Source organism: Paraburkholderia tropica (assembly GCF_900109265.1).
In the GTDB taxonomy this organism is placed as follows: Bacteria; Pseudomonadota; Gammaproteobacteria; order Burkholderiales; family Burkholderiaceae; genus Paraburkholderia; species Paraburkholderia tropica.
On the sequence record NZ_FNZM01000019.1, the window covers coordinates 115343 to 171539 of the forward strand.

The 56197-nt window shown below is 67.6% G+C and carries 54 protein-coding genes; 39 read left to right on the plus strand and 15 right to left on the minus strand.

Annotated elements, in window-relative coordinates; genetic code table 11:
* The first annotated feature begins 73 nt into the window (after positions 1-73).
* Entirely contained in the window at positions 74-1030 is a 957-nt protein-coding gene (locus BMY06_RS28795) for a LysR family transcriptional regulator (RefSeq protein ID WP_080180686.1), read from the plus strand.
* Positions 1031-1114: 84 nt separating this feature from the next.
* Here the strand turns inward: BMY06_RS28795 and BMY06_RS28800 are convergent, their stop codons facing one another.
* Positions 1115-1729 (minus strand): C39 family peptidase, encoded by a 615-nt coding sequence (locus BMY06_RS28800; protein ID WP_074986722.1) that lies wholly within the window; start codon positions 1727-1729, stop codon positions 1115-1117.
* A gap of 478 nt (positions 1730-2207) precedes the next feature.
* Here BMY06_RS28800 and BMY06_RS28805 point away from each other — a divergent pair, with 478 nt between their 5' ends.
* A complete protein-coding gene (locus tag BMY06_RS28805; RefSeq protein WP_065059462.1) occupies positions 2208-3062 on the plus strand; it encodes a helix-turn-helix domain-containing protein in 855 nt (284 codons plus the stop codon).
* Here BMY06_RS28805 and BMY06_RS28810 read toward each other — a convergent pair.
* Entirely contained in the window at positions 3059-4927 is a 1869-nt protein-coding gene (locus tag BMY06_RS28810) for an ATP-binding response regulator (RefSeq protein WP_074986682.1), read from the minus strand. The genes BMY06_RS28805 and BMY06_RS28810 overlap by 4 nt on opposite strands.
* Before the next feature lie 7 nt (positions 4928-4934).
* Positions 4935-5504 carry a putative pterin-binding protein gene (locus BMY06_RS28815; RefSeq protein WP_080180696.1) on the minus strand — a complete coding sequence of 190 codons (570 nt, stop codon included), beginning with the start codon at positions 5502-5504 and terminating at the stop codon, positions 4935-4937.
* A gap of 378 nt (positions 5505-5882) precedes the next feature.
* Here BMY06_RS28815 and BMY06_RS28820 point away from each other — a divergent pair, with 378 nt between their 5' ends.
* Positions 5883-6830, plus strand: coding sequence for a phosphoribosyltransferase (locus BMY06_RS28820; protein WP_074986683.1), 948 nt, complete (start codon positions 5883-5885; stop codon positions 6828-6830).
* Positions 6831-6839: 9 nt separating this feature from the next.
* On the opposite strand, the gene BMY06_RS28825 is transcribed toward BMY06_RS28820, so the two are convergent.
* Entirely contained in the window at positions 6840-8555 is a 1716-nt protein-coding gene (locus BMY06_RS28825) for an ATP-binding domain-containing protein (RefSeq protein WP_074986684.1), read from the minus strand.
* A gap of 187 nt (positions 8556-8742) precedes the next feature.
* Here BMY06_RS28825 and BMY06_RS28830 point away from each other — a divergent pair, with 187 nt between their 5' ends.
* Complete coding sequence (locus tag BMY06_RS28830; RefSeq protein ID WP_074986685.1) at positions 8743-9369, plus strand: glutathione S-transferase family protein; 627 nt, start codon at positions 8743-8745, stop codon at positions 9367-9369.
* 67 nt (positions 9370-9436) lie between these two features.
* Entirely contained in the window at positions 9437-10069 is a 633-nt protein-coding gene (locus BMY06_RS28835; RefSeq protein WP_074986686.1) for a Fur family transcriptional regulator, read from the plus strand.
* A gap of 169 nt (positions 10070-10238) precedes the next feature.
* Here BMY06_RS28835 and BMY06_RS28840 read toward each other — a convergent pair whose 3' ends face one another.
* The 3 genes from BMY06_RS28840 to BMY06_RS28850 form a co-directional block, all read right to left on the minus strand.
* On the minus strand, positions 10239-10652 hold the full coding sequence (locus BMY06_RS28840; protein ID WP_074986687.1) for a response regulator: 414 nt from the start codon (positions 10650-10652) through the stop codon (positions 10239-10241).
* Between the two features lie 286 nt (positions 10653-10938).
* Positions 10939-12489 (minus strand): cryptochrome/photolyase family protein, encoded by a 1551-nt coding sequence (locus BMY06_RS28845; RefSeq protein WP_074986688.1) that lies wholly within the window; start codon positions 12487-12489, stop codon positions 10939-10941.
* A 223-nt stretch (positions 12490-12712) separates the two neighbouring features.
* Positions 12713-13423: a TetR/AcrR family transcriptional regulator gene (locus BMY06_RS28850; RefSeq protein ID WP_065059454.1), complete on the minus strand. Its 711-nt coding sequence runs from the start codon at positions 13421-13423 to the stop codon at positions 12713-12715.
* A gap of 219 nt (positions 13424-13642) precedes the next feature.
* On the opposite strand from BMY06_RS28850, the gene BMY06_RS28855 reads away from it, so the two are divergent.
* Both BMY06_RS28855 and BMY06_RS28860 read left to right on the plus strand, forming a co-directional pair.
* Entirely contained in the window at positions 13643-15169 is a 1527-nt protein-coding gene (locus tag BMY06_RS28855) for an MDR family MFS transporter (RefSeq protein ID WP_065059607.1), read from the plus strand.
* 299 nt (positions 15170-15468) lie between these two features.
* Complete coding sequence (locus tag BMY06_RS28860) at positions 15469-16773, plus strand: MFS family transporter (protein WP_065059453.1); 1305 nt, start codon at positions 15469-15471, stop codon at positions 16771-16773.
* An 89-nt stretch (positions 16774-16862) separates the two neighbouring features.
* Here BMY06_RS28860 and BMY06_RS28865 read toward each other — a convergent pair whose 3' ends face one another.
* On the minus strand, positions 16863-18317 hold the full coding sequence (locus BMY06_RS28865) for an aminotransferase-like domain-containing protein (protein WP_074986689.1): 1455 nt from the start codon (positions 18315-18317) through the stop codon (positions 16863-16865).
* A gap of 172 nt (positions 18318-18489) precedes the next feature.
* Between BMY06_RS28865 and BMY06_RS28870 the strand changes: the two genes are divergently transcribed.
* The 4 genes from BMY06_RS28870 (at position 18490) to BMY06_RS28885 (ending at position 22148) form a co-directional block, all read left to right on the plus strand.
* Positions 18490-19404 (plus strand): DMT family transporter, encoded by a 915-nt coding sequence (locus BMY06_RS28870; RefSeq protein WP_074986690.1) that lies wholly within the window; start codon positions 18490-18492, stop codon positions 19402-19404.
* A gap of 151 nt (positions 19405-19555) precedes the next feature.
* Positions 19556-20098: a GNAT family N-acetyltransferase gene (locus tag BMY06_RS28875; protein WP_065059450.1), complete on the plus strand. Its 543-nt coding sequence runs from the start codon at positions 19556-19558 to the stop codon at positions 20096-20098.
* Between the two features lie 147 nt (positions 20099-20245).
* Positions 20246-21070: a trans-aconitate 2-methyltransferase gene (tam, locus tag BMY06_RS28880; protein WP_065059449.1), complete on the plus strand. Its 825-nt coding sequence runs from the start codon at positions 20246-20248 to the stop codon at positions 21068-21070.
* Between the two features lie 181 nt (positions 21071-21251).
* Entirely contained in the window at positions 21252-22148 is an 897-nt protein-coding gene (locus BMY06_RS28885) for a mechanosensitive ion channel family protein (RefSeq protein ID WP_065059448.1), read from the plus strand.
* 36 nt (positions 22149-22184) lie between these two features.
* Here the strand turns inward: BMY06_RS28885 and BMY06_RS28890 are convergent, their stop codons facing one another.
* Complete coding sequence (locus tag BMY06_RS28890; protein WP_065059447.1) at positions 22185-22736, minus strand: putative glycolipid-binding domain-containing protein; 552 nt, start codon at positions 22734-22736, stop codon at positions 22185-22187.
* Between the two features lie 249 nt (positions 22737-22985).
* Between BMY06_RS28890 and BMY06_RS28895 the strand changes: the two genes are divergently transcribed.
* The 11 genes from BMY06_RS28895 (at position 22986) to arsH (ending at position 31601) form a co-directional block, all read left to right on the plus strand.
* Positions 22986-23972 (plus strand): urea transporter, encoded by a 987-nt coding sequence (locus BMY06_RS28895; protein WP_080180697.1) that lies wholly within the window; start codon positions 22986-22988, stop codon positions 23970-23972.
* 10 nt (positions 23973-23982) lie between these two features.
* A complete protein-coding gene (locus BMY06_RS28900) occupies positions 23983-24759 on the plus strand; it encodes a class II aldolase/adducin family protein (protein WP_074986692.1) in 777 nt (258 codons plus the stop codon).
* A 55-nt stretch (positions 24760-24814) separates the two neighbouring features.
* Positions 24815-25006 (plus strand): 4-oxalocrotonate tautomerase, encoded by a 192-nt coding sequence (locus BMY06_RS28905; protein ID WP_258365518.1) that lies wholly within the window; start codon positions 24815-24817, stop codon positions 25004-25006.
* A gap of 303 nt (positions 25007-25309) precedes the next feature.
* Complete coding sequence (locus tag BMY06_RS28910) at positions 25310-26770, plus strand: cytochrome ubiquinol oxidase subunit I (RefSeq protein WP_065059443.1); 1461 nt, start codon at positions 25310-25312, stop codon at positions 26768-26770.
* A 78-nt stretch (positions 26771-26848) separates the two neighbouring features.
* Positions 26849-27853 carry a cytochrome d ubiquinol oxidase subunit II gene (cydB, locus tag BMY06_RS28915; protein WP_065059442.1) on the plus strand — a complete coding sequence of 335 codons (1005 nt, stop codon included), beginning with the start codon at positions 26849-26851 and terminating at the stop codon, positions 27851-27853.
* Positions 27828-28019, plus strand: coding sequence for a hypothetical protein (locus tag BMY06_RS28920; RefSeq protein ID WP_074986693.1), 192 nt, complete (start codon positions 27828-27830; stop codon positions 28017-28019). The genes cydB and BMY06_RS28920 overlap by 26 nt, the downstream gene beginning before the upstream one ends.
* A gap of 69 nt (positions 28020-28088) precedes the next feature.
* Positions 28089-28877 carry a hypothetical protein gene (locus tag BMY06_RS28925; RefSeq protein ID WP_074986694.1) on the plus strand — a complete coding sequence of 263 codons (789 nt, stop codon included), beginning with the start codon at positions 28089-28091 and terminating at the stop codon, positions 28875-28877.
* 107 nt (positions 28878-28984) lie between these two features.
* Positions 28985-29308 (plus strand): ArsR/SmtB family transcription factor, encoded by a 324-nt coding sequence (locus tag BMY06_RS28930; RefSeq protein ID WP_065059439.1) that lies wholly within the window; start codon positions 28985-28987, stop codon positions 29306-29308.
* 52 nt (positions 29309-29360) lie between these two features.
* A complete protein-coding gene (gene arsB, locus BMY06_RS28935; RefSeq protein WP_065059438.1) occupies positions 29361-30431 on the plus strand; it encodes an ACR3 family arsenite efflux transporter in 1071 nt (356 codons plus the stop codon).
* A gap of 20 nt (positions 30432-30451) precedes the next feature.
* Positions 30452-30886: an arsenate reductase (glutaredoxin) gene (gene arsC, locus BMY06_RS28940; RefSeq protein WP_074986724.1), complete on the plus strand. Its 435-nt coding sequence runs from the start codon at positions 30452-30454 to the stop codon at positions 30884-30886.
* Positions 30852-31601, plus strand: a complete 750-nt coding sequence (gene arsH / locus BMY06_RS28945; protein WP_065059437.1) for an arsenical resistance protein ArsH — start codon at positions 30852-30854, stop codon at positions 31599-31601. Before arsC ends, arsH begins: the two co-directional genes overlap by 35 nt.
* A 51-nt stretch (positions 31602-31652) precedes the next feature.
* On the opposite strand, the gene BMY06_RS28950 is transcribed toward arsH, so the two are convergent.
* Positions 31653-32330, minus strand: coding sequence for a methyltransferase family protein (locus tag BMY06_RS28950; protein WP_065059605.1), 678 nt, complete (start codon positions 32328-32330; stop codon positions 31653-31655).
* Between the two features lie 42 nt (positions 32331-32372).
* Positions 32373-33248 carry an arylamine N-acetyltransferase family protein gene (locus BMY06_RS28955; RefSeq protein ID WP_074986695.1) on the minus strand — a complete coding sequence of 292 codons (876 nt, stop codon included), beginning with the start codon at positions 33246-33248 and terminating at the stop codon, positions 32373-32375.
* Between the two features lie 399 nt (positions 33249-33647).
* Here BMY06_RS28955 and BMY06_RS28960 point away from each other — a divergent pair, with 399 nt between their 5' ends.
* The 6 genes from BMY06_RS28960 (at position 33648) to BMY06_RS28985 (ending at position 41587) form a co-directional block, all read left to right on the plus strand.
* The gene (locus tag BMY06_RS28960) at positions 33648-35120 is read left to right on the plus strand and encodes a carbohydrate porin (RefSeq protein WP_074986696.1); all 1473 of its coding nucleotides are present in this window, start codon (positions 33648-33650) and stop codon (positions 35118-35120) included.
* A gap of 100 nt (positions 35121-35220) precedes the next feature.
* On the plus strand, positions 35221-36387 hold the full coding sequence (locus tag BMY06_RS28965; protein ID WP_065059434.1) for an NHL repeat-containing protein: 1167 nt from the start codon (positions 35221-35223) through the stop codon (positions 36385-36387).
* A 2-nt stretch (positions 36388-36389) separates the two neighbouring features.
* Positions 36390-37697 carry an iron uptake transporter deferrochelatase/peroxidase subunit gene (gene efeB, locus BMY06_RS28970; RefSeq protein WP_065059433.1) on the plus strand — a complete coding sequence of 436 codons (1308 nt, stop codon included), beginning with the start codon at positions 36390-36392 and terminating at the stop codon, positions 37695-37697.
* A 115-nt stretch (positions 37698-37812) separates the two neighbouring features.
* A complete protein-coding gene (locus BMY06_RS28975; RefSeq protein WP_065059432.1) occupies positions 37813-38832 on the plus strand; it encodes an iron ABC transporter substrate-binding protein in 1020 nt (339 codons plus the stop codon).
* Between the two features lie 53 nt (positions 38833-38885).
* The gene (locus BMY06_RS28980; RefSeq protein WP_074986697.1) at positions 38886-40523 is read left to right on the plus strand and encodes an ABC transporter permease; all 1638 of its coding nucleotides are present in this window, start codon (positions 38886-38888) and stop codon (positions 40521-40523) included.
* Positions 40520-41587, plus strand: a complete 1068-nt coding sequence (locus tag BMY06_RS28985) for an ABC transporter ATP-binding protein (protein ID WP_074986698.1) — start codon at positions 40520-40522, stop codon at positions 41585-41587. Before BMY06_RS28980 ends, BMY06_RS28985 begins: the two co-directional genes overlap by 4 nt.
* On the opposite strand, the gene BMY06_RS28990 is transcribed toward BMY06_RS28985, so the two are convergent.
* Positions 41575-42444: a LysR substrate-binding domain-containing protein gene (locus BMY06_RS28990; RefSeq protein ID WP_065059429.1), complete on the minus strand. Its 870-nt coding sequence runs from the start codon at positions 42442-42444 to the stop codon at positions 41575-41577. The two genes, BMY06_RS28985 and BMY06_RS28990, sit on opposite strands and share 13 nt — an antisense overlap.
* A gap of 115 nt (positions 42445-42559) precedes the next feature.
* On the opposite strand from BMY06_RS28990, the gene BMY06_RS28995 reads away from it, so the two are divergent.
* Positions 42560-43504 (plus strand): DMT family transporter, encoded by a 945-nt coding sequence (locus BMY06_RS28995; RefSeq protein ID WP_065059428.1) that lies wholly within the window; start codon positions 42560-42562, stop codon positions 43502-43504.
* A gap of 18 nt (positions 43505-43522) precedes the next feature.
* Here the strand turns inward: BMY06_RS28995 and BMY06_RS29000 are convergent, their stop codons facing one another.
* The gene (locus BMY06_RS29000) at positions 43523-44821 is read right to left on the minus strand and encodes an MFS transporter (RefSeq protein WP_074986699.1); all 1299 of its coding nucleotides are present in this window, start codon (positions 44819-44821) and stop codon (positions 43523-43525) included.
* A 202-nt stretch (positions 44822-45023) separates the two neighbouring features.
* On the opposite strand from BMY06_RS29000, the gene BMY06_RS29005 reads away from it, so the two are divergent.
* From BMY06_RS29005 to mdcH, 8 genes are read left to right on the plus strand one after another with little or no spacing between them, the layout of a single operon-like run.
* Positions 45024-45848 (plus strand): GntR family transcriptional regulator, encoded by an 825-nt coding sequence (locus BMY06_RS29005; protein ID WP_074986700.1) that lies wholly within the window; start codon positions 45024-45026, stop codon positions 45846-45848.
* Positions 45832-47514 carry a malonate decarboxylase subunit alpha gene (gene mdcA / locus BMY06_RS29010; protein ID WP_074986701.1) on the plus strand — a complete coding sequence of 561 codons (1683 nt, stop codon included), beginning with the start codon at positions 45832-45834 and terminating at the stop codon, positions 47512-47514. The genes BMY06_RS29005 and mdcA overlap by 17 nt, the downstream gene beginning before the upstream one ends.
* 5 nt (positions 47515-47519) lie before the next feature.
* A complete protein-coding gene (locus BMY06_RS29015) occupies positions 47520-48497 on the plus strand; it encodes a triphosphoribosyl-dephospho-CoA synthase (protein ID WP_074986726.1) in 978 nt (325 codons plus the stop codon).
* Positions 48485-48811: a malonate decarboxylase subunit delta gene (locus BMY06_RS29020; protein ID WP_074986702.1), complete on the plus strand. Its 327-nt coding sequence runs from the start codon at positions 48485-48487 to the stop codon at positions 48809-48811. The genes BMY06_RS29015 and BMY06_RS29020 overlap by 13 nt, the downstream gene beginning before the upstream one ends.
* 2 nt (positions 48812-48813) lie before the next feature.
* The gene (locus BMY06_RS29025; protein ID WP_074986703.1) at positions 48814-49689 is read left to right on the plus strand and encodes a biotin-independent malonate decarboxylase subunit beta; all 876 of its coding nucleotides are present in this window, start codon (positions 48814-48816) and stop codon (positions 49687-49689) included.
* On the plus strand, positions 49686-50510 hold the full coding sequence (mdcE, locus tag BMY06_RS29030; protein ID WP_074986704.1) for a biotin-independent malonate decarboxylase subunit gamma: 825 nt from the start codon (positions 49686-49688) through the stop codon (positions 50508-50510). The genes BMY06_RS29025 and mdcE overlap by 4 nt, the downstream gene beginning before the upstream one ends.
* Positions 50510-51214 carry a malonate decarboxylase holo-ACP synthase gene (locus tag BMY06_RS29035; RefSeq protein ID WP_074986725.1) on the plus strand — a complete coding sequence of 235 codons (705 nt, stop codon included), beginning with the start codon at positions 50510-50512 and terminating at the stop codon, positions 51212-51214. Before mdcE ends, BMY06_RS29035 begins: the two co-directional genes overlap by 1 nt.
* A complete protein-coding gene (gene mdcH / locus BMY06_RS29040; protein WP_065059602.1) occupies positions 51211-52146 on the plus strand; it encodes a malonate decarboxylase subunit epsilon in 936 nt (311 codons plus the stop codon). Before BMY06_RS29035 ends, mdcH begins: the two co-directional genes overlap by 4 nt.
* Positions 52147-52306: 160 nt before the next feature.
* Here mdcH and BMY06_RS29045 read toward each other — a convergent pair whose 3' ends face one another.
* Both BMY06_RS29045 and BMY06_RS29050 read right to left on the minus strand, forming a co-directional pair.
* Positions 52307-52921 (minus strand): alpha-ketoglutarate-dependent dioxygenase AlkB family protein, encoded by a 615-nt coding sequence (locus BMY06_RS29045; RefSeq protein WP_074986705.1) that lies wholly within the window; start codon positions 52919-52921, stop codon positions 52307-52309.
* 95 nt (positions 52922-53016) lie between these two features.
* Positions 53017-53340, minus strand: coding sequence for a hypothetical protein (locus BMY06_RS29050; RefSeq protein ID WP_065059420.1), 324 nt, complete (start codon positions 53338-53340; stop codon positions 53017-53019).
* Between the two features lie 420 nt (positions 53341-53760).
* On the opposite strand from BMY06_RS29050, the gene BMY06_RS29055 reads away from it, so the two are divergent.
* The gene (locus BMY06_RS29055) at positions 53761-54924 is read left to right on the plus strand and encodes a metallophosphoesterase (protein WP_074986706.1); all 1164 of its coding nucleotides are present in this window, start codon (positions 53761-53763) and stop codon (positions 54922-54924) included.
* A 138-nt stretch (positions 54925-55062) separates the two neighbouring features.
* Positions 55063-56154 carry an AI-2E family transporter gene (locus BMY06_RS29060; protein WP_074986707.1) on the plus strand — a complete coding sequence of 364 codons (1092 nt, stop codon included), beginning with the start codon at positions 55063-55065 and terminating at the stop codon, positions 56152-56154.
* Positions 56155-56197 lie beyond the last annotated feature (43 nt).

Genomic DNA, 56197 nt, shown 5'->3' on the forward strand with positions numbered 1-56197 from the left:
CGCGCCGCTCACCTATTTGCAGCAGCCCCGCGGAATTCGCTCAAGCCGTACCCGACCCATCAGGAGCTCGCCCGTGATCGACCGCATCCAGGCGATGCGCACGTTCGTCCGCATCGTCGATACCAACAGCTTCACCAAAGCCGCGCAATCGCTCGATATGCCGCGCGCCAGCGCCACCACGCTGATGCAGAGCCTCGAAGCGCTGCTCGGCACGCAACTGCTCGTCCGCACCACGCGCCGCCTTTCGCTGACGCCCGAAGGCGCGGCCTACTACGAACGCGCCTCGCAGATTCTCGCCGACATCGACGAGGCCGAAGCGAGCGTGCGCCAGACGCCCGGCGCCATCGGCGGACGCCTGCGCGTGGAAATGCCGGGGCTGATCGCCAACGCGATCGTGCTGCCCGCGCTCAATGAATTCCACGCGCGCTATCCGCAGATCGACCTCGTGATCGGCGTGAGTCTGCGCAACGTGGACCTCGTCGGCGAAGGCGTGGATTGCAGTATCCAGCTCGGCGAAATGCCCGATTCGGGTCTCGCCGCGCGCCGTCTCGGCCTGCTGGAACACGTCACCTGCGCGAGTCCCGCGTATCTCGAACGGCGCGGCGCGCCCGCCACGCTCGACGATCTCGCGCAGCATCCCGTCGTGAATTTTCTGTCGCCGCTGACGGGGCGTCCGTACGAGTTCGACTTCGAGGTCGACGGCAGCCCGACCAAGGTGAAGGTGGACGGCTTCGTGCATGTTTCCGACGAATTCGCCTACCTGACCTGCGGGTTGCAGGGCTATGGGCTGATCCAGCCGCCGCTGCTCGCGGCCCAGCCGTATCTCGACAACGGCACGCTCGTGGAGGTGCTGCCGCAGTGGAAGCCGCTGCCTACGCCGGTGTCGGTGGCGTTCGTGAAGTCGCGTCAGCTTTCGTCGCGCGTGCGCGTGTTCGTCGACTGGCTCGCCGAGCTGTTCGAGGACGCGGGCGCGCTCAATCGCGATCTGTCGCGCGTGCGTCAATTGCTGGAGGGATTGCAGCCGGCTTGATGCGCCGGTTCGATGGGTTCGCCCGCGCGCGCGGCGCGATGTGCCGCCGCGTGCGTTTGGGTGTCAGTGCTGCACGCGGCGCGCTCACGCCGCGCGCGTGAGCGCCATGCCGCGCCGCGCGTGAAAGCGCGTGACGGTCGAGTACGGCAGCCAGGCGTCGGCCTGATACGGCGCGACGCCCGAGGGATTGTGGAACCAGACGCCGTCGTCGTCGCGGCCGTGCACGAGAATCAGATGGCCGCCCTGCTGGGCGTTGTCGCGCTCGGGATAGCGGATCTCGGGGCTCACGGAGACGATCGCGAGCGTGTCCGGTCCGAGCCGCGCGGCGCTCGCCTCGATGCCTTCGTCAGTCATAACCTCGACGCGCACGCCGTAGGCCGACTCGGCCCACTCGGCGAACGGACGGTAGATCAGGCCGTCCACGCCGCCGTCTTCGCGCAGGCGATAACAGCCGTGGCGCAGCGCCTCGTCGAGCATCGCCGCGCGTGGCGCGTGGGCGATGCCCCAGTAATCCAGCGCCGATTCGAAACAGGTCAGGCCGCACAGGCGCTTCGCCCAGAAGCGGTAGTCGCCCGGCTGCGCGAAACCGCTCGCGCGCCATGCCGGATCGTCGCAGGGATCGGCGTCGTCCTCGACGATGCGCGCCACCCACTCCGGACTGCCCCACTGGCTGTAATACGGCACACCATGATGGCGCAGCACGGCGCCGCGTGCGGCTTCGCGCCGCGCTTCTTTCGTCTGGTCTTTCGTCTGGTCTTTCGTCTGGTCTTTCGTCTGGTCTTTCGCCTGGTGCTTTGAATCGGCCCGCGCATCGGGCTGCCCGTCGCGCGTCACGACTTCGTTCGCTGCGCCGGTCACGCCGGCGTTCACACGTCTTTCGTCCATACAGGCTCGCTCCGGCTCGTTGATCGAGGCAGGCGGCCACGCAAGCGGCCCGGCCTGCCGATTTCGCGTAAAACACCCATTGTCGCAGAGGCGCCCGCGTCGGCGCATGACCCCGGGCTTACGTCATCCCTGCGATGGCCAACATTTGTATACAAAAACGATGAGCCATTTGTTAAATGATGCGTTTAGAATATTGTGCGCCCGCCTGACGGCCCGTCGATGTTCTGGCCGTCATGCCCCTGGCACACGATAACAAACCACCTCCTTCGATCACCCCCTTTTTTATCGCCGTATGTCGAACGTTGCACACTCAACCGATTCGGCCACGGTCGCTGAGCGCGTACGCGAGCTGATGAGCCGTCACGGCATTGGTAAACGTCAGCAAACGACCGAGCTATGCCGGATTCTCGATCTGAGCTTTTCCCAGGGGCACCGCAAGCTGCGCGGCAACAGTCCGTGGACGCTCGCGCAAATCAAGAAGGTGGCTGAAGCATTCGGCGAACCGGCGGGCCAGTTGTTCGGCGGCCAGTTGCTCGATCCGGGCATGGTCGGCGCGAGCGCCCAGGAAGCGCTGCTGTGCGTGAGCGCGGCGGAACTGCCATGCACGGCGTGGATCGGCGCGCCCGTGGAGCCGGGCAGCCGCCCGGACTTCGTCGCCTATGAAAAGCAGGGCCAATGGCGCGTGGTGCGCCCCGACGGCGCGCTCTACCAGAACGCGCGCGACGTGCACAAGATCGAGATTTATCCGCGCCGCGCCGAAGCGGACAAGCCGCTGATCGCCGTCGTCGACGACGATCAGGCTTCCGCCGACAACCTGCGCGACTATCTGGAGCACAGCGGCTACACGGCCCACGCGCTCTACGGCCTCGCGGCGTTCGGCGAGGCGCTGGAGCAGCACGTGTTCGACGGCGTGGTGATCGACTGGCTGTTCGGCAATCAGACCGCCGCCGACGCGATCCGCCAGGTGCGCGCCTCCGAAAACCCAGAAGCGCCCATTTTCGTGCTCACCGGCGAACTGCTGACGGGCAAGGCGAGCGAATCGGAAATCAGCCAGGTGGTGCGCCACTACAACGTGGCCTGCTACGAAAAACCGGCGCGCATGGCGATCCTCGTCGCCGATCTCGGCAAGCGTCTGAACCGCGCCTAGCCCGGCATGCGCGCCTCGCGCGGCGCGCTGAGCGCCCGCTGCAGCGCCGCGCGCAGCACTTCGTAATGCAAGGGCTTGGCGAGCGCCGCGAAAAAGCGGTTCTCGCCTTCGACAGCCATGCTCGCCAGCGCGGCGACGTCGGCGCTCACGGCGATCACGCGCGGCGACACCGCCCGCCGCCCGCCCTTGCGCGCCTCCAGGCCGGCGAGAAATGCGTAACCGTCGCGGCCCGGCATGTGCAGATCGAGCAGCACCACGTCGCAGGGCGACTCGGCGAGCAGCGCCAGCGCGCTGTCGGTATCGCCCGCCGCGCGCGTCGCGTAGCCCATGTGCGTCACCATTTCGCAGAGCGACTCGCGCACCAGCGGGTTGTCGTCCACCACCATCACCTGTGGCGGCGCCCACAGCGCCTGGATCGGCGTCGCCTCGGGACCGGCCTCGGGCGCTTCGATGGCGGCGACCGGAATCGTCACCGTGAAGGTCGTGCCCTCGCCCACGCGGCTATCGGTGTCGATATGCCCGCCGAACAGCTCCACCAGCCCGCGCACGATCGCGAGCCCCATGCCCGCGCCCTCGTAGCGCCGCGAGCGCGACGTGTCGAGCTGCGTGAACTCCTTGAAGATCAGCGGAATCTGCGCCGCCGCCACGCCCGGCCCGGTGTCGCTGACCTTGATCGCGAGCGTCTGCGCGGGCGCGGTCGAGGCGCGCGGCAGCACGCCCGGCGCCGGACCGCTGAGCGCGAATTCGATGCTCACCGAGCCGCGCTCGGTATAGCGGATCGCGTTGGTCACGAGGTTGTTGGCGATCTGGCGGATGCGGTGCGGATCGGCCAGCACGCAGCGGTGCGCGCCGTGCCACGCGTGCGCTAACGCCAGCCCGCGGGCGCGCGCGGCCTGCTCGTTTTCGTCGACGATCGATTGCAGCAGTTCGCGCGGATCGAACTCCTCCGGACGCAGTTCGAGCTTGCCCGCGCCGAGCCGCGCGTAGTCGGTGAGGTCCTTCATCTGCGCTTCGAGCTGGCGCGCGGCGGTTTCGAGCCGCCCGATCACCTTGCGGTCCGATTCCGAATGCGAGTGGAAGCCGAGCAGTTCGATCGACGAGACGATCGCATGCAGCGGCGTGCGCAACTCGTGGCTGATCATGCCGAGGAACGCGTCCTTGGCCATGCTCGCCTCGCGCGCGGCGCGGGTCGCCTGGTGCTCGGCTTCGAGCGCGGCGTGCTGCTGCCGGATCAGGCGCGTGCGCCGGTAGCCGTTCATGACGAGCAGCGCGGCGGCGGCGGCCGACAGCACCAGCAGCACGAGGCCCGCCGCGAACAGTTCGCGGCGCTTGGCGATGAAGTCGCGGCGGATCGCCTCGCGTTCGGTCACGTCGGCGAAGCGGCGGTTCAGCGCGAGATCGGTCACGGCGCTCCAGCGCGCGTCGAGCGCTTCGAGCATCGGCACCGCGCGCTCGGGACGCTCGGACAGCATGGCGATTTCGGCGTCGAACGGCGCAATGGTCGCATCGATCGCGTCGAGGTCCTCTGCCTGGCGCTTCATCAGCGAAGGCGTGGCGACGAGCGAGCGCGTCGAGCCCTTCATCACGTTGAGCTTCGATTGCAGGACTTCGTAGCGCAGCCGCACCTTGTCGATGTCGCGGTCGATGCCGTCGGCGTAGATCAGCAACTGGCTCTCGAAACGCGAATAGGCGAGCTGCATCTGCGCGGCGTCCCAGTACAGGCCGTCGTAGTTGCCGGTGAGGCGCTGCACCACCTGCGGATTGAGCAGGTTCGCGTAGAGCAGATAGCCGACCGCGGCGAGCGGCGGCGCGAGCGCGACGACCCAGATCAGTACGTGCAGGAAGCGGCGCAGCGGGCGTTGCATGGCGGTGTCAAGGCTTGATGGTCATCGACACGATCTGCCAGGCGAACTTGGCGTCGCCGGCCGCGCCGTCGAGTTCGAGCGGAAACTGGTCGCGCGGATAGATCAGGAACAGCGGGCCGAAGTCGCTCACCTTCAGGCGCTTGCCGTTCATCGCATAGGCCAGCACCACGCCGTAACGGCGCGCGTCGGCGACCGGCACGACGCAGGTGTAGTCGTCGATCGTGTGGATCTCGATCTGGCTGCCGTAAGCGCCGACGGTTTTCAGCACGTCGGCGAGCAGCGGGCCGGTGAAGGTCGAACGCGGCGTCCAGGTCGTCGACGTGGAGATCGCGTGCGTGGGCAGCGCGAGCAACTGCTGCTCGCTGAAATGATAGGTGTCGTGCGTGGCGTTGTTGGTGACGCGCACCTGGCCGTTCACGTCGAGCTTCAGCCCGCCGCCGGTCGCAGTGGACGCAGCGGACGCCGCGAACGCGGTTCGCGCCGGCAGCGCGGCGGCGGCCAGCGCAGCCGTGAAGGCCGAGGCGAGCGCGCCGGTGAAACGCCGGCGCGCGGGACTGGCGGGCTGCGCGGGGTGCATGAACCGCGTGGACGGCACAGCGTGCGGCGTGCCCTGGAACTCGCCGTGCGGCGCGTCTTGCGCCGCATCGTGCCGGACAGCCGGCCGGTCATCGGGATACTGCATCTGCTCGGGCCCCCTGGCGCATCGAATCGTCATCTGGTCGTGTGGTGCGCTGGCGCGCGCCGCCGGTCTGCATAGGCCGGCAAGCATAGGCATAATATCGTCAAACATTGACCCGACAATAGACGGCGCGTTCGGACGGCTTGCACGCTTTTGCGCCTATGTGCGCGCGAGCTTCCCCGCAACGGAGCGCTACGGACCGCAACAAGCCGCAGCGGTCCGCAACGGTCTGCAACGCGCCGTCTCACCTGCCGCTTCAAGCGCCGCTTTGCCCAAATGAACAAACCCGTCGTTCCGCTCACCTACGAACAGCTCGACCAGTGGGTCGAATCGCTGCAGCCGCTTCTCGTCGAGGAAAATTTCGCCTGTGTCGTGGGCATCCTGCGCGGCGGCGCGCCGCTCGCGCTGATGGTTTCGCATGCAACCGGCGCGGGCGTCGCGTTCCTGCGCTACACGCGCGAAACGCGCGAGGTGCGCTGGGATTCCACGCTGCCGATGCCCGAGCCGGGCGCGAAAGTGCTGGTCTGCGAGGACATCGCCGGACGCGGCCATACGCTCGTCGACTGCATCGCGTTCCTGCGCGAGCACGGCCTGCAGGTGCGCACGCTCACCGGCGCGTACGACGACCTCTCGCGCCTGCGCCCCGACTATTCGATCGACGCAAGCGGCTATTTCGCGCTGTTCCCGTGGGAGCGCCAGGCCTACACCGACCGCTATCGCGCCGACTGGGTGCGCGAGGGCGCAAGCGAAGGCTCGCGCATGGCCGACGACCACGAATACGCGGTCTACGCGATCGACCTCGACGGCATCCTGCTGCCCGACATACCACTCGCGCGCTACGACGAAGACCTCGACGGCGCGCTCGCCGAACGCGACGCGCTGGTGCCGTTCGAGCGCATTCCCGACATCGACCTCAAGCACGCGCGCGCGATCATCACGGGGCGCCCCGAACTCGACCGCGAGCGCACTCAGGCGTGGCTCGATCGCCACGGCTTCGGCCATCTGGAACTGGTGATGCGCGCGCCCGGCGAGCACGACGAGTCGGTGCAAGGCGCGGCCACGCACAAGGCCGCGGCCGCCGTGCGCTGCGGCGTCACGCATTTCATCGAGAGCGATCCGGTGCAGGCGATCTTCATCGCCCAGCGCGCGCCGCTGCTGCGCGTGATCTGGTGGAACGCCCAGGCGCGCAGCGGCACGCTGATCGGCGCCTCGGCCTGGGGTTGAGCGCGCCGCCTAGCCTTCCTTGCCGCCCGTTCTGAGCGCGGGCGCAAGCGGCTCGTGACCGAGCAGGCGCGCCGCGCGCGGCGACGCCACCACGATCAGCTTCATGGTCGCGCGCGTCGCGCCCACGAACAGTTTGCGCACCGCGCGTTCGTCGAGCGTGTCGAAATCGACGTCGGTGAGAATCACGCACGGCGCCGACTGCCCCTTGAAGCGATAGATCGAATCGAGCAGCAGGTCGCCGTCGCGATACTGCGGCACGCCGAACAGGTCGTACTCGCCCGTGAAGCTGCGCAGCCGATGCGGCCCCAGATGATCGAGCGCCGTGAAATGCGAGTGCTCGCGGCCGCGAAACGACAGCACCACGATGTCCTGCTTGCGAAAGCCGAGCGCCAGCGCCTGCGTGACCGCGCGGCGCGTCGCGGCGACCACGGTGGATTCGCCCTCGCCTTCGTCCGTCGCTTTGTCCGTCGCTTCGTCCCACGCGAACACCGTCACCTCCGAGCCGCCAAACGGACTGGCCGCCGACAACCCGGCCAGCGCGGGCACCGTCGCGCCCGCCACGTCGCGCAAGAACGCGAGGATGTCGCGCGGACTGCGATAGTTCGTGGTCTCGCGCAGCACGGTCCAGCCCGGCAGCGCAACCGGCTCGCGCACGTAGAGATTCTGCAGCGGATCTTCGAGCCACCACCAAGCCGCGCCCGGCCGCAACAGCCGCGCGAGCGCCTCGACCCACGCCTGCTGAAAATCCTGCCCCTCGTCGACGATCACGACGTCGAACTGCCAGCGCGCGTCGATCGGCGTCTGCGCGAAGCGCTGCTCCAGCGTCTCGAACACGTTCGCGCCCTCGAAATCGGGCACGTGGCCGCCGTCGCGCGCGACCCAGTCGCAGAGCTGGTGATAGTTCGCCACCTTCACCTCGGGCGGCGCGACTTTCGCGATGTGATCCGCGAGCGGCCGGTTGAAGCAGACGTAGAGCGTGCGCTGACCGCGCGCGAGCGCGTCCTGCATCACCTGCAACGCGAGCTGCGTCTTGCCCGAGCCCGCCGTGCCGATCACGCGCAGCCGGAACGGCGCGAACTCCAGCCGCCGCGCCCAGGTGGCGAGCCCGCCCGCAAGCCGCGTGACGAGCGTGCCCGCCGCGCCCACGAGCGCGCTGGCGTCGGGCGTGAGCGCGAGTTCATCGGCGAGAAAATGGTGGACCTTGGCGGCGCTCGGCAGACGCGCTTCGTCGGCGGGCAGCGCCTCGCGGATGATCGCCGCGAGCTGCCCCTTGCGCGTGGCGTCGACGATGCGGGCCGGATTCACGCCCGCGATCGCCGGATCGCGCACCACGTGATCGGGACAATAAAAGAGTTCTTCGAGGTGATAGGTGCCCGCGCCGAACGCCGCCGTGAAACGCCGGTGCAGCCCTTCCATGGTGCGCGCGAGCGCCACCGCGACGTTGCGCTCGGTCTGCATGTACGCCTTCACGAGACCGTCTTTCGTTTCGCGCAGAAAGCCGGTTTTCTGCTCGACGATCATCACGCGCCCCGACGGACTGACGATCGCGAAATCGGCTTCGCCGAACACCGAAAACCCTTCGGCGAGGCGCGTCCAGTGCACGCCGTGATAGACGGTGTAGCCCGCCGGCAAGCCGCGTTCGAGCAGCGCGAGCGTCTCGCGTTCGCGCGCGGCGGCGCCGGTGGCTTCGAGATGCTGCCAGTCGTCGGGGACAATCCGGGCCATATGCGTTTCTCGTCACGTTGTGCAGCGGCTATTCTACGTAATGCGGCCCGTGCGGCGCGCGCGCGAAAATCGCGCGCCCGATCGTGTATCGTGGCGAACCCGGCCGACGCGCGCCCTGCGCGCCGCGCGCATTTTTTTCACGCTGCAATTCACGCAGCGATTCACGCTGTCAAGGAGAGTGGTCCAGATGATCAAAATCTGGGGACGCGCCAATTCGGTGAACGTCCAGAAAGTCCTGTGGTGCTGCGACGAACTCGTGCTGCCGTTCGAGCGCATCGACGCGGGCGGCAAGTTTGGCCGCCTCGACGAACCCGCCTATCTGTCGATGAACCCGAACGCCAAAGTGCCGACGCTCGTCGACGGCAATTTCGTGCTGTGGGAATCGAACGCGATCCTGCGCTATCTGGCGATGGAATACGGCCCGTCGAGCCTGCTCTACCCGACCGAGCCGAAAGTGCGCGCGGGCATCGAGCGCTGGCTCGACTGGTCGATCGGCACGCTCGCGCCCGCCGAACGGCCGCTTTTCATCGCGCTCGTGCGCACGCCCGCGGACAAGCGCGACGCCATTCAGATCGCCGCCGACCTGGAGAACGTGGCCGCGCAATGGACGCTGCTCGACCGCCATCTGCAAGGCCGCTTCTTTCTGGAGAACGACCGCTTCTCGCTCGCCGACATCGTGCTCGGGTCGTTCGCGCGGCGCTGGTTCGGGCTCGAAGGCATCGAGCGGCCCGCGCTGCCGAACCTCGAACGCTGGTATCAGCGGCTGGCGCAGCGCGAGGGCTTCCGCAAGTACATCGGCTTGCCGCTGAGCTGATCGCCGCGTCGCGCGGGCTCCGGCGGCGGGCCGGGCGCGCGCGCGACGCGACCCGTATAATTACGGCATGAAGACAGCAAAACCGTCCCCGGATAGCGCGGCGCCTCACTCGCACGAGGCGCACGCGGCGCATGAGCCTGCGCACGACCATGACCACGATCACGCGCACGCTCACGCGGCGCACGATCATCGTCATGCTCCGGACGGCGCCTCGCTCGACACCGCGCTCGAAATGGCCGAAGCCTATTGCCGCGAGCGCGGCGAAAAGCTCACGCCGATCCGCCGCAAGGTGCTCGAACTGCTGCTCGCCTCGGGCCGCGCGACCAAAGCCTATTCGCTACTCGACGAAATGCGCCAGATCCATCCGGGATCGGCGCCGCCCACGGTGTATCGCGCGCTCGACTTTCTGCTCTCGGCGGGCCTGATTCACCGCATCGAATCGATCAACGCGTTCGCGGTCTGTCACGACCTGACGCAATGCCAGCACGGCATTCTGGTGGTGTGCCAGCAATGCGGCAACGTCACCGAACTGCACGAGCCCAAGCTGCGTCAGGCGCTGGTCGCGCAGATCGAAGCGGCGGGCTACCGGCTCTCCGGCGAGGGCATCGAACTCAAGGGCGTCTGCGCGCAATGCCAGGCGGCCGAAGTCTCGGCCGCCAAACCGGCCGCCGCGCCGCCCTCCGAGACCACGCACTCCTGAGCGCGTTCGCGCGGAACGTCGGACCCGTTCGCGGTTCGACGTTTTCCGGCATTTCCACCGTCAATGGCTGCGACGCCGCACACGCGCCCATCCGCGGCGCGGGGGCCGCGTGGCGTGTCGCGCGCGAGCGGCGGCGCCGGGCTTCACCCCGGCTGGCCGCTCGACGCGTTCAGAAGGACGACTGGCGGGCGTCGATCGCGTCGCTGAGCAACGCGACCAGCGCTTCCGGCTTGGCCGGTTTGGTCATGAAATGCTGGAAGCCTTCGCCGATGCTGCGCAAACGCCAGCTCTCTTCGGTGTGGCCCGTGAGCGCCACCGCGACGGCCGGCGCGTGATCGCCGCGTATCTCGTGGTCGCGCAGACGCTGGATCAGGTAGAAGCCGTCCATCGCGGGCAGATCGAGATCGCAGACCACCGCGTCGGGAAGCAGCCGGAGCGCTGCTTCGACACCGGTTTCGGCGTCCTCCACCGCAACGACGCGGGCTCCTTCGGCCTCCAGCAGCGAGGCGAGCGAGTCCCGGCTTTGCGGGTCGTCTTCGACCAGCACGATGGTCGTCTGGTCGAGTTTGTGTACTGCGTTCATTGTGTTTGCTTGAATGCCGTTCTGTCTGTTTCGCGAGGTGCGCCGGCCGTCGGCTGACGCGCGTCGCGCTGCGGGCACTGCGCCCCGGGGACTCCCAGGGCCGCCCATATAGAGCAATATTGATGCCGCGGGTTCAGTGCGCCGCGCACAATAGACCCTTGCGAGGTCAGGCGCATGACAAACGCGCCTGTGCGCCTTGCGCCCGCTGACTGCGCGCCAGCCGTGGACGTGCCAGGGCGCGCGCATGCCCGCGCATCGATCCCCGTTCCAACGCTTATTCCAACGCTCATTCCGCCGATTTCCGTGCGGTCTTGCCCCCGCCCGGTGCAGCCTTCGCGCCCGATTTCCCGGTCTTCGCGAACGCTTCCAGGGCCCGCGCGCGCGCCACATCATGTTCGACCACCGGCAGCGGATAGTCCGTGCCCAGCCGCACACCCGCCGCTTCGAGCGTGGCCGCGCTCGCCTTCCAGGGCTGGTGGATCGCGGCGTCGGGCAGCTTCGCGAGTTCCGGCACCCATTGGCGCACGTACGCGCCGCGCGGATCGAACTTCTGGCCCTGCAAGACCGGATTGAAGATCCGGAAATACGGCGCCGCATCCATGCCCGAACCGGCGACCCACTGCCAGTTGGCGGGATTGCTGGCCGAATCGGCGTCGACGAGCGTGTCCCAGAACCACTGTTCGCCCTCGCGCCAGTCGAGCAGCAAATGCTTGGCGACGAACGACGCCACCACCATGCGCACGCGATTATGCATCCAGCCCGTGTGCCACAGCTCGCGCATCCCGGCATCGACGAGCGGATAGCCCGTCAGGCCGCGCTGCCACGCGCGCAGCCCCTTGGCGTCGCGGCGCCACGGCATGGCGTCGAAATGCGCGCGCAGATTGCGATCGGCGAGATCGGGCCAGTGAAAGCGCTGGTAATAGCAGAACTCCCGCCAGCCCAGCTCGCTCGCGAACTTCTCCGCGCTTTCGGCGCGGCGCGCGGGCGAACCCGTTTTTGCTCCCCCTTTCACGCCATGCTCGGCGGCCTTGAGCGCCGCGAACGCCTGGCGCGGCGAGATCGCGCCGACGCGCAGATACGGCGACAAGCGGCTCGTGGCGGCGTGGGACGGCGCGTCGCGCTCCTCCGCGTAAGCCTCGAAATCGGTGCCGAGGAACGCCTCCAGGCGCTCGAACGCCGCTTCCTCGCCGGCGGGCCACGCCTCGCGCATGCCGCCCGCCCAGTCGGGTTTGCTCGGCGTGAGCCCGAGATCGTCGAGTTTCGATGCGCGCTGGGTAAGACGTGCCGGTAGCGATTGAAAATTCAGCCGATCCGGCTCGGGCGCGGGCGGCGGCGGATCGCCGATGCGCCGGCATGCGCGCCAGTAGGCCGTGAACACCTGGAACGGTTCGCCGGACTGATTGAGGATCGTCCACGGTTCGGCGAGCAGCGCGCCGTTGAAGCTTTCGGCGGTGAGGCCGCGCTCGCGCAGACGCGTCTTGAGCGCCGCGTCCGATTCGCGCTCGTGGACGCCGTATCGGCGGTTCCAGAACACGCCGGTCGCGCCGCTCGCCTCGACGAAGTCTTCGAGCGTGGCGGCTTCCGCGCCTTGCAGGATCACGAGCCGGCCGCCGCGCTCGCGCAGCGACGCATCGAGCGCCGCCAGCGACACGTGCAGCCACCAGCGCAACGCGGCGCCGGGCGCGCGTTCGCCCGCGGCATCGGGATCGTGGATATAGACGCAGATTAGCGGCTGGCCCGTCTCGGCGGCCGCGGCCAGCGCGGGCTGGTCGGAGAGACGCAGATCGTCGCGAAACCAGACAATGACGGGAGCGGGAGTGGATTTTTTAGCGGTCAACCGGACCTCGAGCGTGTGACGTGCCGCGCCGCCTGGCCGCGCATGGCGCAGACATACGACGTTTAGGGGACGTGCGTACGACCTGCGCGCGATGCGTCCGGACCGGACGGCGCTCGGGTGCCGCAGCGTACCACGCGCGGCGGCGCGCCAAGCGGGCATCAAGTGGGCAAAAAGCGAACGACAGGGAGGCGGGCAGCGTCAACCGCTCGCCCCAACCGCTCCACTAAGCAGGACGTATGCCGTGCGTGATGAGCGCGACGGCATGGCGCGCGATTTCCTCGGCGCCGATGCGGTGCGGCACGGGCGCATTGCGCCAGAGCGGCGTGGTGGCGAGCGGCAGCAGCGTGAGCCCGAGCAGCGACTGGAACAGCAGCGACGGCTCCAGATCCGCGTTGAGCTTGCCTTCGCGCTGCCAGCGCTCGATCGCCGCGTGCGCCTTGCGCTGATTGTCGTGGCCGAAACGCTCGTGCATGCGCTGGCGCAGCAGACCGCCCTCGCTGATGACCTCGCGCACCCACAGCGGCGCAAACCACGGATGCGCCTGCCCCACTTCGACGAAGCGCCGCGTCAGCTCGGTCAGCGCGGCGAGCGGATCGTCGGGATGCAGGTCGAACGAGCCGCCGAGCGCGGTGCGCAGCGGCACGAAACGCTCGTCGATCAGCACGTCGATGAGCTGGTCGCGCGTCTTGAAGTAGTAGTGAACCATCGCGGGCGTGACGCCCGCCTCGCGCGCGATCGCGGCGAGCGTGGTGTCGAGGATGCCCTGACGCGCGAACAGCGCGAGCGCCGCGGCGATCAGGCGTTCGCGCTGCTCCGCGCCGCCCGCGCCGCCGCTCGGACGGCCGGGGCGCTTCGGTCCTTGCGGCGCTTTCGCTTCCTTTGCGCCTGACGGCGAATCCAGCGAACGGTCAGCAGCAGTGTCAGCAGTCGTCATAGTGAATCGCAAAATCGAACCCACGCGAACAATACACGAGCGCGTCGATCGTCTACAGGGAAGGCACGGAAAAACAGGGCGGGAAACCGTCGGTAACGAACCGGTTACGAATCCGTCTTTGACCGGCCTTGAGAATTGTCCTAATATTAATCTTCAAGTTAATTAATTTCAAGATCGATCCCGATCATGAAAAACGCGACGAAGGACGCGAGACCGCCGATGGACTCCACTGCGCAACATCCCGCCACCGCCCACGCCGGGCCGGCCGACCAGAGCGGCGGCCACCCGCCGATCCGGCTGCTGTTTCCCGCGCTGCTGCTCGTCATGCTGCTGGCGGCGCTCGACCAGACCATCGTGTCGACGGCGCTGCCGACCATCGTCGGCGAACTGGGCGGCCTCGACCGGCTTTCGTGGGTCGTGACCGCTTACCTGCTGACGTCGACGATCGTCGTGCCGCTGTACGGCAAATTCGGCGACCTGTTCGGCCGCAAGATCGTGCTGCAGGCCGCCATCGTCATCTTTCTGGCAGGGTCGGCACTCTGCGGCATGGCGCAGAACATGCCGCAGCTGATCGCCCTGCGCGCGCTGCAGGGGATCGGCGGCGGCGGCCTGATGGTCGTGACGATGGCCGCCATCGGCGACGTCATTCCGCCCGCGCAGCGCGGCAAGTATCAGGGCATGTTCGGCGGCGTGTTCGGCCTCGCCACCGTGGTCGGCCCGCTGCTCGGCGGCTTTCTCGTCGAGCATCTGTCGTGGCGCTGGATTTTCTACATCAACCTGCCGCTGGGCGCCGTGGCGCTCGCCGTGATCGGCGCGGTGTTCAAGCCGCGCGTCGCGCAGGTCAAGCACGTGATCGACTACATGGGCGCGGGCTGGCTGGCCGCCGCGCTCACCTGCCTGATCCTCTTCACGAGCGAGGGCGGTTCGCTGCTGCCGTGGAATTCGCCGCAGCTCTGGCTCACGCTGGCGCTCGGCGTGGTGGCGGTCGCGGGCTTCATCCACGAGGAAAAGCATGCCGCCGAGCCGATCATGCCGCTCGAACTCTTTCGCGAGCGCACCTTCGTGCTGTCGAGCCTGATCGGCTTCATCGTGGGCGTGTCGCTGTTCGGCTCGGTCACGTTCCTGCCGCTGTACTTGCAGGTCGTGAAGGGCTCGACGCCGTCCGAGGCCGGCATGCAGATGCTGCCGATGATGGGCGGCGTGCTCGTGATGTCGGTGATCACGGGCCGCATCATCAGCAAGATCGGCAAGTACCGCATCTTTCCGATTCTCGGCACCGCCTGCGTGGCCGTGGCGATGATGCTGCTCGCGCGCCTCGCCATCGACACGCCGCTCACGCGCATGTATCTCTACATGGGCCTGCTCGGCTGCGGTCTCGGCATGGTGATGCAGGTGCTGATCCTCGCCGTGCAGAACACCGTGGAATTCCGCCACATGGGCGTGGCGACCTCGGGCGCGACGCTGTTCCGCTCGATTGGCGGCTCGGTGGGCGTGGCCGCGTTCGGCGCGGTGTTCTCGCACGGGCTGCATGCGCGGCTCGCCACGCTGCTCGCCGCCGATGTGGAGCTGCCGCAGCCGCTCACGCCCGACGTCATCCACCATCTGCCGCCCGCGCTGCACGCGCAGTATCTCGACGCGTTCTCGGGCGCGCTGCACACCGTCTATCTTCTGGCGGCCTGCGTGGTGGTGTTTGCCTTCGTGCTCGCCTGGCTGCTGCGCGACGTGCCGCTGCGCAAGCATTCCTGATTTTCGCGGCACGGTTCGCGGCACTTTTCACGACCTCCCTCCGCGCGGCGCGATGCTCGCGCCGCGCTCGCGTCTTCGGCGCTTCGGTTTTCCCCCCGCTCGGTCCCTTTCCTGCGCGCCTGATCGCCCCATCGCCCGATCCGAAAGTCGCCCCCGCCGCACCCAGGGCTTTCCTTACATTTCCACATCGCTTATTTACATTTAGATAAAATCGCGGGGCGCAATGCGCATCTGTACGCGGCGATTCGCGGTTCGCCCATCGTCGCGCCTCAAAAAGCACTAAAGGAAAGAGACCTCCCATGGACGTCAAGACCGAGACCGCCGTGCCCGACGCGCACGACACCCGGCGACGCGTGTTCGCCATTGTCGGCGCCTCGTCGGGCAATCTCGTCGAGTGGTTCGACTTCTACATCTACTCGTTCTGCGCGCTGTACTTCGCGCCCGCGTTCTTCCCGAGCGGCAACACCACGACGCAGCTGCTGAACACCGCCGGCGTGTTCGCGGCGGGCTTCCTGATGCGCCCGATCGGCGGCTGGCTGTTCGGCCGCATCGCCGACCGCCACGGCCGCCGCACCGCGATGATGATCTCCGTGCTGATGATGTGCGGCGGTTCGCTCGTGATCGCCGTACTGCCCACCTACGCACAGATCGGCGCCGCCGCTCCGCTGCTGCTGCTGATCGCGCGTCTGTTCCAGGGCTTGTCCGTGGGCGGCGAGTACGGCACCAGCGCGACCTATATGAGCGAAGTGGCGCTCAAGGGCCGACGCGGTTTCTTCGCCTCGTTCCAGTACGTGACGCTGATCGGCGGCCAGTTGTGCGCGCTGCTCGTGCTCGTGATCCTGCAACAGACGCTCTCGACCGAAGAACTGAAGGCATGGGGCTGGCGCATTCCGTTCGTGGTCGGCGCGGGCGCCGCGCTGATCTCGCTCTATCTGCGTAAATCGCTCAACGAAACCTCGACGAACGAGTCGCGCCACAAGCAGAACGCGGGCACGATTCGCGGCGTGTGGCAGCACAAAGGCGCGTTCCTGACGGTGGTCGGCTTCACCGCGGGCGGCTCGCTGATCTTCTACACGTTCACCACCTACATGCAGAAGTACCTGGTGAACACGGCGGGCATGCACGCGAAGACCGCCAGCAACGTGATGACGGGCGCGCTGTTCGTCTACATGCTGCTGCAACCGGTGTTCGGCGCGTTCTCCGACAAGATCGGCCGCCGCAACTCGATGCTGCTGTTCGGCGTGTTCTCGGTGCTCTGCACGGTGCCGCTCATGCACGCGCTCAAGGACGTGACGAACCCGTACGCGGCGTTCGCGATGATCGTGATCGCACTGGCGATCGTGAGCTTCTATACGTCGATCAGCGGTCTCATCAAGGCGGAAATGTTCCCGCCCGAAGTGCGTGCGATGGGCGTGGGCCTCTCGTATGCGGTGGCCAACGCGATCTTCGGCGGCTCGGCGGAATACGTCGCGCTGTGGTTCAAGTCGATCGGCAGCGAAAGCACGTTCTACTGGTACGTGACTGTGCTCTGCGCGATTTCGCTGCTCGTTTCGTGGCGCATGCGCGACCCGAGCAAGGAAGGGTATCTGCGTCACGAGCCGTGATCGCAACGTCATGCTGTGACGTCATGCAGCGAGGCATGACCTGACGTCATGACGAACGGCGCACGCCTCAAGCGTGCGCCGTTTTCGTTTCAGTCCACGCGCTCCCACGCCGATGGCGCGGCGGCCCGCTCCATCGCGCGCTGCAAGGTCTCGTAGACTTTGGGCCGGTTGCACTGCGACGCATTGAACCGTAGATACTCGCCCGCGCTGCGCGTCGCGCTGAACACGTTGCCCGGCGCGAGCACCACGCCGTCGGCGAGCGCCTCGCGCGCGACCTGCGCCGCATCGAGCCCGTCGGGCAAACGCGCCCACAACAGCATGCCCGCTTGCGGCCGCGTCCACACCGTGAGACCCGCCGCCGCGAGCCGGCGCAGCGTGTCGCCCATCGCGTCGGCGAGCCGCGTGCGCAAGCCTTCCAGATAGCGCCGATACGTTCCGTCCACGAGCAGACGGTGCACCAGATCGGCCGTCAGGTCGCCGTTGCCGAACGCCACCGCGAGCTTCAGATCGACGATCGGCTCGATCCAGTCCGCGCGCGCCGCGATATAGCCGCAGCGCGCGGCCGCCGTCATCGTCTTCGAAAAGCTGCCGATGGCGATCACGCGCGCGAGACCGTCGAAGGCCGCGAGACGCGGCGCGGGATCGCTCTCGAAGTCGGCGAAGATGTCGTCTTCGATGATGGTGAGCCGATGCTCCTCGGCGAGCTTGAGCAGACGATGGGCGGCCGCGGGCGCGAGCGTCGCGCCGGTCGGATTGTGGATCGCCGAATTCGTCACGTACAGACGCGGCCGATGCTCGACGAGCGCGCGCTCGAACGCGGCCAGATCGGGACCGTTGGGCGTGTACGGCACGCCGACGACCTTCGCGCCATGCACGCGCAGCATCGCCTGAAAGTTGAAATAGCACGGGTCGTCGACGAGCACGGTGTCGCCGGGTTCGAGCAGGAAGCGGCACAGCAGGTCGAGCGCCTGGCTGCCGCTGTCGGTGAGCGCGATCTGGCCAGGCTCGGCGCCGATGCCGTGCTGCGCGAGCCGCCACGACAGATGCTGGCGCAGCGCCGGATGGCCGAGCGGCGTGGCGTAATCGGTCAGTTGCGCACGCGGATCGCGCGCCATGGCGCGCAGCGCGCGGCGCACCGCGTCCTGCGGCAGCCACGAAGCGGGCAGCCAGCCGCAGCCGGGACGCAACGCGCGCGCGTCGGTTTCGAGCGACTGGCGCGTGAGCCAGAGCGGATCGATTTCGCGATCCAGACGCGGTTGCGGCTGCGCGCCCGCGAGACCGCGCTCGCCCACGGCACCACCCGCCCCGCCCGCCACGAAAAATCCCGAGCCGCGCCGCGCCACCAGCGCGCCTTCGGCCACGAGGCGCTCATAGGCCTCGACCACCGTCGACTTGGACACGCCGGACTGCTCGCTCATCGTGCGGATGGACGGCACGCGCGCACCCGCCGCCAGCGCCCGCGACGCGATGCGCTCGCGCACGATCCGCATGACCTGTTCGACACGCGTGAGCGCGCCGTCCGCTGTCCGCCGTGCGTCTTCCATCTGTCCTCCGCTGTCCACCGGCTGCCCCTCACGGTTGCCAACTGTACTGATCCGTACTCAATACAGTTCATCGAAATTGTACTGATGCATAGCTTACCGGTTCGGGAGCGCGCGCGCATGATCGGCCAGATGGCTCAGGCACTTCGGCCAGGGCCGCCACGCTCTCTCCCGCATGCGCAAAACCCTCGACTCCACTACCGACGGCTGGCTCTGCGGCCTCGCCGGCGTGCTCATCTTCAGCGGCTCGCTGCCCGCCACGCGTGTGGCCGTGCTTGGCCTCGATCCGCTCTTTCTCACCGGCGGGCGCGCCACGCTCGCGGGCGTGCTCGGCGCGTTGCTGCTGATGCTGTTTCGCGCGGCGCGCCCGCAGCGCGCCGAAGTCTGGCCGCTCGTGATCGTGGCGCTCGGCGTGGTGGTGGGTTTTCCGCTGCTCACGGCGCTCGCGCTGCGCCATGTGAGTTCGGCGCACGCGATCGTCTTCATCGGGCTGCTGCCGCTCGCCACCGCGATCTTCGGCGTGATGCGCGCGGGCGAGCGCCCGCAGCCCGCGTTCTGGCTGTTCTCCGCGATCGGCAGCGGCGCGGTGGTCGCGTTCGCGCTGCGTCACGGCGCCGACGCCTCGCCGATCGGCGACGCGCTGATGCTCGCCGCAATCGTGGTCTGCGGCCTCGGCTACGCGGAGGGCGCGCGGCTCTCGCGGCGTCTCGGCGGCTGGCAGGTGATCTGCTGGGCGCTGGTGATTTCGCTGCCCGTAATGGCGCCGCTCGCCGCGTGGCGTCTGCCGGCCTCGTTCGCGGCAGTCAGCGCGGCGTCGTGGTGGGGATTCGCTTACGTCTCGCTGTTCAGCATGTTGATCGGCTTCGTGTTCTGGTATCGCGGACTCGCGCTCGGCGGCATCGCGGGCGTCGGCCAGTTGCAGTTGCTGCAGCCGTTCTTCGGCTTCCTGCTCGCCGCGCTGCTGCTTCACGAAGCGGTGCCGCCCGCGATGCTCGCCGTGACGGCCGTGGTGATCGGCTGCGTGGCCGGCGCGCGCCGCTTCGGACGCGGCCCCGCGCCGCAACGCACGGCGCAGGCGCAGCGCGGTTGACGCCGATTCGCGCGATCAACGCATCGATGCGCATCGCGTCGGGCGTCGTGCACCCTTTCTGACGCACTTCATTTCGACGCGCGCGCAAGGCATAGTGGAGGGATCGGCTGCCGCCGCGCGGCCCCCAACCCGAGCCCTTCGCCGCCCGCTCATGAACGCACCGCACGCCACCGCGCCCTCGCTGCGCGACGCCACGCCCGACGACTTCGCTTCCATTGCCGCGATCTACGCGCACCACGTGCTGCACGGCGCGGCCTCGTTCGAGGAAACGCCGCCTTCGCTCGACGAACTCCTGCGCCGCCACGCCGCCGTACGCGAACAGGGCCTGCCCTGGATCGTCGCCGAGATCGACGGCCAGGTCGCCGGCTATTGCTACGCCACGCCTTATCGCCCGCGCGCGGCGTATCGCTTCACTGTGGAAGATTCGATCTATATCGACGAAGCATTTCGCGGACGCGGCCTCGGCCGCGTGCTGCTCGACGCGCTGATCTCGCGCTGCGAGCAAGGTCCGTGGCGGCAGATGATCGCCGTGATCGCCGATCCGAAAGGCGGCTCGCTCGCGCTGCACACGAGCCTGGGTTTCGAACTCGTCGGCACGCTGCGCGCGGTGGGATTCAAGCACGGCGCGTGGCGCGACACCACGCTGATGCAGCGCGCGCTGAATGCGGGCGCAGCCAGTCCGCCCGACGCGTGATCGCCAATCATACGGATACCGAACTATTGAAACGCAGACCGCGTGACGCCGAGCGTTTGCGCCCGAGTGGATCCCATTTACTGATCGACCGTCCGCACCCAGAATAGGCGTATCCGGCTTGCACCATCCACACGACAGGAGACGCCCATGCTGAACAACGCAGCGGACAAGACCACCACGCGCGACGGCTACGCGAAGCAATACGTGCAGTTCGAGGACGAGCGCACACGGCCCGTGCGCGACCTGCTCGCCGCCGTGCCGATCGCGCCCGAGCAAACGATTCGCACGGCCATCGATATCGGCTGCGGCCCGGCGAATTCCACCGGCATCCTGATGGCCCGCGTGCCCGGCGCGCAGGTGAGCGGCCTCGACGCGTCGGCGGACATGCTCGACGCGGCGCGCAAACGTCTGCCACAACTGCAATTCGAACTCGCCGATATCGCCGAATGGAGCGCACGCGGCAGCGATGCGCCGCGTTACGACCTGATGCTCGCGAACGCCGTGCTGCAATGGCTGCCCGATCACGACACGCTGTTTCCGCGTCTCGTGCAGCGTCTCGCGCCCGGCGGCCATCTTGCGATCCAGATGCCCGACAATCTCGACGAACCCGCGCACACGCTGCTGCGCGAGATCGCCGCCGAAGCGCCGTGGGCGAGCCACCTCGCCGGCGTGGCGCGCACCGAGCGCTTCGACGCGCGCCATTACTACGCGCTGCTCAAGCCGCTGTGCGCGCGCGTGGATGTCTGGCGCACGACTTACTACCATCCGCTCGCGGGCGGAGCGGACGCCGTGGTCGAATGGTTCAAGGGCAGCGCGATGCGTCCGTTTCTCGCCGCGCTACGCAGCGACGACGAGCGCGCCGCGTTCACCGCGCGTTATCGCGAGGCCATCGCGCACGCGTATCCGGCGCTCGATGACGGCGTCGTGCTGCTGCCGTTCCCGCGCCTCTTCATCGTCGCGACGCGAGGCTGACGCGCGCACGCGGCCACCGCGCTGGCGTACCGTCCGCCGCACAATCCACAACGTTCACGAACGTAAAACGCAGCGATCAAATAAAGGTCAACGCGCGAATCCGATCGATTCGCCCCGTAAAATAGGCCCTCTTTGCGCGTCCGGTCACGCACCGGCGCGCCCGACTTCGAGGACGCCTCCCATGCAATCGCTACTCGTGCACGTTCACCCGTCCAACTGGAGTTTCCTGTGGGACGCGCTCTCCGCCCTCGCGCTGCGGCTGTGCGCCGCCGCCGTCATTCTGTGGGCGGGCTGGTGGATTTCCCGGCGCGTCGGCAAATGGCTCTCGGGCCAAAGCGGCATCGACCCCACGCTGCGCCCCATCGTGCGCGATTGTGCGCTGTGGGGCGTGCGCCTCGTTGCCATCGTCGGCGCGCTGTCGCAACTGGGCATCCAGACCGCGAGCATCGTGGCCGTGCTGGGCGCCGCCGGTCTCGCCATCGGCCTCGCGCTGCAAGGCACGCTGCAGAACATCGCGGCGGGCATCATGTTGCTGCTGCTGCGTCCGTTCAAGGTCGGCGACTATATCGACGGCGGCGGCGGCAACGTCGCGGGCACGGTCGAGGAAGTGAATCTCTTCACGACGCGCCTCACGAAACCCGACGGCATCTGCGAATACGTGCCGAACAGCGCGCTGTGGAGCAACTCGATCCGCAATTTCAGCCGCAATCCCACGCGCCGTCTCGACCTCGAAGTCGAAGTGTCCGTGCGCGACGACGTGAACCGCGCGATCGAAGCGCTGCGCGCGCTGGCCGCCGCCGATCCGCGCGTGCTGGCCGCGCCCGCGCCGCAAGTCATGGTGACGCGTTTCGACGACAGCACCGTCGTGCTCAATATCCGCGCGTGGTCCAACATCGATACCTTCTGGGACATGCGCTGGGCGCTCTCGCGCCAGGTGCGCCAGGCGCTCGCCGACGCGCATTGCGCGCTGCCGCTGCGCACGCGCGAACTGCATATCGTGCAGACGGGCGGCGCGCAAACAGAAGCACAAACGCAAAACGATTCCACGCAAGGCGCGACGCAACATCCCGCGCGCTAGATTCATGCGATTGCCGCGCGTGTTTCAGGACGCAATTCAGCGCGCTGGCAAGCGCCGGAACAGCGTCGGATAATCGATCACGAGTCCGTCGTCATCGATACGCAGTTCCGCCGTGAAATGGCGAAAAATGCCTTCATAGCGATAGATTCGATCGGGCTCGATGCACGTGTAGGCCTGCGCGACGCGCGTGGCTTCGAGTTCTGGCGCGGCGATATAGGCAACGTCGATCGGACGCCGTTCGCCGCGCGCCAGACCGAGGCGGCGAATCGGCAAGGTGTTCGTGAATGGCGTCGCCGCGATGTCGATGTCGATGCAGCCTTCGATGGCGTCGAGCGCGCGGCCCGCGCCGTCGCGCCAGTGGCCGAGACCGTCGCCGTGCATCGCGAACGACGCGCCGCCCATCACGCGAAAGGCCGCGTAGGTCACGCGCCATTGCGCGTCGCAATGCACCGTGTAGCAGAGGCCGTAAGCCTTGCCGTAACGCTGCCCGACCACCACGCTTTCCACGCGGATCGCGCCGCCGCTCGCATCGAACGCCAGGTGCTCGATGCCCTCGCCTTCCTCCGAAGCCCAACGCACTTCACGCATCGCTCGTCTCCCGCCGCGCCGGGATGCGCGGCTGCGGCTATCGTAGCGCAGGCGCGGCGCGCGCACGCGGCGCCGCAAATAGCGACTATCAACGCGCGCGCATGCGCAACGGCCGCGGCATCGCCTATGCTCGCGATGCGCACCGGCCGACGCGGCGCTGGCGCCGTTCGCGCGTTGCTGACCGCATTACTGACTGCGCCGCGTTCCGCCTCGTTCCCTGTCGCCTCCACGCCTTGCCGCACGACCGCCATGCTGACTTCCGCGCCCGCCCCCGCTCATCCGGATGCCGCTTCCGCCCGGCTTGCCGCGCCTTTGCATACGCTTTTGCGCAGCCTGGGCCAGATCGTGTTGCAGCGCCACGCGGGCACCGGCGCGAGCGTGCTCGCGGCGCTCGCGCTCTGCGACGCGCGGCTCGTCTGCGCGGCGCTGATCGGCGCAACGGCGGCCAATGTCTGCGCGCTGCTCGGCGGCGCGCCGCTCGTCGAGATCGACGATGGTCTCGCGGGTTTCAACGGCGCGCTCGCCGCGCTCGCGGCCTTCACGTTCGCCGACGATCCCGCAACCGCGGTCGCCCTGGCGCTGCTCGCGGCCTGCGCGAGCGCCTGGCTGGGCGCGCCGCTCGCGCGTCGGCTCGGCGACGTGGGACTCGCGGTGTATTCGTCGCCGTGTCTGATTGCGACGTGGGTCTGGATGGCGTTGCGCACGGCGGCCCCGCCCAACATAAGCGGAATCAGCGACGCAAAAACCGCCCCCGCACCACAAGCCTTCGACCTCGCCGCCCACGCGCTGAGCGGCACATTCAGCGGCCTCGCGCAAACCGCCTTCGCGACCGGCGCGCTGCCGGGCCTCGTGCTGCTCGCGGGCATCGCGCTTTCGTCGCGGCGCGCGGCGGCGTTTGCGCTCGGCGGCGCGGCGCTCGCGAGCGGCATCGAATGGCTCGCGGGCGTGCCCGGCGCGAACTTCGACGCGGGCCTCTGCGGTTTCAACGGCGCGCTCGCGGCGCTCGCCGCCAGTACGCTCGGCGCACGCGCCGCAATCTGTGCGACGATGCTCGCGGCGGCGCTGCATCTCGTCGCGACCTGCCTCGGTTTGCCCGCGATGACCGCGCCGTTCGCGCTCGCGGGCTGGGCCGTGCATGGCGCGTGGCGGCTGTGCGGATTCACGCGCGCCGCGCCCGTCTCGCCCGCCGCCATCCGGCTCAACGACCGCCTCAACGACCGGCCTTACGACCGCTAGAGAACACGCCATGTCCTTCGCCCATCGCCCCACCGGCATTCGCGCCGACACCGCACCGCCTTCCGACGCCGAACGCCGGCTGCGCATCGACCTCGCCGCCGCCTACCGCCTGATCGCGCTGTACGGCTGGGACGATCTGATCTACACGCACGTCTCCGCCGCCATTCCCGATCAGCCCGGCCGCTTTCTGCTCAATCCGTTCGGCCTCGCGTTCGACGAAGTGTGCGCGTCGAATCTCGTGAAGATCGACACCGAAGGACACATCGTCGGCGAGAGCGCGTATCGCGTGAACGCGACCGGCTTCGCGCTGCACGCCGCCGTGCATCTCGCGCGCCCCGACGCCGTCTGCGTGATGCATCTGCACAATACGGCGGGCATAGCGGTGTCGCTGCAACGCGACGGCCTGCTGCCCGCTTCGCAACACGCGCTGCGTTTCCACGAGCGCCTCGCGTGGCACGACTACGAAGGCCTCGCGTTCACGCCCGCCGAAGGCGCGCGCCTCACGGCGAATCTCGGTGCGAAGTTCGCGATGCTGTTGCGCAATCACGGCACGCTCACCACGGGCCGCACCGTCGCCGAAGCCTTCGTGCTGATGGCCACGCTCATCAAGGCCTGCGAAATTCAATTGCAGGCCCAGGCGGGCGGTGTGCCGCTCGTCGTGCCGCCGCCGGACGTCTGCGCGCGCACGGCGCTGCAACTCGACGACGGCGGCGCGATCGAAGGCGAACTCGAATGGCCCGCGCTGCTGCGCAAGCTCGATCGTCTCGATACTTCGTACCGCGATTGATCCGCATCGACAGCCAACGCTCAACGACACCCGAAGACACCCAACCAGGAGCCTCATCATGCCGACATTCCACATCGAAATGTTCGAAGGACGCAGCGTCGAACAGAAACGCGAACTCGCCGCCGCGCTGACCGAGACCACCTGCAAGGTGCTCGGCGTGGACGCCTCGTCCGTCGACATCATCTTTCACGACGTGAAGCCCGAAAACTGGGCGACGGCGGGCAAACTCTGGAGCGATCCGCGTTGAGCGCGCCGCGCACCTGGGCGAATTGACGCACAACGCGCGACGCCGCTTGAACGCGATCCAAATTGACGCAAATTGACGCAGCGCGCGCACCTTGCGCCACATCAAAGCACAGCGAATCCTCTCGCTAAATTGATCCTTATCAACGCGTTAGCGCACGCTCTTTTCTCTTGACGATTGACTGCTGCGACATGCTGGCGCATGTCGCAGCGCAGCACGACGCGCGGGCTTCCCCTACGCTTACGTCCATTCGCACGCGGCAACGCATGCGTCACGCAAGCAAATACAGCCACGCAAGGCACGCATATGCAATCGTCCATCCCCGCTCTATCCGCATTCGATCTCGCCCGGCTACAGTTCGCCTTCACTGTCTCTTTTCACATCGTCTTTCCCGCGCTTTCCATCGGTCTCGCGAGCTTCATCGCGGTGCTCGAAGCGTGCTGGCTCAAGACGCGCAAACCGTTCTACAAAGACCTCTGCCTGTTCTGGTCGAAGATCTTCGCCGTGGCCTTCGGCATGGGCGTCGTCTCGGGCGTCGTGATGAGCTACGAGTTCGGCACCAACTGGGCCGGCTTCTCGTCGTTCGCCGGTCCGATCACCGGTCCGCTGCTCATGTACGAAGTCATGACGGCGTTCTTCCTCGAAGCCGGTTTCCTCGGCATCATGCTGTTCGGCTGGAACCGCGTGAGCGCGCGCGCCCACTTCGGCGCGACGCTGATGGTCGCCATCGGCACGCTCATTTCGACGTTCTGGATTCTCGCCTCGAATAGCTGGATGCAGACGCCGCAAGGCTTCAAGATCGTCGACGGCCACGTGGTGCCGACCGACTGGCTCAAGATCATCTTCAATCCGTCGTTCCCCTACCGACTCGCGCACATGGCGATCGCCGCGTTCATCGTGGCCGCGCTGGTGGTGGCCGCGACGGGCGCGTGGCATCTGCTCAAGGGCCGCCGCGACCCCGCCGTGAAGAAGATGTTCTCGATGGCGCTCGGCCTGCTGCTCGTGCTCGCGCCGGTGCAGGCTTTCGTCGGCGATGCGCACGGTCTGAACACGCGCGAGTATCAACCCGCGAAGATCGCCGCGATCGAAGGGCTGTGGGACACCGAGCAAGGCGGCACCTCGCTCAACGTGTTCGGCATTCCCGACATGCAGGCGGAAACCACGCGCTACGCCGTGAAGATTCCGCACCTCGGCAGCCTGATCCTCACGCATAGCTGGGACGGCGAAATCAAGGGTCTCAAGTCGTTTCCGCCCGATCAGCGTCCGAACTCGACGCTCATCTTCTGGACCTTCCGCGTGATGGTCGGCCTCGGCATCCTGATGATCGTGCTGGCCGTCGCGGGCTGGTGGCTGCGCAAGCGCGGCACGCTGTACGAATCGCGCCTGTTCCAGCGCTGCGTGCTGGCGATGGGGCCGACCGGCTTCATCACGCTGCTCGCGGGCTGGATCACCACCGAAGCGGGCCGCCAGCCGTGGGTCGTCTACGGCGTGATGCGCACCTCGCAGGCCGTCTCGCCGCTCACCGCGCAGCAAGTGGGCATTTCGCTGATGGCGTTCATCGCGGTGTATTTCCTCGTGTTCGGCACCGGCATCTACTACCTGCTCAAGCTGATGCGCAAGGGTCCGGCGCTGCCTGGCGCCGATGACACGCACGGCACGCATGGCACGCCGACGCCGGGCCACGCGAACGAAGCGCATCCCGCGCTCGCCGCAAACCAGACCGCGCGCCGCCCGATGTCCGCCGCCGATCAGCTGATCGACGCCTGACACCCGACACGCGCTTTCATCCGCATCGCACAAACGCACAAACGCACCTACGCACCTACGCAACGAGGCAAGCCACTCATGGATGTCACCGTCATCTGGGCCGCGATCATCGCGCTCGGCCTTCTGCTCTACGTCGTGCTCGACGGCTTCGATCTGGGCATCGGCATCGTGTTTCCGTTCTTCCCCGATGAAGAAGAACGCGATCTGATGATGAACACCGTCGCGCCCGTCTGGGACGGCAACGAAACCTGGCTCGTGCTGGGCGGCGCCGGTCTGTTCGCCGTGTTCCCGATCGTCTATTCGACCGTGCTTTCGGCGCTCTATCTGCCGCTCGTTTTCATGCTCGCGTGCCTGATTTTCCGCGGCGTTTCGTTCGAGATCCGCGCCAAGGCGAACCGCACGAAGCATCTGTGGGACCTCGCCTTCATCGGCGGTTCGACGGGCGCGGCGTTCTTCCAGGGCATCGCGCTGGGCGCGTTCCTGCAAGGCATTCCGATGGCGAACGGCCAGTTCGCCGGCGATGCCTTCGGCTGGCTCACGCCGTTCACGCTGCTCTCGGGCTTCGGCCTCGTGGCGACCTATGCGCTGCTCGGCAGCTGCTGGCTCGTCGCCAAGACCGAAGGCGATCTGCAACGCCGCCTGCACAAGCTGGTCTGGCCGCTCACCGTGATGCTGCTCGGCTTCATCGGGCTCGTGAGTCTCTGGACGCCGATGCAGGACCCGACCATCGCCCACCGCTGGTTCCATTCGGGCCTGTTCTGGCGTCTCGCGCCGGTGCCGCTGCTGGTCGTGGCGTGCGCCGTGTGGATGCGCTGGGCCGTGCAGTCGCGCCATCACAAGACGCCGTTCGTCGCCGCACTCGCGCTCGTGCTGCTCGGCTACGTGGGTCTGCTCGTGAGCCTGTGGCCGTTTGCGATTCCGCAGCAACTCACGCTCTGGCAAGCCGCCGCGCCGCGCGAAAGCCAGACCTTCACGCTGATCGGCGCATCGTTCATCCTGCCCATCATCCTCGCCTATACGGCGCTGGGTTACTGGGTCTTCCGAGGCAAGCTCCGCCATGGCGACACCCATCACTACCACTGAAAACGCGCTTCAATCCACGCCCCGATCCGCAGCCGGCGCGCGCACGAGCAAGCTGCCGGGCTGGATCTGGTTCGTCCTGCTCTGGTGCGGCGGCGTGGGCGCGGCGGTCTCGCTCGGATTCGTCTTCAAGGTGTTCATGAATCTCACGCTGTTCGCCGTGAAATAACGCGCCAGCCCGTGCTGCCCCGCGGCGCGTTAGACTGTAGGCCATCTGTCAACTCTTACGACAAGACTCATGCAACAGATGACCTTCATGGAATGCGTCAAGCGCGCCTGGGGCAGCGCGCGCGAAGCCGTCACGCAGATGCCGGGGCTGGTGATCGGCACCTTCCTGATCTACGCGGTGCTCGGCTGGCTGGCGATGGCCGGACGGCCGGTGCCGGGCGAAGGCGACGATCCCTCGACGGGCCTGATTCTGGCGGCCAATATCGCCACGATCCTCAACGCGCTCGTCTATCTCTGGTTCACGCTCAAGATTTTCCGCTTCGTGCTGCTCGGCGAGCAGGCCACGCCCATCATGCCGGGCGGCGCGATGCCGCTCCTGCGCATGCTCGGCTACGGCCTCGTGCTGGTGATCGGCGGCGCGCTCGCCATGGCGCTGTTCTGGCTGGTGCTGCGTCCGCATCACGCAGGCGGCACGCTGTTTCTCTCGCTGGTGGTCGTCACGCTCTGGATGTGCGTGGCGGTGCGCCTGTGCCTGCTTTCTCCCGCGCTCGCCATTGGCGGACGTCTTGCATTCGGCGCAGCCTGGCGCGATAGCCGCGGCCACTTCTGGAGCCTCGCGGGCGTCGCGTTCATGGCGGCGTTGCCGGTGCTCGTCTGCGGCACGATCGTGATGGTCGGCCTCGTGTTCGCGGGCATCACGCCCGAGCGCGTGCAGACGCCCGCCGGGCTCGCCGTGCTGGCGCTCGGCCAGAGCGCCGCGAATATCGCCTTCGTGCTGGTGACGACCACGGCGCTCGCGTGGCTGCATCGACGCTATGCGAAGGAACTCGATCCGCGCCAGTCGCCGGGGAATTTCTGATTTTCGCGGACTGATTCGCCGCATCGGCATCGCGGGACGCGCGCCGCCCCCGCGATAACCGCGAATCTCTTGTTGCCGACCTCCAATATTTCGAATATATTGGAAATATGGAAGAAAAAGACATCGTGCGCGCCCTGGCCGCGCTCGCTCACGATCTGCGTCTGCGCGTGTTCCGGATGCTGGTCGTCACCGGCCCGGAAGGCCTCACGCCCGGCGCCATCGCGGCTCAACTCGACGTGCCCAATGCGACGCTCTCCTTTCACCTGAAGGAGTTGATGAACGCAGGGTTGGTCACGCAGGAGCGCGACGGGCGCACCTTGATCTATCGGGCGGCCTACGAACAGATGAACGCGGTCCTCGGCTTCCTGACCGAGAACTGCTGCCAGGGCCAGCCCTGCCTGAGCCCCGGCGCCGACTCGTGCCGATGCTGAACGAAACCGCGCGCCATCCGTGCCGCGCTAACGCCTTGTCCGCCCCCTCTCCATGAACACCCCCAACCTCGCCACTGCACGTCATGGCACACAGAAACCGGTCATCAGCTTCTTCGAGCGCTACCTGAGCGTCTGGGTGGCGTTGTGCATCGTCGCGGGCATTGGGCTCGGGCAGATGCTATCCGGCGTCTTTCAGGCGATCGGCCGCATGCAATACGCCCAGGTCAATCTGCCGGTCGGCGTGCTGATCTGGGTGATGATCGTGCCGATGCTGGTGAAGGTCGATTTCGGCTCGCTGCACGAGGTGCGGCAGCACATCAAGGGGATTGGCGTCACGCTCGTGGTCAACTGGCTCGTCAAGCCGTTCACGATGGCGTTGCTCGCGTGGCTCTTCATCAAGCACCTGTTCGCGCCGATGCTGCCCGCCGCGCAACTCGACAGCTATGTGGCCGGCCTGATCCTGCTGGCCGCCGCGCCCTGCACGGCCATGGTGTTCGTCTGGAGTCGCCTGACCGGCGGCGATCCGCTCTTCACGCTTTCGCAGGTCGCGCTCAACGACAGCATCATGGTGGTTGCCTTCGCGCCGCTCGTTGCGCTGCTGCTCGGCATTTCGGCGATCACGGTGCCGTGGGCGACGTTGCTCACCTCGGTCGCGCTCTACATCGTCATCCCCGTGATCCTCGCGCAGCTGCTGCGCAAGGTGCTGCTCTCGCGCGGCGACGCGGCGTTCGAAACCGCCATGGCGAAGATCGGCCCATGGTCGATCGCGGCGCTGCTTGCCACGCTGGTGCTGCTGTTCGCCTTCCAGGGCGAGGCGATCCTGAAGCAGCCGCTCGTGATCGTGCTGCTTGCCGTGCCGATCCTGATTCAGGTCTTTTTCAACGCGGGGCTGGCTTACTGGCTCAATCGCGCGGTCGGCGAAAAGCACAACATCGCCTGCCCGTCCGCGCTCATTGGCGCATCGAATTTTTTCGAACTGGCCGTCGCCACGGCAATCGGTCTGTTCGGTTTTCACTCCGGCGCGGCGCTCGCGACGGTCGTGGGCGTGCTGATCGAAGTGCCGGTCATGCTGCTCGTGGTGCGCATCGTGAACCGTTCGAAGAACTGGTACGAATGTGCATGAACGTTACGGAAAACAAGGCAATGAGCGAAGTCACCCTCTATCACAACCCGGACTGCGGCACCTCGCGCAACACGCTCGCGATGATCCGCAATGCAGGCATCGAACCTGTCGTCATCGAATATCTGCACAACCCGCCGTCGCGAGAGAAGCTCGTCGAATTGATCGCGCAAGCGGGCCTGAGCGTGCGCGAGGCGTTGCGCGAGAAAGGCACGCCCTACGCGGAATTGCAGCTGGACAATCCGGCATTGACCGACGCCCAGTTACTCGACGCCATGATGGCGCACCCTGTTCTTATCAACCGTCCGTTCGTGGCGACGTCGCTGGGCGTGCGCCTGTGCCGTCCGTCCGAAGTCGTGCTCGAGATCCTGCCGGGCGCGCAACATGGCGCGTTCACGAAGGAAGACGGCGAAGTCGTGATCGATACGGAGGGCAAGCGTGTCCGCTCCGGCAACTGATCTCGCGACCGCGCTGCCGCAAGTCGATGCGGCGCAGTTCCGCGTGCCCGATATCCAGCGCCTGCAGGCCACGAAGGCTTGCGCGCATGCGCCGCGTATCCTGCTGCTCTATGGCTCGCTGCGCGAGCGCTCGTTCAGCCGGCTGCTGAGCGAAGAGGCGGCGCGTCTGCTCACGGCGATGGGCGCGGAGGTGCGCACGTTCAACCCGAGCGGCTTGCCGCTCCCCGACGATGCGCCCGACACGCATCCCAAGGTCGCCGAACTGCGCGATCTGGTGCTCTGGTCGGAAGGCATGGTCTGGTGCTCGCCGGAGCGCCACGGCGCGATGACCGGCATCATGAAAGCGCAGATCGACTGGATTCCGCTTTCGGTTGGCGCGGTGCGCCCGACGCAGGGCAAAACGCTCGCGGTGATGCAGGTGAGCGGCGGCTCGCAGTCGTTCAATGCCGTGAACCAGATGCGCGTGCTCGGACGCTGGATGCGCATGCTGACCATCCCGAACCAGTCGTCGGTGGCGAAGGCGTTCATGGAATTCGATGAAGCCGGACGCATGAAGCCTTCGGCGTACTTCGATCGTGTCGTGGACGTGATGGAAGAACTGGTGAAGTTCACTCTGCTGACGCGCGATATCGGCCCGTATCTGGTCGACCGGTACAGCGAGCGCAAGGAAAGCGCGGAAGCGCTGATGAAGCGCGTGAATCAGACGCGTCTCTGACGCACCTCTGACGCGCGAACGGCCGGCGCGCGTGCCGGCCTTCCTGGCGCATCACCACACCCCCGGCACAAACCGGTACTTCACCCGCTCCAGATACGCGCGATAGCCCGGCAGTTCCGCAGCCAGCGTGCGCTCCTCGCGCACGGCGCGCCAGCCGATCGCCGCGACCATCGCCGGCACGCACGCCAATCCCCACCACGAGCCGAGCATCAGCGGCGTGCCCGCCAGCAGCAGAATCGCGAACGCGTACATCGGATGGCGCACATACGCGTACGGTCCGCTATCGCTCAGCGCATGGCCGCGCTCGCGCTGGATCTTCACGACGGGCGCCGCGTAGCGGTTCGCCGCGAACACGCCGCGCGTCGCGTAGAGATCGACGAAAATCGCCACCGCGCCGCACACACTGAGCCAGACCGGCACCTGCGACCAGCGATAACGCACGGCGTCGAGACCGATCAGGCACAGCCACGCGCACCAGCCCAGCGCGACCGACACCATGAACACGCGGTCCCATCGCTGCTGCTCGCGCTGCGCGAACGGCGCGAGCCGCTCGGCGAGCAGACCCGGATCGGTACGCGCGAGCCACAGGCCGATCCAGATACCGCACGCGGCCCATTCGAGCAGCCAGAGCCACGCGGCCGGCCACGCGAGCGTGCCCGCCGACGCAAACAGCAAGACGCCCTGCAACGCGAGCCAGATGAGCGTCTGCGTGAAAAGACGCACGATCAGCGGCTTCATGATGCCCTCCTTGCGCCGGCGCTCCCGCGAGGTTCAGCGCTTTTCGCCTCGTCCCTGCACGCGCGCGAAACTCGCCTGCATGTCGAAGCCCGACGTGTCGATGCCGAATTGCGTCGTCAGGCAATCGTCGAGTTCGCCCGCATTGGCGAGCGTGCGATGCGTCGCGTGGCCCGCGACGTCGCGCTCCGTGTAGCGGTCGTTGAAGAGAATCGCGCGACGGCCCTCGCGCGCGATGCACACGATCAGGCAGTCCGTGAAGAACGATTGCGGCGACGCCGACGTGTACCAGTTCGCCACCTCGTAATCGCACCAGAGCGCGGGCGCGTCTTCGAAGCGATACACATCGCCCCACGCCTCGCCGTCGAAGTGCTCGAGCGTCCATTCGCGCGCGCCCGTCGCGTTCTTGCCATTCGTCACGCTCGTCTCGTTCCTCGGCGTCAGGCGCGCGGGTTCGAGCGGCGTCGCCTGCTCGCCGCGTTGCGCGAACGCGAGCGGCGCGCTCAGCGACGCGCCGCCGAAGCCCACGTCGACGAGCCACGCCTCGCCTTCGGCCTGCACGCGCAGCAGCATGTGCGTGCGCGGCGAGGCGCTGTCCTTCGGCTGACCGAACAGCACGCGCGCCGCCAGCGGTTCCACCGCGAAGCCGAGTTGCATCAGCACATGGGCGAACAGCGTGTTGTGCTCGAAACAATAGCCGCCGCGCCGCGAGTCGACGAGCTTCGCGACGATATCGGGCAACGCGATCGACACGCCGCGCGCCGAAAACGGATTGAGGTTTTCGAACGGTATCGCGCACGGATGCAGACGATGCAGCGTGCGCAGCACGTCGAGCGTCGCGGCGCGCGGTCCGTCGTAGCCGATGCGGGCGAAATAACGATCGAGATCGAGCTTGAAATCCTGGTCGGACATGGAAACAGCCTGGCGTTAAAAATGAAAGGTATGAGGTCGGGGTGACGCGAGCGGCGCGCATTGCCATAGCGCATCGCTTTCGCACATTGCAGACACCCACGGCAAACGCGTTTTAAGTGCGCGAATTACGTCGATGATAAGCGACTTCTTTCGTCATACAGAATCGCCTTTTTTAACCTTTCTTTATCGCCCGAATTCACGTCGACAGGTAATCGTAAACACAGCCCTTACGCCCTGTAATCATCGTGAGAATCATTCTCATTTGTGTTGACCTTCAAGATATCGCTGAGTACGATGGCGGCGTCTTGGAGACTCTTGAAGACTCAGGAATTAAGGCGCCAACACCAGCGCATGCGCGACTCGATCCCTCGGCGAAGAATTAAATAATTAAGGAATACGATGAAACTCAACCGGACAGACGGTGCGTTCGGACGGCGTGCGCCCGCCTTGCGCGGACTCGCGCTGTGGGCGGCGTGCGCGACCTTCGCATGCGGTGCGGCGCAGGCGCAAACGAGCAGCAACCCCGACGCGCAACCCGAAGCGCCCGAGGCCGATCTCTCGATCAAGGCGGAACCGTCCACCTTCTTCACGGGCATCTGGTCGCGCGAAAATCTGCTCGGCGACATGGGCGGGCTGCGTCCGTGGCTCGGCAAATACGGCGTCACATTCGACCTGACCGAAACCAGCGAATATCTCGCGAACGTGCGCGGCGGTCTCAATCGCGGCGGCACCTATGACGGTCTCACCACCGCCACCTTGCAGCTCGATACGAGCAAGGCGCTCGGCATTCCGGGCGGCCTGTTCAACATCAGCGCATTGCAGATTCACGGCTCGAACCTGAGCGCGAACTATCTCGGCACGCTGAACACGGCGAGCGGGATCGAGGCGCAGGACACCACGCGTCTGTGGGAGATGTGGTATCAGCAGTCCTTCCTCGACAGGAAGCTCGACATCAAGGTCGGTCAGCAGAGTATCGATCAGGAATTCATCACGAGCCAGTACGCGGCGCTGTTCGTCAACACGATGTTCGGCTGGCCCGCGCTGCCTTCGTACGACATGCCCTCGGGCGGTCCCGCGTATCCGCTCGCCGGTCTCGGCGTGCGCGTGCGCGGCCAGATCACGCCGTCGCTCACGGGTTTGATCGGCGTATTCGACGGCGATCCGCTCGGCAACAACCCGAACAATCTGAGCGGCACGAATTTCAATCTGCACAACGGCGCGCTGGTGATCGGCGAATTGCAGTACTCGATCAATCAGCCGTCCGAAGGCGAACTCGTGAGCGCCGACAGTCAAGGATTGCCCGGCACCTACAAGATCGGCTTCTGGTACAACAGCAACGCGTTCGCCGACCAGCATTACGACAACACCGGCCTCTCGCTCAACAACCCGGCGAGCACCGGCATCGCCGCCGAGCATCGCGGCAACTACAGCATCTACGCCGTCGCCGACCAGATGGTGTGGCGTCCCGATCCCGACGAACCGCGCAGCATCGGCGTGTTCGCGCGCGTGATGGGCGCGCCGGGCGACCGCAACCTCGTCGACTTCTCGGCCAACGCGGGCGTCGTGATGAAAGCGCCGTTCAAGGGCCGCGACAACGACAGCGTCGGTCTCGCCGTCACGTACATCAAGGTCAGCAACGCGGTGCACGATCTCGACATGGACTACCGCACGTTCAACACGGGACCGTACGGCGTGCGCACGCAGGAAACCACGCTCGAAGCGACCTATCAATACGAAGTCACACCGTGGTGGCAGATTCAGGCCGACGCGCAATACACGTTCAACGCGGGCGCGGGCCAGAACCCGAACGACGCGACCCAGCCGCTGCGCAACACCTTCGTGCTCGGCGTGCGCACCACCATCACGTTCTGATCCACGCCATTCGCACCATGTCTAACCCCAAGCCCTCACGCCACCCCGCCGCGCACGCCCGTGCGTGCGCGTGCTCGCGCGAGGCACGGAGAAATACACAATGAATCACGCCACGCGCAAGCTCCTGCTGTGCTCGGCTCACGCCACCCGCGCGGCGCTCGCGCTCGCCGCCACCGCGCTGCTCGGCGCGCCCCTCGTTCATGCGGGCGAGCCCGGCATGCTGGAGATCGTCAAGCACCAGACCACGCTCATCAACACCGTGCCCGATAACGGCGACCAGAATCCGTATGCGATCTTCGTCGCGCCGGTGAGCGCCGGCACCGTCAAACAGGGCGACGTGCTGATCGACAACTTCAACAACGCGTCGAACATGCAGGGCACGGGATCGACCATCGTCGACTATCACCCGGACACGAAGCAGATGACGCTGTTCGCCACCATTCCACGCGACCTCAAGGAATGTCCCGGCGGCGTGGGCCTCTCGACCGCGATGACGATGCTGAAGTCGGGCTGGGTGATCGTCGGCAGCACGCCGAGCAACGACGGCACGACCAACACCAAGGGCGCGGGCTGCCTGATCGTGCTCGACAGCAACGGCAAGATCGCGAAGGCCATCAGCAGCCCGAACATCAACGACCCGTGGGGCAACATGGCCGTGATCGACAACGGCGATCGCGCCACGCTGTTCGTGAGCAACGCGGGCTTCGGCGTGGGCGGCACCGACCTCGGCCCGGACGGCGAGCCGCCGGTCTTCAAGCAGGCCACCGTGCTGCGCATGGAACTCGACATCCCGAACGGCCAGCCGCCCACGGTCAAGAGCGAAACGGTGATTGCGAGCGGCTTCGGCGCGCGCGCCGACCGCGGCGTGTTCCTCGTCGGTCCGACCGGCCTTGCGCTGTCCGCGGACAACAAGCTGCTCTATGTGTCCGACGCGATCGGCAACCGCATCAACGTGATCGAAGACCCGACCACGCGCGACACGAGCGCGGGCGTGGGCCGTCAACTGACTGCGGACGGCCTGCTGCACCGCCCGCTCGCGATGATCACCACGCCGCAGGGCCACCTGCTCGTGACCAACGCGCTCAACGGCCAGGTCGTCGAGATCGACCCGGTCGCGGCGAAGCAACTCTACGCACGCTGGATCGACACCGACAAGGCACAGACGCCCCCGGGCAACGGCGACCTGTTCGGCATCGCGATGACACCGGCGGGCGACGGCTTCTACTACGTGGAAGACGACGTGAACACTCTCGTGCTGGCGAAATAATCATGTCCTCCGACGACAACCCCAACCGCCCGCAGCGTCCCGCGCGGCGCGGTTTTCTCAAGGCCGGCGGCGCGGCCGTGGCCGCTGGCGCGTCGCTTGGCGCAAGCGGCCTGACGCAGGCCGCCGAAGCGAAGCATCGCGCGCCGCCGGCCGTCGATCCGATGAGCGCGGTCGAGCCGTTTTACGCCGCGCATCAAGGCGGCATCGTCACGCCGCAGCAGGCGCATACCTATGTGGCGGCCTTCGATCTCGCGACCACTTCGCGCGACGACGTGATCGCGCTGCTGCGCCAGTGGACCGACATAGCCGCGCGCATGACGCAAGGCCAGTCGGCGGCCTCGCTCGACAACGGCAAGGACGATGCGCCCGCGCCCGATTCCGGCGACGTGCTCGGTCTCGGCCCGGCCGCGCTCACGGTGACGTTCGGCTTCGGTCCCGGCCTCTTCATGTCGGAAGGCAAGGACCGTTACGGCCTCGCGCATCTGCGCCCCGCCGCGCTCGTCGATCTGCCGCGCTTCAACGGCGATCAGCTGGTGGCCGAGAAAACCGGCGGCGACCTCTACGTGCAGGCCTGCGCGAACGACGCGCAAGTGGCCTTCCACGCGGTGCGCCAGCTCGCGCGCCAGGGTTACGGCAAGCTGCACATGCGCTGGGGCCAGGCGGGCTTTCTGTCCGGTCCGCGCAATCAGACGCCGCGCAATCTGATGGGCTTCAAGGACGGCACCAACAATCCGCCGACCTCGGACCCGAAGGCGATGAACGAGTTCGTCTGGGCCACCGCCGCCGACGCGCCGTGGATGCAAGGCGGCACCTACACGGTCGTGCGCCGCATCCGCATCACGATCGAGCACTGGGACCAGATGGAACTCGGCTTCCAGGAGCAGGTGTTCGGCCGTCACAAGTACAGCGGCGCGCCCATCGGCCAGGCGAAGGAATTCGACACGGTCGATCTCACGGCGAACGACAAGGACGGCAATCCGCTGATTCCGGAAAACTCGCACGTGCGTCTTTCGAATCGCGCGTCGAACAACGGTGCGCAGATCCTGCGCCGCTCGTACTCGTACAACGACGGCACGAACTTCTATATCGAGCGCTGGCCGCCGTGGCGTCAGGAAACCGAATATGACGCGGGCCTCATCTTCATCGCGCACCAGGCCGACCCGCGCACGGGCTTCATTCCGATCAACGAGAAGCTCGCGAAGTTCGACATGATGAACCAGTTCACCACGCACGTCGGCAGCGCCGTGTTCGCATGCCCGCCGGGCGCGAAACCCGGCTCGTACATCGGCGCGCAACTGTTCGAGGCATGACGCAATCCGGCGGGCGCATCGACGCGCGCCGGACCGTGGCACGACATCAAGCAGCACGACACAAGGCAGCACCACGGATTCATTCGACAACAAGCAACAACGACAGACGACCAACATGAAGACGATCCTTTCCGGTGCGCCGCTGCGCGCCGCCACCCTCGCACTCGCCGTGGCGGGGATGTTGCCGCTGGGCGCGCACGCCGCCTCGATCACGCTCTACAACGCCCAGCACGAGCAGGTCGTGAACCAGCTCGCGAAGGACTTCGAGCAGCAGACCGGCATCGACGTGAAGATCCGCAGCGGCGAAGGTCCGGCGCTGGCCGCGCAACTCGTGGCCGAAGGCGACAGGACGCCCGCCGACGTCTACTTCACCGAGAACTCGCCAGAACTGATGCTACTGGAAGAGAAAGGCCTGCTCGCGCCGGTGCAGCCGTCGACGCTCGCCGAAGTGCCCGCGCACTACAACTCGCCGGCCGGACAGTGGGTCGGCGTGACCGCGCGCGAAAACGTGCTGACGTACAACACGGCGAAGCTGCCGGCCGCGCAACTGCCGCAATCGATCTTCGATCTCGCGAAGCCCGAGTGGAAGGGCAAGGTCGGCATTGCGCCGAGCGACGCCGACTTCCTGCCGCTCGTCGACGCCGTGCTCGCCGCCAAAGGCGAAGCGGCCACGCTCGAATGGCTCAAGGGCCTGAAAGCCAACGCGCAGATTTTCGACGACGACGAAGGCGTGGTCGCAGCGGTCAATCGCGGCGCGGTCGCGACCGGCATCATCAACAACTACTACTGGGACCGTCTGCACGCGGAACTCGGCGACAAGAAAACGCGCAGCGCCGTCGCGCATTTCGCCAACGGCGATGTGGGCGCGCTCGTGAACGTCTCCGGCGCCGCCGCGATGAAGTCGGCGCACAACCCGGACGGCGCGCAGAAGTTTCTCGCCTACCTCGTAAGCGAGCGCGCGCAGAAGCTGATGGCGCAAGGCCACATCAGCTTCGAATATCCGCTGCGTCCGGGCGTGCAGGGCGATCCGATCAACAAACCGTTCGATCAGCTGCATCCGCCCGCGCTGACGATCCAGCAACTCGGCGACGACAGCCAGGCGGGCCGTCTGCTGCGTCAGGCGGGCCTGCTGTAATTCGTAAGGATGGCGAAGCGATCGTGAGTGAAGCCCTTACCTCGGCGCGCGCGATGCCGGATCAGGCCGATGCCGATCTCGACCGGACCGGCATCGCGGCGCGGGCCGTCACGCGCCGCCGCGCGCCGCGCGCGCTGTTTCTCGCCGCCGCGCTCGGGCCGCTGCTGGTCCTGCTGCCGCTCGCGCTGACGTTCTGGCGCGCGCTGTCGTTCGGTTTCGCCGACGCGGCCGAGCTGATCTTCCGTCCGCTCGTCGGCGAACTGCTCGTCAACACGCTCAGCATCACCGCGAGCGCGACGCTGGCGTCGGCCGTGCTCGGCACCGCCGTCGCGTGGTTCGTCGAGCGCACCGATCTGCCGGGACGGCGCGCGTTCGCGCTGCTCGCCGCCGCGCCGCTCGCCATGCCCGCGTTCATCACGAGCTATGCGTGGGTGTCGTTGAGCCTCGATTTGCAGGACTTTCTCGGCGCGTTCATCGTCATCACGACCGCGTATTTTCCGCTCGTCTATCTGCCGGTGGCGGCGGCGCTGCGCGGGCTCGATCCCGCGCTCGAAGAATGCGCGCGCGCACTCGGCTGCAACCGCTGGGCGATTTTCGTGCGCGTGGTGCTGCCGCAATTGCGCCCCGCGCTGCTCGGCTCGATGCTGCTGGTCGCGCTCGGCGTGCTGTCCGAATTCGGCGCGTTCACGCTGCTGCGCTTTCGCACGTTCACGACCGAGATCTACGCCGAATATCGCACCAGCTTCGACGGCGGCGGCGCCTCGCTGCTCGCCTGCGTGCTGATCCTGCTGTGCCTCGTGTGTCTCGTGTTCGAATTCCGCGTGCGGGGCCGCGCGCGTTACGAACGCGTCGATCGCGGCGCGCGGCGCGCGGCCGGCCGTCTCGCGCTGGGCCGCTGGCGCTGGCCGGTCACGCTCGCGTTCGTCGCGCTCAACGTGGGCACGCTCGGCGTGCCGCTGGCGATGATCGGCTACTGGCTGACCCAGCCGGGCGCCGCCGCGATCACGCCCGCCGACGTCTCGACCGAACTGCTGCTCTCCACCACGCTCGCCTCGCTGCGGCTCGGCCTGCTGGCCGCCGTCTTCACGACGCTGCTCGCGTTGCCGCTCGCGTATCTGCTCGCGCGCTATCCGGGCCGCGCGGCGACGTTTCTCGAACGCACGGCGTTCATCGCGCAAGGCGTGCCGGGACTCGTCATCGCGCTGGCGATCGTGTCGCTCGCGGTGCGCGCGCTCGAACCGCTCTATCAGAGCACCACGCTGCTGATCGTGGTCTACGCGATCCTGTTTCTGCCGCTCGCGCTCGTGAGCGTGCGCGCGGCGCTGTTGCAGGCGCAGCAGCGTCTCGAAGAGACGGCGCGCGCGCTCGGCCTCGGCTGGTTCGCCACGCTACGGCGCGTGGTGCTGCCGCTCGCGGGACCGGGTCTGGGCGCGGCGGCGTCGATGGTCTTCATCTCGGTCGTCACCGAACTAAACGCCACGCTGCTGCTCGCGCCGATCGGCACGCACACGCTCGCCACCCAGGTCTGGTCCGATACCTCGACGCTCGCGTTCGCCGCCGCCGCGCCCTACGCGGCGCTGCTCACGGCGCTCTCGCTCGCAGCCTCGGGCCTGCTGTTCGCCTTCGCGGGCAAGTCGGCGCTCGCCGCGCAGGCCGGCCCGCCCTCGTCATCCGATCCCTCACGCCCATGAGCACACTTCGCATTGCTGGCGTTTCCAAGGCCTTCGACGGCCATCCCGTGCTGCACGACGTGCATCTCACGGTGCAGTCCGGCTCGCTGCTCGCGCTGCTCGGCCCCTCGGGCAGCGGCAAGACCACGCTGCTGCGCCTGCTGTGCGGCTTCGAGCGCGCCGACGCGGGCAGCATCGAGATCGGCGGACGGCGCGTGGCGGACGACACGCTGCATCTGCCCGCCGAACAGCGGCAGATCGGCTACGTGCCGCAGGAAGGCGCGCTGTTTCCGCATCTCTCGGTCGCGGACAACATCGTGTTCGGCCTGCCGCGCGCGCAGCGGCGCACGCGCCATCGCGTGTCGGAACTGCTCGAACTCGTCGGGCTTCCCGAGTCCTGCGCCCATCGCGCGCCGCAGCAGTTATCGGGCGGACAGCAGCAGCGCGTGGCGCTGGCTCGCGCACTCGCGCCCGCGCCCGGTCTCGTGATGCTCGACGAACCGTTTTCGTCGCTCGATGCGGCGTTGCGCGTGGAAACCCGCGCCGCCGTGGCGCGCGCACTCGCGGCGGCGGGCGCGACGGCCGTGCTGGTCACGCACGATCAGGCGGAAGCGCTCTCGCTCGGTCATGAGGTTGCCGTGCTGTTGAATGGGCGGCTCGTGCAGACGGCCGCGCCGCAGACGCTGTACCGCCGGCCTGTCACGCGCGAACTCGCGGCCTTCGTCGGCGAAGCGGTGTTGCTGCCGGGGCGCGTCAGCGCGGGATTCGCGCATTGCGCGCTCGGCGCGTTGCCGCTCGCGCAGGACACGCCGGCCACGCCCGGCAATGTCGACGTCGACGTGATGCTGCGCCCCGAACAGATCGACGTCCTGCCGCACGATGCGATGCGCCCCGGCGCGCTCGACGCGCGCGTGCGCGACGTCACGTTCCAGGGCCAGGACGCCGCGCTCACGCTGGAATTGCAGCTCGATCCGGCTCAAGCGCCCACGCCGATCCGCGCGCGCGTGCCGGGCTTTCGCACGCCGCAGCCGGGCGAGCGCGTGCGCGTGGCGGTGGGCGGCGAAGTCAGCGTCTATCCGCGCTGACGACGCACCGAGAGATCCTGAACCATCTGCTCGACGAAGTAATCGCAGGTCGGCCGGTTCGACTTCACGCTGCGCGCCACGACGATGTCGAGCGGCTCGATCGTCGGCAGCCCCTGCGCCTCGCCCAGCACCGCGAAGCGCGCAGGCACGCTGCAACGCGTGAGCGCCACCACGGCGATGCCCGCCTCCACCGTCGCCATCAATCCCGTGAGGCTCGCGCTGCTGAACGCGGCGCGATAGCGGATGCGCGCCGCGTCGAGCGCCGCCACCGTATGCGCGCGCGCGACGCTGCCGTGCTCGTAGAGCCCCACCGGCAGCGGCGACATCGCAAGCGGCGCCGGATCGTCGGGCGAACCGACCCACACCATGTCCTCGCTACGCACGAATTCGCCGCGAATCTGCTTGTCGCGCGTCACGAAGGCCACGTCGATCTTGTTGTCCGCCAGCATCGGCCCGAGCGCCACGCTCTGCGCGCAGACGATCTCGATCTCCACATGCGGGTACAGCGTCGAAAAGCGCCTTAACACCGGCGACAGCAGCGCCGCCATGTAATCGTCGGGCGCGCCGAGCACCACGCGCCCCGTCACCTCGGGCCGCACCAGCGCCGACCACGCCTCCTCCTGCAGATCGAGCGCGCGCCGCGCATATTCGAGCAGCGTATTGCCGGGCCGCGTCAGCGCCAGATTGCGCGTGTCGCGCGTGAACAGCGTGGTGCCGAGCATCAGTTCCAGCCGCTTGATCTGCATGCTCACGGCCGCCTGCGACCGATGCACCGACACGGCGGCCTTCGTGAAGCTGCCCGCGTCCGCGACGGCCACGAAGCTGCGCAAGAGGTCGAGATCGAACTCGGGGTTCATGATTCATCAGCCAGATTGATGGAATTGTTCAATTTAATTCGTTTGCCGACACCCTGCAACTCACGAATACTGAAACGGTTTTCAACCTGCTTTCGCTTTCAAGCGTTTCCTGCCGATGTCGTCCGCGCAAACCGACCTTCAAAACAGCCGCCAGGGCGTCGCCATGCTCGCGGGCGGCGGCCTGCTGATGGGCACCATTGGCGTGTTCGTCGAAGAGGCGCATCTCGGCGCGCTCACGCTGGTGTTCTTCCGCTGCCTGTTCGGCATGCTCGCGCTCGCCGCGTACTGCGCGTGCAAAGGCTGGCTCGCGCCGCGCCAACTGGCACGCCAATTCACGCGCCGCACCTTCGCGCTCGCGTTCATCTCGGGCGTGCTGATGGTGACGCAGTGGGTCGGCTTTTTCGATTCGATCCATCGCACCAGCATCGCGGTCGCGACGGTCGTGTTCCATGTACAGCCGTTCTGGGTCGTGCTGATCGGCGCGGCGATCTTTCACGAGCGTCTCGGCGCGGACCGGCTCGGCTGGATCGCGATTGCGTTCGTGGGACTCGTGCTCGCCTCGGGCGTGCTCGCGGAAAGCCAGGTGGCCGATCATCCGCGCTATCTGATTGGTCTGGCCGAAGCGCTCGGCGGATCGGTGCTCTATGCGAGCGTCACGCTGATCGCGAAGAGTCTGCGCGAGCTGCGTCCGCATCTGTTCACGCTGACGCAATGCGCGGTGGGCGCGCTGTGTCTGCCGCTGATCGCGCCGTTCGTCGCGCCGCTCGAACTCACGCATATTTCGGCGCCGCAATGGGGCTGGCTCGTGGGGATGGGCGTGCTGCACACGGGGCTGTCGTACGTGCTGATTTACGGCGCGCTGCCGAAGCTCACGACGCCCGTGATCGCCGTACTGCTGTTCGTGTATCCGCTCACGGCCATCGCCGTCGATGCGATCGTCTACGGCCGCGCGCTGAGCGTGCCGCAACTCGCGGGCATGGTGCTGATCGTCACGGCGAGCCTCGGCGTCAATCTCGGCTGGCGTCTGTTGCCGCCGAGGCTCGCGTTCAAACGGCGTTGACCCCTAAGGGCCACGCGCTCAGCCCGGCAACACTTCGCCCTTCGTTTCCGGTGCGAACGGAATGATCAGCAGGCCGACCACGAACGCGATCGCCGTGAGCGCGACCGGCACGCCGAGCGTGTGCATATGCAGCACCGCCGCGCCCAGCAGGAAGTTCACGCCCGCGCCCACGAACCGTCCGAACGACGTGCAGAACGCGAACGCCGTGGCGCGCACGCGCGTGCCGAACTGCTCGGGCAGCCACAGGCTGAACAGCGCGAAATTGCCGCCGAAAAAGCCCAGCACGAACAGAATGGCGATGAACGGCACGAGCCCGTTTTCGAGGTAATAGGCCCAGCCGAAGCTCGCCGCGATCGTCACCGCCATGCCCGCGAAGTAAATCGCCAGCGTCCATTTGCGGCCGATGCGTTCGGCCATCGGCGGCAGCGCGAGACAGCCCAGAATCGTGCCGATCGACAGAATGCCCGTGGCGATCGACGCCGTGCGAATCGCCTCGGCCTTGCTCGCGCCCGCCCGGGTGGCGAGCTGGATCACCGCCGACGGCTCATACACCGCGCCCGCCCACAAACCGATGATCGCAATCGTCAGCAGCGCGCACGCGACCACGGTGCGGCGGCGATAACCGGCGCTGAAAATCTCGCGCAGCGGATGGCCGTGATGCACCTGGCTCGCGTCCGACTTCTGCCACTTGTCCGGCTCCTCCACGCGCGTGAGCACGAGAATGGCGACCACCACCGGAATCGCGCCCGTCAGGAACATCGCGCGCCAGCCGAAATGCACGCCGACCGTGTAGTTCAGCGCCGCCGCGATAAAGAAACCCGCGTAATACCCGGTCTGAAGATAACCCGCACCCATCTTGCGCCGGTCCTCGGGCCAGGATTCGGCCACGTAGGTGCCCGCGAGCGCCCATTCGCCGCCGATGCCCACGCCCGCGAGAAAGCGGTAGATGCCGAGCGCCCACACGCTTTGCGCGGTCGCCGACAAGCCCGTGAAGATCGCAAACATGAAGATGGTGCCCGCGAGCACGCGCGTGCGGCCGAAGCGGTCCGCCAGCGGCCCCCAGATGAACGACAGCCCCCAGCCGACGAGGAACAGCGCGAACAGGATCGAGCCCGCGAGACCGATGTTCGGCGCGGTCGCGGCATAGCCCGAATGCGGCAGCAATTCGGTGAGCGCGGGCGTAAGCACGAGCGCGTAGATGAACGAGTCCATGCCGTCGAGCGTCCACCCGGCCCAGGCGCCCCAGAAACCGGCGATCTGCGAGCGGTTCAGCGGCGTCTTGTGAGCACGCCGGGCGGGCTCGGTAATCGAATTCATGATGCTCCTCTCTCCTGTGATGCCGCGCGCCCTGAATGCTGATTGAAAGCGCGGCGCGGAACGCGAACCGGACTGTGGCCGGCTCTCTTCAAGAACTCCCTGTGAGCCCCCGATTGCTGCTTTCCCCGTCTATTCTGTATTGCGCGTTTTGCGGGTTTGCGAGGCTTTCGCCCTTGTCGTTTTATATATAATATTTGATCTCATGAGCGACGCAACGAATGGTTTTCCCCTGGATGGCAGCGCGACGGAGGGGTCGGCAAACGGATTGCCGACGCTCGCGGCGCCTCGCACCAGCACTTCGCGCATGATCGCGGACGCCTTGCGCACCGCCATCGTCGAAGGCACGCTCGCGCCGGACGCGCCGCTGCGCCAGGACGCGATCGCGCGGCATTTCTCGGTCAGCGCCATTCCCGTGCGCGAGGCGCTGCGCCAGCTCGCGAGCGAAGGCTGGGCGCGCATCGAAGTGAACAAGGGCGCGAGCGTCGCCTCGCTGTCGCGCGACGAGGCCCGCGAGATCTACGAGATCCGCTCGGCGCTCGAAAGCCTCGCACTGGGCCTCGCCATTCCGAATCACACGGCCGCTTCGCTGCGCGACGTGAGCGCGCTGGCCGCCGCCGCGAAGCGCGAGCGCGATCCGTCGCTGTATGTGGCGCGCAACGAGGACTTCCATATGAGCCTCTACGCGCCCGCAGGCCGCCCGCAACTGATGGACATGCTTGTCACGCTGCATCGGCGCGGCGAGCGTTATCTGCGGCTCAAATTCGGCTTTCCCGCCTACAAGGGCGAGTCCGATGCCGAACACGCCGAAATTCTCGCTGCCGTGAAGCGCCGCGACGTCGCTGCCGCGCAGGCGCTCGTGGCCGCGCATCTGCTCGGCACCGGCGAGCTGATCTACCAATTTCTGACCGATCGACAGGCCGAACGCGCCGCGGCGCAGCCCGCCGCGAAGAAAGCGCGCGCGCCCTCTCCTGCGTCTCCCGCATCCTCCCGCTCACGGAGCCGAACTCCCGATGAAGCCTCAAGCTGACACCTCCGCCTCGCCCGCTCACGCCAGCCCGGCGCCGCGCTCGTGGACCACGCGCCGCGACGAGAAAGCGCGCCGCCTCGCCGCCATTTCCGGCTGGCTCGAAGACGGCGTGCTGCCCGCCTCGCGCATGACCGACGCGCTCGAACTGCTGATCCGCCCCGGCGACCGCGTGGCGCTCGAAGGCGACAACCAGAAGCAGGCCGACTTTCTCTCGCGCTCGCTCGCCAATGCCGATCCCGCGAAGCTCAACAACATTCATCTGCTGATTTCGAGCATCAGCCGCCCCGAACACCTCACGCTGTTCGAGCGCGGCATCGCGCATCGCGTCGACTTCGCGTTCGCGGGGCCGCAGAGCCTGCGCGTGGCGCAACTGCTCGAAGACGGTCAGCTCGAAGTGGGCGCGATCCACACGTACGTGGAGCTGTACGCGCGCATGTTCGTCGATCTGATTCCGCAGGTCGCGCTGCTCTGCGCGGAAAAGGCCGACCGCCACGGCAATCTCTACACCGGCCCGAACACCGAAGACACGCCCACGATCGCCGAAGCCGCCGCGTTCAGCCAGGGCATCGTGATCGTTCAGGTTAACGAAATCGTCGATGAACTGCCGCGCGTCGATATTCCGGGCTCGTGGGTGGACGTGGTCGTGCAGGCCGATCGCCCGTTCGCGGTCGAGCCGCTGTTCACGCGCGACCCGCGCCATATCGGCGACCTGCAGGTGCTCACGGCGATGATGGTCATCAAGGGCATTTACGCGCCCTACGGCATCACCGCGCTCAATCACGGCATCGGATTCGACACGGCCGCCATCGAACTGCTGCTGCCGACCTACGGCGAACAGCTCGGCCTCAAGGGCAAGATCTGCCGCAACTGGACGCTCAATCCGCATCCCACGCTGATCCCCGCCATCGAATCGGGCTGGGTGGACAGCGTGCATTGCTTCGGCAGCGAAGTGGGCATGGAGGCGTACATCGCCGCGCGCCCCGACGTGTTCTTCACCGGCAGCGACGGCAGCCTGCGCTCGAACCGCGTGCTGTGCCAGCTCGCCGGGCAATATGCGGTCGATCTCTTCATCGGCTCCACGCTGCAGATCGACGCCGATGCGAATTCGTCGACCGTCACGCGCGGGCGTCTCGCCGGTTTCGGCGGCGCGCCGAACATGGGCCACGATCCGCGCGGCCGCCGTCATGCAAGCGAAGCGTGGCTCAAGCTGCTCAAGGACACGGGCCCGGTGTCGCGCGGCCACAAACTCGTGGTGCAGCTCGCGGAAACGTGGAAGAAAGGCGGCGAGCCGACCTTCGTCGACGAACTGGACGCGATCGCCGTGGGCGAGAAAAGCGGCATGCCGGTCGCGCCCGTGATGATCTACGGCGACGACGTGAGCCACGTGGTCACCGAGGAAGGCATCGCGCATCTGCATCGCGCGGAAGGCATCGAGGAGCGGCGCGCGTCGCTCGCGGCCGTCGCGGGCGTGACGCCGATCGGCCTGCGCGCGAAGCCCGAAAAGACCGAGGAATTGCGCCGTCGCGGCATCGTGCAGTTCCCCGAGGATCTCGGCATTCGTCGCGGCGAGGCCAAGCGTTCGCTGCTCGCCGCGCGCAGCATCGACGATCTGGTGACGTGGTCGGGCGGTCTGTACACGCCGCCCGCGCGCTTTCGCAGCTGGTGAGCGCGATGCGCACGCAATCGAATCCGTCGCCGGCTGTTGTTGCGCCGCTTGCTGAGAGCGCGCCTTATACGGCATCCGAAGCGGTACACGAGGGCGCTCACGCAAGCGCGCTGCGTCCCGACGCGCAACTGGCGCGCTTCGCCCGCGACGCGCTGATCGATGAAGCGCGGCTCACGCCGAAGCCCGCGCTCGTCGATGCACGCGGCAGCGGCGCGCACGTCGACCTCGACCTGGCGATCATGCTGCGCTCCGCGCACGCGCTCGAACCGACCTTCGCCGCGCTCGCGCGCGCTTCGTCCGGCGCACGGCCCGGCACCGCGCTGCGCACCGACCTCGCGCGCATCGGCCGCGCGGGCGAAGCGGCGATGATGCGCGCGACCGCCGGCAGCAACGCGCATCGCGGCGCGATCTGGATCGTGGGCCTGCTGGTTGCGGGCGCGGCGATCGTGCACACGCCCGCCGTCGACGACAGTGCGTATGCACACGCCACCCGCATCGGCGAAACCGCCGCGCATATCGCGCGCTTCGACGACCTGCTCGCGCAGCCCGCCCGCAGCAACGGCGAGCGCGTGCGCGAGCGCTACAACGTGGGCGGCGCGCGCGGCGAAGCGCAAAACGGCTTCCCGCACGTGCTGCGCGTCGGCCTGCCCGCGCTGCACGACGCGCGTGCGCGCGGCGACGACGAAGCCGCCGCTCGCGTCGACGCCCTGCTCGCCATCATGGCCTCGCTCGACGACACCTGCGTGCTGCATCGCGCGGGCCTCGCCGGACGCGAAGCCGCGCAAGCCGGCGCGCAGCGCGTGCGCGACGCGGGCGGCATCGCCACGCGCGCGGGCCGACACGCGTTCGACGCGCTCGAACGCGCGCTGCTCGCGCTCAACGCATCGCCAGGCGGCGCGGCCGATCTGCTCGCCGCGACGCTCTTCATCGACAGACTGGTTCAGCACCGCATCGGCGGGAGGACGGTTTCATGGAACAACTGACATTCGACTATCCGGCGCAGCGCGCCGTGACCACGCGCGCGCATGTGGGCGTGGTCGGCTCGGGCGATCTCGAAGTGCTGCTGCAGCCCGCCGCCGACATGCAGGCGCGCGTGGTCGTGCACACGAGCGTGGACGGCTACAGCCACATCTGGAAGAGCGTGCTCGACCGCTTCTTCACGCGCTACGACGGCGCGGCGCTCATCGAGATCAACGACTTCGGCGCGACGCCCGGCGTCGTGGCGCTGCGGCTCGCGGAAGCCGTCGAGGCCGCGCAGGACGATGCGCAGAACGGCGCGCAAGGAGCGAGATCGTGAGCATGGCTAATCAATCCGCACTGCTGCGCGACAGCTTCATCGAGTTGAGCGCGCGCGAACGCGCCGCCGCCGTGCTCGACGCCGGCACGTTCCGCGAATTGCTCGGACCGTTCGACCGCATCGAATCGCCGTGGCTGCCGCTGCAAGGCATCGTCTGCCAGGCCGACGACGGCGCGGTGATCGCGCGCGGCACCATCGACGGCCAGCCCGCCGTGGTCGCCGCGATCGAGTCCGCGTTCCAGGGCGGCAGCATCGGCGAAGTCTCGGGCAGCAAGATCGCGGCGGCGCTCGAACTCGCGCTCGCCGACTGCGAGCGCGGCAAGATCGTGCGCCCCGTCGTGCTGTTCGAAACCGGCGGCGTACGGCTCCAGGAAGCGAACCTCGGCCTCGCCGTGATCGCCGAAATCCAGTCGGCCATCGTCGCGCTGCGCCGTCACGTGCCGGTCGTCGGCGTGATCGCGGGCATGGTGGGCTGCTTCGGCGGCATGTCGCTCGCGGCCGGTCTGTGCTCGTATCTCGTGATGACGAAGCAAGGCCGCCTCGGCATGAACGGCCCCGAAGTGATCGAGCAGGAAGCAGGCATCGAGGAACTCGACGCCAGCGACCGCCGCCGCGTATGGCAACTGATCGGCGGCGAGCAGCGCGCACGCACCGGCTTTGCGGACGCGCTCGTGGAAGATGCCGTCGACGATGTGCGCGAGGCCGTGCGCGCTGCGTTCGCGCAGGGCGTGCCGGCGGCGCATCGCACCGGGCAGGTCGCGGCCACGCTCGCGAAGCTCGCGCAGATCGATCCCGCCGCCGTGACGCCCGACACGATGCGCGCCATCTTCGGCCCGTCGCCCTTGAACGCCTCGCGCACGCACGGAGAAACCGCATGAGCGAATCGACCTTGAATCGCGGCGCACGCTGGCTGCGCGCGCTCGCGGGCCAGCAGCCGGACGGCGTGAACGGCGCGTGCGTGCAGTACGCCGACGCGCCGCTCGGCGGCGAGACCGCGCGCTTCATCACCGTCGCGCCGGATGCGAACAACCGTTTTCCTCGCGCGCGCGACAACGTGGTCGGGCTCGAACAGGGCTGGCGTCTTGCGCAAGCCGTGCGCGACGTCATCGACGCGGACAAGGCGAGCGGCACGCGCCGCCCGATCGTGGCGATCGTCGACGTGAAGAGTCAGGCGTATGGTTATCGCGAGGAAATGCTCGGCATTCATCTCGCGTGCGCCGCCGCCGTCGATGCTTATGCGAGCGCGCGGCAGGCCGGTCATCCCGTGGTCGCGTTGATCGTCGGGCCCGCGATGTCGGGCGCATTTCTCGCGCACGGCTATCAGGCCAACCGCATCGTCGCACTCGACGCGCCCGGCACGATGGTGCACGCGATGGGCAAGGAAGCGGCGGCGCGCGTCACGCGGCGCAGCGTCGAAGACCTCGACGCGCTCGGCGAAAAGATCGTGCCGATGTCGTATTCGATGGCCTCGTTCGCGAAGCTCGGCCTGCTCGACGAACTGATCGGCGACGTCGATGCCGACGCGCCCAGCGACGCGCAGATCGCCCGCGTGCGCGACGTGCTCGCGCAGAAGGTGCACGAAGCGCGCGGCGACACGAGCGGTCTCGCACATCGTCTGCAAGGCGAGGCGGCGCAGCGCACGCGCGCGGCGTCGATCGAAGTGCGCAAGCGGCTTGCGCAACAGTGGGACGCGAACTGATGCGCGTGTGCGCCGCGCCGCCGTTCGCCGCCAGCGCGCTGCGCGCGAGCGTGGGTGCAAGCGATGCGCGTTGGCGCGCGCATGATCTGCTGCGGCTCAAGCGGCTCGCCGAATCCGACGACGAACCGGCGTGGGTCCGCGCGGCGTTCGCGCGCGCGCCGTTCGCGGTCGTGCGCCGCGCCGAGGCGGCGACGGGTTTTGTCGCGGCGGGCGTGCGCGGCGCGACGCGCGCCGAGCGCTACGGCACGTGGATTTCTGTTCAGGATATCGAAGCATCTGTTTCACCCGAAGCGCTGCTCGATTGCGACCCCGCGCCGGAACGCGCCGCCCTGCCCGCGTTCGTCGCGCTCGCCGCCTTGCGCGCGCATGACGCGCTGAGCGGCTACGTGTGGGGACCGGCGGGCAGCGTCGGCTTCGAACTCGCCACGCAGACGCCGACGATCACCGCATCGAGCGATCTCGACGTGCTGATCCGTGTACCGCAGCGCGGCGATCCCGCCAGCCTGCATGCGCTCGCGGACGCGCTCGCCGAGGCCGCGCGTCTTGCGGGCACGCGCGTCGATGCGCAACTGGAAACGCCCGCAGGCGGCGTCGCACTGGCCGAACTCACGATGGGTAAAGCGCGCGTGCTTTTGCGCGCGCGCGACGGCGCGCGGCTCGTCGCCGATCCGTGGCACGCGGCGTCATCGGCAAGCTCTCTATGACGCTCGCCTGCCTGTTTCCCGGCCAGGGCGCGCAAAGCCCCGGCTTTCTGCATCAGCTACCCGAACACGACGTCGTGCGCGCGACGCTCGACGAAGCCTCGTCGGTGCTCGGCAGCGACGTGCTCGCGCTCGACAGCGCCGAGGCGCTGCAATCGACGGTCGCCGTGCAGATCGGGCTCACGGTCGCGGGCGTCGCCCAGGCGCGCGCGCTCGCGCATGCGGGACTGACGCCGCAGTTCAGCGCGGGCCTGTCGGTGGGCGCGTATCCGGCGGCCGTGTGTTGCGGCGCGCTCGCATTCGCCGACGCGCTGCGCATGGTGCGCAAGCGCGCCGAACTCATGGAAGCCGCGTGGCCTTCGGGTTATGGCCTCAGCGCTGTCTCCGGCCTGAGCGAAACGCAAGTCGAGCAACTCGCGCAGACGCTCGCCGCGCAAACCGGCGAACGCGTCTACGTCGCCAATGTGAATGCGCCGCGCCAGATCGTCGTCGCGGGCGCGGATGCCGCGCTCGAATCGTTCGCCACGCGCGCGCTCGCGGCAGGCGCGCGCAAGGCGCAACGCCTCGCGGTGTCCGTTCCTTCGCATTGCGAACTATTGACCGACGCGGCGGACGCGCTCGTGGCGTGGTCGCGCGAGATTCCGTTCCGTGCGCCCGAAGGCGTCTACATCGACAATCGCGGCGGCCGTCCGCTCTATAGCGGCGATGCGATCCGTGCGGATCTCGCCACCAATATGCGCCACACGGTGCGCTGGTTCGATGCGCTCACGGTCATGATCGAGTCGGGCGCGACGGTGCTGGTCGAAGCGCCGCCGGGCCAGGTGCTCACCGATATCGCGCGCGAGCAGGTTCCGGACGTGACCGCGCTCAGCGCCGCGAGCTTGCCGCTCGACCGGCTTGTCGCGACGATCAGGCGGCGGCTGGGCGAGGAATAGCGGTCGCTACACAACTGCGTACACGACCGCGCGCCGACGTGCAATCGCGCTTATAAAAAATTTATGCGCATAAAGTCATATTTGATTTTTAGCGCGAATGACGACGCATGCGTGGCGAAGTCGCGAAATCCCCTCGATCTCGCCGCGATCTCGCCGCGATTTACCCTCGATCGCCTGACTTCTTGCGCAATTCCGACATCACGACCCGAAACGTCAGATTCACGCGCTCGCCGCTCACCGACGGCTCTTTGGGCACGCGATGCCGCCATTGCGCCTGCGTCTGCCCGCGCATCACCAGCAAACTGCCGCTCGACAAGGGAAACGAGCGCGTCACGCCGCTCGCGGCATGGCGCAGGTCGAAGCGCCGCGTGGCGCCGAAGCTCAGCGAGGCGATCACCGGTTCGGGGCCGAGTTCGGGTTCGTGATCGGCGTGCCAGCCCATGCTGTCGCTGCCGCCGCGATAGCGGTTGAGCAGCACGCTGTTGAAGCGCACGCCGCATTGCGCGGTCACGGCGTCGCGCAGTTCGGCGACGGCCGTCGTCCACGGCTGCGGGACGTTGCGAATGCCCGAGTAGATATAGACCGCGCCCGGATCGCCCTGCCACGCGGTCAGGCGCGGCTGGTCGACCCAGCCGCCCGGCGTGCGGATGCGCTCCTGACGCCAGTCCGTTTCGGCGACGATGCGCGCCAGATAATCGGCCGCCGCCGCGGGCGCGAGCCAGGCGGGATGCCAGTCGACATCGGGTTGGGGCGTATCGTCGAAGAGATCGAACATCGGGTCGGAAAACGCATGCAAAGCGGAAAGCAGAGCGCGCAGTGTCGCACGGCGCGGCGCGCCCCGTCACACGACATCGGCCCGCTTGCTGCGCTTCAGACGAACAGCGCGAGGTAGAACACGGCCGCGCCGATCAACGCCCCGATGAAGCAGAAGCCCTCGGCCGGCTCCTCGGTGGTTCGCGAGCGCAGCCACGCGCCGGCCACGCCGAAGAAGCCCGCGATGCCGAGCGCCACGAACACCATCACGACGTCGAATAGCGCGCTGCGCCCGATCTCGAGCATGTCGATATGCTTGAGCGCGAAGTACAACACCACCGCCATGATCGAGAGGACAACGAGCGGCAGCATCACATGACTGCCCTCGCGCCCTACGTGACGACCATGAAGCCCTTGCACGACCGGCCTGGTAATTTTCATGACCCGTCTCCCCCAGAGTGCCCGAAAAAACGCGTGGACCTCGATTCGAGCATAGTCCATCGATCAGTCCGATTCAATGAACGTTTAATAGCGCTATGCAGCATGCGCGGCCCGCATAAAAATCTTGCGACTCCGCCGCGCGCCTGACAATCCAGGGTTATGCCGCACTGCGCAAGCGGCGCCGCGGCGCCGTTTACCGGGCGCCCGTCCGCACGCGGCACGATCCGTGCTGCGCCGGTAGAATGCATCGCAGCGCACGCCCGCCGATGCCGGGTTCGCCGTCCGCGCTGATGTTTGCATCGCGTGTGTGCATCGCGTTCGCATCGAGTCTGCATCGCGCTTGCTCCGCGCGGCCGACCGCGCCCGACCGCAGCCGAAGTTCCCCGCCACCGTTCCGATTCCGCACCGACCGCGCCCGCCATGCCTCGACTCTCGTTCCTGGTCCGCTTCATCGCCATCGGCATCCTGCTGCACGCCTATGTCGGCTTTCGCCTGATTCCCGATCTGCCCGTGCCCGCCGCCGTCAAATGGCTCGCGGTGCTCTGGCTCGTGCTGTCGGTGCTCGTGATTCCGCCCGGCATGCTCGCGCGGCGCTTCAAGCGCCAGCCGCTCGGCGACCGGCTCGCCTGGACCGGCATGCTGTTCATGGGCTTTTTCTCGTCGCTGCTGATGCTGACGATCGTGCGCGATCTCGTGCTCGCCTCGCTGATGACCGTCGCCGCGATCTGGCCGCACGCCGCCGATCTCGCGCGCTGGCGTACCGGCAGCGCGGCGGCGGTGGTCGTGCTGGCGTTCGCCTCGACGGCCTTCGGCTTCTTCAACGCGCGGCGGCGCGCGCGCGTGCGCAACGTCGACGTGCCGATCCGCAATCTGCCCGCCGAACTCGACGGCTTCACGATCGTGCAGTTGAGCGACATCCACGTCGGTCCGACGATCAAGCACGATTACGTCGAGCGCATCGTGCGCGCCGTGAATCAGCTCGACGCCGACGTGGTGGCGATCACCGGCGACGTGGTCGACGGCAGCGTGCAACATCTCGCCGATCACACCGCGCCGCTCGGGCGGCTCGCCGCGCAGCACGGCGTCTATCTGGTGACGGGCAACCACGAGTACTACTCGGGCGCCGATGCGTGGGTGGCCGAATTTCGACGCATCGGCCTGACGGTGCTGATGAACCAGCACGTGGTGATCGAGCACGGCGGCGCGCGGCTCGTGCTCGCGGGCGTGACCGATTACACGGGCGGCCATTTCGATCCCGCGCACCGCAGCGACCCGCAAGGCGCGCTGCGCGGCGCGCCCGACGACGTGAACACGCGCGTGCTGCTCGCGCATCAGCCGCGCAGCGCGCACGCGGCCGCCGACGCGGGCTACACGCTGCAACTGTCCGGCCACACGCACGGCGGCCAGATCTTTCCGTGGAATTTCCTCGTGCGGTTGCAGCAGCCGTTCACGGCGGGGCTGGAAAAGCTCGGCAGCCTGTGGGTCTACACGAGCCGCGGCACCGGCTACTGGGGGCCGCCGAAGCGTCTGGGCGCGCCTTCGGAGATCACGCGCGTGCGGCTCGTGGGCGCCCGCCCGGTCTGAGGTCGCGGCGGCAGCACCAATCAATCTGCGCGACAGACACCCCGCGAGCACACCGCGCGGGGCGCGCCCAACAAGCCGGTATCATGACCGGCAAGCTCCTCGACTGGCCTTGCCCGCCCCAACTGGAATCCCACGCTCATGGACGGCAACAAGCACCTCCACCAGACCGCCTTCTACCTGCTGCTGTTCGTCGTTTCCATCGCGCTGTGCTTCGTGCTCGCGCCGTTTTTCAGCACCGTGCTGTGGGGCGCCATTCTCGCGCTGATCTTCCAGCCCGTGCAGCGCCGCCTCGTCGCGCGCCTCGGACGCCGGCGCAATCTCGCCGCGCTCATCACGCTGCTGTTCTGTCTCGTGATCGTGATCTTCCCGCTCACGCTGGTCGCCGGCACGCTGATCCAGCAGGTCGGCTTCGCCTATGCGCAGGTGCGCGCGGGCAGTCTCGACTTCGGCGCGTTCTTCAGCCAGATCGTGCATGCGCTGCCGCAGTCGGTGCAGAACGTGCTCGCGCGCTACGACCTCATGGATCTGCCCGGCCTGCAGCAGCGACTGACGGCGGGCGCGGCGCAGATCAGCCAGTTCGTCGCCACGCGCGCGCTGAGCCTCGGGCAGAACACGCTGCAATTCATGGTGAGCTTCTGCGTGATGCTCTATCTGTTCTTCTTTCTGGTACGCGACGGCCGCGAAATCTCGCGCCTCGTGCGCGACGCCATTCCGCTCGACGAACAGCACAAGCTGCATCTGATCCGCAAGTTCACGACCGTGATCCGCGCGACGGTCAAGGGCAACGTGGTGGTCGCCTTCGTGCAGGGCACGCTCGGCGGCATCGCGCTGTGGGTCTGCGGCATTCAGGGCGCGCTGCTGTGGGGTTTCGTGATGATGCTGCTGTCGCTGCTGCCCGCCGTGGGCGCGGCGCTCGTGTGGCTGCCGATCGCCATTTATTTCATCTCGACGGGCGATCTCGTGCGCGGCGTCGGGCTCGCGCTGTTCGGCGCGCTCGTCATCGGCACCGTCGACAACGTGCTGCGCCCGGTGCTGGTCGGCAAGGACACGCGCCTGCCCGACTGGGTCGTGCTGATCTCGACGCTCGGCGGCATTTCGCTCATCGGCATCAACGGCTTCGTGATCGGGCCGCTGATCGCCGCGCTGTTCATCAGTTGCTGGGACCTGCTGCGCCGCGACCAGCACAATCAGGGCGCGACGGCCGCCGCCGAGGACGACGAACTGGTCTAGCGCGACCCGGTCTAGCGCGACCCGGTCTCGCGCGACCCAGACT

Coding starts and splice junctions, on each gene's coding strand:
- BMY06_RS29015 (WP_074986726.1), top strand. CDS start 47,520: ATGCGCACGCAATCGAATCCGTCGCCGGCTGTTGTTGCGCCGCTTGCT.
- BMY06_RS28840 (WP_074986687.1), bottom strand. CDS start 10,652: ATGAACGCAGTACACAAACTCGACCAGACGACCATCGTGCTGGTCGAA.
- BMY06_RS28810 (WP_074986682.1), bottom strand. CDS start 4,927: ATGCAACGCCCGCTGCGCCGCTTCCTGCACGTACTGATCTGGGTCGTC.
- BMY06_RS29020 (WP_074986702.1), top strand. CDS start 48,485: ATGGAACAACTGACATTCGACTATCCGGCGCAGCGCGCCGTGACCACG.
- BMY06_RS28860 (WP_065059453.1), top strand. CDS start 15,469: ATGGACGTCAAGACCGAGACCGCCGTGCCCGACGCGCACGACACCCGG.
- BMY06_RS28865 (WP_074986689.1), bottom strand. CDS start 18,317: ATGGAAGACGCACGGCGGACAGCGGACGGCGCGCTCACGCGTGTCGAA.
- BMY06_RS28825 (WP_074986684.1), bottom strand. CDS start 8,555: ATGGCCCGGATTGTCCCCGACGACTGGCAGCATCTCGAAGCCACCGGC.
- BMY06_RS28900 (WP_074986692.1), top strand. CDS start 23,983: ATGTCCTTCGCCCATCGCCCCACCGGCATTCGCGCCGACACCGCACCG.
- tam (WP_065059449.1), top strand. CDS start 20,246: ATGCTGAACAACGCAGCGGACAAGACCACCACGCGCGACGGCTACGCG.
- BMY06_RS29055 (WP_074986706.1), top strand. CDS start 53,761: ATGCCTCGACTCTCGTTCCTGGTCCGCTTCATCGCCATCGGCATCCTG.
- BMY06_RS28890 (WP_065059447.1), bottom strand. CDS start 22,736: ATGCGTGAAGTGCGTTGGGCTTCGGAGGAAGGCGAGGGCATCGAGCAC.
- BMY06_RS28835 (WP_074986686.1), top strand. CDS start 9,437: ATGAAGACAGCAAAACCGTCCCCGGATAGCGCGGCGCCTCACTCGCAC.
- BMY06_RS28985 (WP_074986698.1), top strand. CDS start 40,520: ATGAGCACACTTCGCATTGCTGGCGTTTCCAAGGCCTTCGACGGCCAT.
- BMY06_RS28870 (WP_074986690.1), top strand. CDS start 18,490: ATGCGCAAAACCCTCGACTCCACTACCGACGGCTGGCTCTGCGGCCTC.
- mdcE (WP_074986704.1), top strand. CDS start 49,686: ATGAGCGAATCGACCTTGAATCGCGGCGCACGCTGGCTGCGCGCGCTC.
- arsB (WP_065059438.1), top strand. CDS start 29,361: ATGAACACCCCCAACCTCGCCACTGCACGTCATGGCACACAGAAACCG.
- cydB (WP_065059442.1), top strand. CDS start 26,849: ATGGATGTCACCGTCATCTGGGCCGCGATCATCGCGCTCGGCCTTCTG.
- BMY06_RS28980 (WP_074986697.1), top strand. CDS start 38,886: ATGCCGGATCAGGCCGATGCCGATCTCGACCGGACCGGCATCGCGGCG.
- BMY06_RS28895 (WP_080180697.1), top strand. CDS start 22,986: ATGCTGACTTCCGCGCCCGCCCCCGCTCATCCGGATGCCGCTTCCGCC.
- BMY06_RS28925 (WP_074986694.1), top strand. CDS start 28,089: ATGCAACAGATGACCTTCATGGAATGCGTCAAGCGCGCCTGGGGCAGC.
- efeB (WP_065059433.1), top strand. CDS start 36,390: ATGTCCTCCGACGACAACCCCAACCGCCCGCAGCGTCCCGCGCGGCGC.
- BMY06_RS28910 (WP_065059443.1), top strand. CDS start 25,310: ATGCAATCGTCCATCCCCGCTCTATCCGCATTCGATCTCGCCCGGCTA.
- BMY06_RS28995 (WP_065059428.1), top strand. CDS start 42,560: ATGTCGTCCGCGCAAACCGACCTTCAAAACAGCCGCCAGGGCGTCGCC.
- arsC (WP_074986724.1), top strand. CDS start 30,452: ATGAGCGAAGTCACCCTCTATCACAACCCGGACTGCGGCACCTCGCGC.
- mdcA (WP_074986701.1), top strand. CDS start 45,832: ATGAAGCCTCAAGCTGACACCTCCGCCTCGCCCGCTCACGCCAGCCCG.
- BMY06_RS28875 (WP_065059450.1), top strand. CDS start 19,556: ATGAACGCACCGCACGCCACCGCGCCCTCGCTGCGCGACGCCACGCCC.
- BMY06_RS29025 (WP_074986703.1), top strand. CDS start 48,814: ATGGCTAATCAATCCGCACTGCTGCGCGACAGCTTCATCGAGTTGAGC.
- BMY06_RS28815 (WP_080180696.1), bottom strand. CDS start 5,504: ATGCACCCCGCGCAGCCCGCCAGTCCCGCGCGCCGGCGTTTCACCGGC.
- BMY06_RS28955 (WP_074986695.1), bottom strand. CDS start 33,248: ATGTCCGACCAGGATTTCAAGCTCGATCTCGATCGTTATTTCGCCCGC.
- mdcH (WP_065059602.1), top strand. CDS start 51,211: ATGACGCTCGCCTGCCTGTTTCCCGGCCAGGGCGCGCAAAGCCCCGGC.
- BMY06_RS28855 (WP_065059607.1), top strand. CDS start 13,643: ATGGACTCCACTGCGCAACATCCCGCCACCGCCCACGCCGGGCCGGCC.
- BMY06_RS29050 (WP_065059420.1), bottom strand. CDS start 53,340: ATGAAAATTACCAGGCCGGTCGTGCAAGGGCTTCATGGTCGTCACGTA.
- BMY06_RS28830 (WP_074986685.1), top strand. CDS start 8,743: ATGATCAAAATCTGGGGACGCGCCAATTCGGTGAACGTCCAGAAAGTC.
- BMY06_RS28850 (WP_065059454.1), bottom strand. CDS start 13,423: ATGACGACTGCTGACACTGCTGCTGACCGTTCGCTGGATTCGCCGTCA.
- BMY06_RS28965 (WP_065059434.1), top strand. CDS start 35,221: ATGAATCACGCCACGCGCAAGCTCCTGCTGTGCTCGGCTCACGCCACC.
- BMY06_RS29035 (WP_074986725.1), top strand. CDS start 50,510: ATGCGCGTGTGCGCCGCGCCGCCGTTCGCCGCCAGCGCGCTGCGCGCG.
- BMY06_RS29045 (WP_074986705.1), bottom strand. CDS start 52,921: ATGTTCGATCTCTTCGACGATACGCCCCAACCCGATGTCGACTGGCAT.
- BMY06_RS28960 (WP_074986696.1), top strand. CDS start 33,648: ATGAAACTCAACCGGACAGACGGTGCGTTCGGACGGCGTGCGCCCGCC.
- BMY06_RS28975 (WP_065059432.1), top strand. CDS start 37,813: ATGAAGACGATCCTTTCCGGTGCGCCGCTGCGCGCCGCCACCCTCGCA.
- BMY06_RS28930 (WP_065059439.1), top strand. CDS start 28,985: ATGGAAGAAAAAGACATCGTGCGCGCCCTGGCCGCGCTCGCTCACGAT.
- BMY06_RS28885 (WP_065059448.1), top strand. CDS start 21,252: ATGCAATCGCTACTCGTGCACGTTCACCCGTCCAACTGGAGTTTCCTG.
- BMY06_RS28805 (WP_065059462.1), top strand. CDS start 2,208: ATGTCGAACGTTGCACACTCAACCGATTCGGCCACGGTCGCTGAGCGC.
- BMY06_RS29005 (WP_074986700.1), top strand. CDS start 45,024: ATGAGCGACGCAACGAATGGTTTTCCCCTGGATGGCAGCGCGACGGAG.
- BMY06_RS29000 (WP_074986699.1), bottom strand. CDS start 44,821: ATGAATTCGATTACCGAGCCCGCCCGGCGTGCTCACAAGACGCCGCTG.
- BMY06_RS28920 (WP_074986693.1), top strand. CDS start 27,828: ATGGCGACACCCATCACTACCACTGAAAACGCGCTTCAATCCACGCCC.
- BMY06_RS28990 (WP_065059429.1), bottom strand. CDS start 42,444: ATGAACCCCGAGTTCGATCTCGACCTCTTGCGCAGCTTCGTGGCCGTC.
- BMY06_RS29060 (WP_074986707.1), top strand. CDS start 55,063: ATGGACGGCAACAAGCACCTCCACCAGACCGCCTTCTACCTGCTGCTG.
- BMY06_RS28820 (WP_074986683.1), top strand. CDS start 5,883: ATGAACAAACCCGTCGTTCCGCTCACCTACGAACAGCTCGACCAGTGG.